This window comes from Cysteiniphilum sp. 19S12-1 (genome assembly GCF_052030685.1).
Lineage (GTDB): Bacteria > Pseudomonadota > Gammaproteobacteria > Francisellales > Francisellaceae > Caedibacter.
This window is the reverse complement of the sequence record NZ_JBQAJM010000011.1, coordinates 1-56,259: the sequence shown is the minus strand read 5'-3', so window position 1 is coordinate 56,259 and position 56,259 is coordinate 1. Positions and strand designations below refer to the sequence as shown.

60 protein-coding genes, 2 tRNA genes and 1 pseudogene (1 of these 63 only partly in view) are annotated in these 56,259 nt (G+C 39.1%); 33 read left to right on the top strand and 30 right to left on the bottom strand.

Going from position 1 to position 56,259, the window contains the following annotated elements; translation table 11 throughout:
* The 10 genes from thiE to ACTS4L_RS05265 form a co-directional block, all read left to right on the top strand.
* Positions 1-1,193, top strand: partial view of a thiamine phosphate synthase gene (gene thiE, locus ACTS4L_RS05310; RefSeq protein ID WP_440615930.1) — the 3' portion only. 322 nt of this gene lie to the left of the window's left edge; 1,193 of the gene's 1,515 nt are visible here — the last part of the coding sequence; the start codon falls outside the window, past its left edge; its stop codon occupies positions 1,191-1,193.
* A gap of 45 nt (positions 1,194-1,238) precedes the next feature.
* The gene (locus ACTS4L_RS05305; protein ID WP_440615929.1) at positions 1,239-2,066 is read left to right on the top strand and encodes a transporter substrate-binding domain-containing protein; all 828 of its coding nucleotides are present in this window, start codon (positions 1,239-1,241) and stop codon (positions 2,064-2,066) included.
* A 22-nt stretch (positions 2,067-2,088) separates the two neighbouring features.
* Positions 2,089-2,874, top strand: coding sequence for a class I SAM-dependent methyltransferase (locus tag ACTS4L_RS05300; protein ID WP_440615927.1), 786 nt, complete (start codon positions 2,089-2,091; stop codon positions 2,872-2,874).
* Positions 2,871-3,497 carry a uracil phosphoribosyltransferase gene (gene upp, locus ACTS4L_RS05295; protein ID WP_440615926.1) on the top strand — a complete coding sequence of 209 codons (627 nt, stop codon included), beginning with the start codon at positions 2,871-2,873 and terminating at the stop codon, positions 3,495-3,497. Before ACTS4L_RS05300 ends, upp begins: the two co-directional genes overlap by 4 nt.
* A 110-nt stretch (positions 3,498-3,607) precedes the next feature.
* Positions 3,608-3,838, top strand: coding sequence for a hypothetical protein (locus ACTS4L_RS05290; RefSeq protein ID WP_440615925.1), 231 nt, complete (start codon positions 3,608-3,610; stop codon positions 3,836-3,838).
* Positions 3,831-4,103, top strand: a complete 273-nt coding sequence (locus tag ACTS4L_RS05285; protein ID WP_440615923.1) for a type II toxin-antitoxin system YafQ family toxin — start codon at positions 3,831-3,833, stop codon at positions 4,101-4,103. Before ACTS4L_RS05290 ends, ACTS4L_RS05285 begins: the two co-directional genes overlap by 8 nt.
* 267 nt (positions 4,104-4,370) lie before the next feature.
* Entirely contained in the window at positions 4,371-5,948 is a 1,578-nt protein-coding gene (gene rmuC, locus ACTS4L_RS05280) for a DNA recombination protein RmuC (protein WP_440615921.1), read from the top strand.
* Positions 5,935-7,809 (top strand): glycerophosphodiester phosphodiesterase family protein, encoded by a 1,875-nt coding sequence (locus ACTS4L_RS05275; RefSeq protein ID WP_440615919.1) that lies wholly within the window; start codon positions 5,935-5,937, stop codon positions 7,807-7,809. Before rmuC ends, ACTS4L_RS05275 begins: the two co-directional genes overlap by 14 nt.
* A 3-nt stretch (positions 7,810-7,812) precedes the next feature.
* On the top strand, positions 7,813-8,301 hold the full coding sequence (gene purE / locus ACTS4L_RS05270; protein WP_440615918.1) for a 5-(carboxyamino)imidazole ribonucleotide mutase: 489 nt from the start codon (positions 7,813-7,815) through the stop codon (positions 8,299-8,301).
* Positions 8,302-8,354: 53 nt separating this feature from the next.
* Entirely contained in the window at positions 8,355-8,639 is a 285-nt protein-coding gene (locus ACTS4L_RS05265; RefSeq protein ID WP_440615917.1) for a LysM peptidoglycan-binding domain-containing protein, read from the top strand.
* Between the two features lie 243 nt (positions 8,640-8,882).
* Here ACTS4L_RS05265 and ACTS4L_RS05260 read toward each other — a convergent pair whose 3' ends face one another.
* Complete coding sequence (locus ACTS4L_RS05260) at positions 8,883-10,349, bottom strand: ketol-acid reductoisomerase (protein ID WP_440615916.1); 1,467 nt, start codon at positions 10,347-10,349, stop codon at positions 8,883-8,885.
* Positions 10,350-10,547: 198 nt separating this feature from the next.
* On the opposite strand from ACTS4L_RS05260, the gene ACTS4L_RS05255 reads away from it, so the two are divergent.
* The 3 genes from ACTS4L_RS05255 (at position 10,548) to ACTS4L_RS05245 (ending at position 13,274) form a co-directional block, all read left to right on the top strand.
* Positions 10,548-11,432 (top strand): LysR substrate-binding domain-containing protein, encoded by an 885-nt coding sequence (locus tag ACTS4L_RS05255; protein ID WP_440651773.1) that lies wholly within the window; start codon positions 10,548-10,550, stop codon positions 11,430-11,432.
* 94 nt (positions 11,433-11,526) lie between these two features.
* Complete coding sequence (gene rsmG / locus ACTS4L_RS05250; protein WP_440615913.1) at positions 11,527-12,177, top strand: 16S rRNA (guanine(527)-N(7))-methyltransferase RsmG; 651 nt, start codon at positions 11,527-11,529, stop codon at positions 12,175-12,177.
* Positions 12,174-13,274, top strand: a complete 1,101-nt coding sequence (locus ACTS4L_RS05245; RefSeq protein ID WP_440615912.1) for a YeiH family protein — start codon at positions 12,174-12,176, stop codon at positions 13,272-13,274. The genes rsmG and ACTS4L_RS05245 overlap by 4 nt, the downstream gene beginning before the upstream one ends.
* Here ACTS4L_RS05245 and ACTS4L_RS05240 read toward each other — a convergent pair.
* On the bottom strand, positions 13,248-15,200 hold the full coding sequence (locus ACTS4L_RS05240) for a putative bifunctional diguanylate cyclase/phosphodiesterase (protein ID WP_440615911.1): 1,953 nt from the start codon (positions 15,198-15,200) through the stop codon (positions 13,248-13,250). The two genes, ACTS4L_RS05245 and ACTS4L_RS05240, sit on opposite strands and share 27 nt — an antisense overlap.
* A 180-nt stretch (positions 15,201-15,380) precedes the next feature.
* On the opposite strand from ACTS4L_RS05240, the gene nusB reads away from it, so the two are divergent.
* On the top strand, positions 15,381-15,803 hold the full coding sequence (nusB, locus tag ACTS4L_RS05235; protein WP_440615909.1) for a transcription antitermination factor NusB: 423 nt from the start codon (positions 15,381-15,383) through the stop codon (positions 15,801-15,803).
* A 101-nt stretch (positions 15,804-15,904) separates the two neighbouring features.
* Positions 15,905-17,638: a phospholipid carrier-dependent glycosyltransferase gene (locus ACTS4L_RS05230; protein ID WP_440615908.1), complete on the top strand. Its 1,734-nt coding sequence runs from the start codon at positions 15,905-15,907 to the stop codon at positions 17,636-17,638.
* Positions 17,639-17,664: 26 nt separating this feature from the next.
* On the opposite strand, the gene ACTS4L_RS05225 is transcribed toward ACTS4L_RS05230, so the two are convergent.
* The gene (locus tag ACTS4L_RS05225; protein WP_440615906.1) at positions 17,665-18,543 is read right to left on the bottom strand and encodes a hypothetical protein; all 879 of its coding nucleotides are present in this window, start codon (positions 18,541-18,543) and stop codon (positions 17,665-17,667) included.
* 163 nt (positions 18,544-18,706) lie between these two features.
* Here ACTS4L_RS05225 and ACTS4L_RS05220 point away from each other — a divergent pair, with 163 nt between their 5' ends.
* On the top strand, positions 18,707-19,981 hold the full coding sequence (locus ACTS4L_RS05220; protein ID WP_440651771.1) for an MFS transporter: 1,275 nt from the start codon (positions 18,707-18,709) through the stop codon (positions 19,979-19,981).
* Between the two features lie 55 nt (positions 19,982-20,036).
* Positions 20,037-20,912 carry a hypothetical protein gene (locus ACTS4L_RS05215; protein WP_440651769.1) on the top strand — a complete coding sequence of 292 codons (876 nt, stop codon included), beginning with the start codon at positions 20,037-20,039 and terminating at the stop codon, positions 20,910-20,912.
* Between the two features lie 8 nt (positions 20,913-20,920).
* Here ACTS4L_RS05215 and ACTS4L_RS05210 read toward each other — a convergent pair whose 3' ends face one another.
* Positions 20,921-21,742: an outer membrane beta-barrel protein gene (locus ACTS4L_RS05210; RefSeq protein ID WP_440615903.1), complete on the bottom strand. Its 822-nt coding sequence runs from the start codon at positions 21,740-21,742 to the stop codon at positions 20,921-20,923.
* A gap of 180 nt (positions 21,743-21,922) precedes the next feature.
* Between ACTS4L_RS05210 and ACTS4L_RS05205 the strand changes: the two genes are divergently transcribed.
* Both ACTS4L_RS05205 and ACTS4L_RS05200 read left to right on the top strand, forming a co-directional pair.
* The gene (locus ACTS4L_RS05205) at positions 21,923-22,435 is read left to right on the top strand and encodes a hypothetical protein (RefSeq protein WP_440615902.1); all 513 of its coding nucleotides are present in this window, start codon (positions 21,923-21,925) and stop codon (positions 22,433-22,435) included.
* Between the two features lie 129 nt (positions 22,436-22,564).
* A complete protein-coding gene (locus ACTS4L_RS05200) occupies positions 22,565-23,170 on the top strand; it encodes a short chain dehydrogenase (protein ID WP_440615901.1) in 606 nt (201 codons plus the stop codon).
* Here the strand turns inward: ACTS4L_RS05200 and ACTS4L_RS05195 are convergent.
* The 5 genes from ACTS4L_RS05195 to csrA all read right to left on the bottom strand — a co-directional run bounded on the left by ACTS4L_RS05195 (position 23,167) and on the right by csrA (position 28,201).
* Complete coding sequence (locus ACTS4L_RS05195) at positions 23,167-25,242, bottom strand: ATP-binding cassette domain-containing protein (RefSeq protein WP_440615899.1); 2,076 nt, start codon at positions 25,240-25,242, stop codon at positions 23,167-23,169. The genes ACTS4L_RS05200 and ACTS4L_RS05195 overlap by 4 nt on opposite strands.
* Positions 25,202-26,092 (bottom strand): efflux RND transporter periplasmic adaptor subunit, encoded by an 891-nt coding sequence (locus ACTS4L_RS05190; protein WP_440615898.1) that lies wholly within the window; start codon positions 26,090-26,092, stop codon positions 25,202-25,204. Before ACTS4L_RS05190 ends, ACTS4L_RS05195 begins: the two co-directional genes overlap by 41 nt.
* Positions 26,073-27,389 (bottom strand): TolC family protein, encoded by a 1,317-nt coding sequence (locus ACTS4L_RS05185; protein ID WP_440651767.1) that lies wholly within the window; start codon positions 27,387-27,389, stop codon positions 26,073-26,075. Before ACTS4L_RS05185 ends, ACTS4L_RS05190 begins: the two co-directional genes overlap by 20 nt.
* A 6-nt stretch (positions 27,390-27,395) precedes the next feature.
* Positions 27,396-27,827: a LysM peptidoglycan-binding domain-containing protein gene (locus ACTS4L_RS05180; protein WP_440615896.1), complete on the bottom strand. Its 432-nt coding sequence runs from the start codon at positions 27,825-27,827 to the stop codon at positions 27,396-27,398.
* A 188-nt stretch (positions 27,828-28,015) separates the two neighbouring features.
* Entirely contained in the window at positions 28,016-28,201 is a 186-nt protein-coding gene (csrA, locus tag ACTS4L_RS05175; RefSeq protein WP_117001530.1) for a carbon storage regulator CsrA, read from the bottom strand.
* Positions 28,202-28,496: 295 nt separating this feature from the next.
* Here csrA and ACTS4L_RS05170 point away from each other — a divergent pair, with 295 nt between their 5' ends.
* Entirely contained in the window at positions 28,497-30,584 is a 2,088-nt protein-coding gene (locus ACTS4L_RS05170) for a RelA/SpoT family protein (RefSeq protein ID WP_440615895.1), read from the top strand.
* Here the strand turns inward: ACTS4L_RS05170 and ACTS4L_RS05165 are convergent.
* The 5 genes and pseudogenes from ACTS4L_RS05165 to ACTS4L_RS05145 all read right to left on the bottom strand — a co-directional run.
* Positions 30,581-31,777, bottom strand: a complete 1,197-nt coding sequence (locus tag ACTS4L_RS05165; protein ID WP_440615894.1) for an FAD-dependent oxidoreductase — start codon at positions 31,775-31,777, stop codon at positions 30,581-30,583. The two genes, ACTS4L_RS05170 and ACTS4L_RS05165, sit on opposite strands and share 4 nt — an antisense overlap.
* 14 nt (positions 31,778-31,791) lie before the next feature.
* Entirely contained in the window at positions 31,792-32,772 is a 981-nt protein-coding gene (gene truD, locus ACTS4L_RS05160) for a tRNA pseudouridine(13) synthase TruD (RefSeq protein ID WP_440615893.1), read from the bottom strand.
* On the bottom strand, positions 32,772-33,137 hold the full coding sequence (locus tag ACTS4L_RS05155) for a ZapG family protein (protein ID WP_440615892.1): 366 nt from the start codon (positions 33,135-33,137) through the stop codon (positions 32,772-32,774). The genes truD and ACTS4L_RS05155 overlap by 1 nt, the downstream gene beginning before the upstream one ends.
* An 8-nt stretch (positions 33,138-33,145) precedes the next feature.
* Positions 33,146-33,628 (bottom strand): 2-C-methyl-D-erythritol 2,4-cyclodiphosphate synthase, encoded by a 483-nt coding sequence (gene ispF, locus ACTS4L_RS05150; RefSeq protein ID WP_440615891.1) that lies wholly within the window; start codon positions 33,626-33,628, stop codon positions 33,146-33,148.
* Between the two features lie 17 nt (positions 33,629-33,645).
* A pseudogene (locus ACTS4L_RS05145) lies at positions 33,646-34,005 on the bottom strand (rhodanese-like domain-containing protein); the annotation flags it as partial.
* A 155-nt stretch (positions 34,006-34,160) separates the two neighbouring features.
* Here ACTS4L_RS05145 and ACTS4L_RS05140 point away from each other — a divergent pair.
* Positions 34,161-34,400, top strand: a complete 240-nt coding sequence (locus ACTS4L_RS05140; RefSeq protein ID WP_440615890.1) for an Arc family DNA-binding protein — start codon at positions 34,161-34,163, stop codon at positions 34,398-34,400.
* A gap of 56 nt (positions 34,401-34,456) precedes the next feature.
* Here ACTS4L_RS05140 and ACTS4L_RS05135 read toward each other — a convergent pair whose 3' ends face one another.
* Both ACTS4L_RS05135 and ACTS4L_RS05130 read right to left on the bottom strand, forming a co-directional pair.
* Entirely contained in the window at positions 34,457-34,705 is a 249-nt protein-coding gene (locus ACTS4L_RS05135) for a hypothetical protein (RefSeq protein ID WP_440615889.1), read from the bottom strand.
* A gap of 26 nt (positions 34,706-34,731) precedes the next feature.
* The gene (locus ACTS4L_RS05130) at positions 34,732-35,361 is read right to left on the bottom strand and encodes a TIGR00730 family Rossman fold protein (protein ID WP_440615958.1); all 630 of its coding nucleotides are present in this window, start codon (positions 35,359-35,361) and stop codon (positions 34,732-34,734) included.
* Between the two features lie 415 nt (positions 35,362-35,776).
* Between ACTS4L_RS05130 and ACTS4L_RS05125 the strand changes: the two genes are divergently transcribed.
* Complete coding sequence (locus tag ACTS4L_RS05125) at positions 35,777-36,562, top strand: enoyl-ACP reductase FabI (protein ID WP_440615888.1); 786 nt, start codon at positions 35,777-35,779, stop codon at positions 36,560-36,562.
* A 1-nt stretch (position 36,563) separates the two neighbouring features.
* Here ACTS4L_RS05125 and glnD read toward each other — a convergent pair whose 3' ends face one another.
* From glnD to uvrB, 3 genes are all read right to left on the bottom strand, one after another.
* Positions 36,564-39,113 (bottom strand): [protein-PII] uridylyltransferase, encoded by a 2,550-nt coding sequence (glnD, locus tag ACTS4L_RS05120; RefSeq protein ID WP_440615887.1) that lies wholly within the window; start codon positions 39,111-39,113, stop codon positions 36,564-36,566.
* A gap of 106 nt (positions 39,114-39,219) precedes the next feature.
* Positions 39,220-39,432 carry a hypothetical protein gene (locus tag ACTS4L_RS05115; protein ID WP_440615886.1) on the bottom strand — a complete coding sequence of 71 codons (213 nt, stop codon included), beginning with the start codon at positions 39,430-39,432 and terminating at the stop codon, positions 39,220-39,222.
* Between the two features lie 134 nt (positions 39,433-39,566).
* Positions 39,567-41,588 carry an excinuclease ABC subunit UvrB gene (gene uvrB / locus ACTS4L_RS05110; RefSeq protein WP_440615884.1) on the bottom strand — a complete coding sequence of 674 codons (2,022 nt, stop codon included), beginning with the start codon at positions 41,586-41,588 and terminating at the stop codon, positions 39,567-39,569.
* Between the two features lie 202 nt (positions 41,589-41,790).
* Between uvrB and ACTS4L_RS05105 the strand changes: the two genes are divergently transcribed.
* Complete coding sequence (locus ACTS4L_RS05105; RefSeq protein WP_440615883.1) at positions 41,791-42,048, top strand: helix-turn-helix domain-containing protein; 258 nt, start codon at positions 41,791-41,793, stop codon at positions 42,046-42,048.
* Positions 42,049-42,162: 114 nt separating this feature from the next.
* On the opposite strand, the gene ACTS4L_RS05100 is transcribed toward ACTS4L_RS05105, so the two are convergent.
* The 5 genes from ACTS4L_RS05100 to ACTS4L_RS05080 form a co-directional block, all read right to left on the bottom strand.
* Entirely contained in the window at positions 42,163-43,137 is a 975-nt protein-coding gene (locus ACTS4L_RS05100; RefSeq protein WP_440615882.1) for a KpsF/GutQ family sugar-phosphate isomerase, read from the bottom strand.
* A 112-nt stretch (positions 43,138-43,249) separates the two neighbouring features.
* Entirely contained in the window at positions 43,250-44,992 is a 1,743-nt protein-coding gene (locus ACTS4L_RS05095; protein WP_440615881.1) for a proline--tRNA ligase, read from the bottom strand.
* 36 nt (positions 44,993-45,028) lie between these two features.
* On the bottom strand, positions 45,029-45,280 hold the full coding sequence (locus ACTS4L_RS05090) for a hypothetical protein (protein WP_440615879.1): 252 nt from the start codon (positions 45,278-45,280) through the stop codon (positions 45,029-45,031).
* A 77-nt stretch (positions 45,281-45,357) separates the two neighbouring features.
* Positions 45,358-45,777: a type II toxin-antitoxin system VapC family toxin gene (locus tag ACTS4L_RS05085; RefSeq protein WP_440615878.1), complete on the bottom strand. Its 420-nt coding sequence runs from the start codon at positions 45,775-45,777 to the stop codon at positions 45,358-45,360.
* Positions 45,774-46,013: a FitA-like ribbon-helix-helix domain-containing protein gene (locus tag ACTS4L_RS05080; RefSeq protein WP_440615877.1), complete on the bottom strand. Its 240-nt coding sequence runs from the start codon at positions 46,011-46,013 to the stop codon at positions 45,774-45,776. Before ACTS4L_RS05080 ends, ACTS4L_RS05085 begins: the two co-directional genes overlap by 4 nt.
* Before the next feature lie 189 nt (positions 46,014-46,202).
* Between ACTS4L_RS05080 and ACTS4L_RS05075 the strand changes: the two genes are divergently transcribed.
* A complete protein-coding gene (locus ACTS4L_RS05075) occupies positions 46,203-46,850 on the top strand; it encodes a 4'-phosphopantetheinyl transferase family protein (RefSeq protein WP_440651765.1) in 648 nt (215 codons plus the stop codon).
* Between the two features lie 172 nt (positions 46,851-47,022).
* Here the strand turns inward: ACTS4L_RS05075 and ACTS4L_RS05070 are convergent, their stop codons facing one another.
* The 3 genes from ACTS4L_RS05070 to ACTS4L_RS05060 form a co-directional block, all read right to left on the bottom strand.
* Positions 47,023-47,496, bottom strand: a complete 474-nt coding sequence (locus ACTS4L_RS05070) for a TUL4 family lipoprotein (protein ID WP_440615874.1) — start codon at positions 47,494-47,496, stop codon at positions 47,023-47,025.
* 146 nt (positions 47,497-47,642) lie between these two features.
* A complete protein-coding gene (locus ACTS4L_RS05065; protein WP_440615872.1) occupies positions 47,643-48,014 on the bottom strand; it encodes an Mth938-like domain-containing protein in 372 nt (123 codons plus the stop codon).
* Positions 48,015-48,032: 18 nt separating this feature from the next.
* Entirely contained in the window at positions 48,033-48,677 is a 645-nt protein-coding gene (locus ACTS4L_RS05060) for a site-2 protease family protein (protein WP_440615871.1), read from the bottom strand.
* A gap of 94 nt (positions 48,678-48,771) precedes the next feature.
* Between ACTS4L_RS05060 and ACTS4L_RS05055 the strand changes: the two genes are divergently transcribed.
* The 9 genes from ACTS4L_RS05055 (at position 48,772) to rlmH (ending at position 55,328) form a co-directional block, all read left to right on the top strand.
* Positions 48,772-50,790, top strand: coding sequence for a M3 family metallopeptidase (locus tag ACTS4L_RS05055; protein WP_440615870.1), 2,019 nt, complete (start codon positions 48,772-48,774; stop codon positions 50,788-50,790).
* Positions 50,791-51,129, top strand: coding sequence for a YraN family protein (locus ACTS4L_RS05050; RefSeq protein WP_440615868.1), 339 nt, complete (start codon positions 50,791-50,793; stop codon positions 51,127-51,129).
* Positions 51,130-51,223: 94 nt separating this feature from the next.
* Positions 51,224-52,300 (top strand): tRNA (5-methylaminomethyl-2-thiouridylate)-methyltransferase, encoded by a 1,077-nt coding sequence (locus ACTS4L_RS05045; RefSeq protein WP_440651763.1) that lies wholly within the window; start codon positions 51,224-51,226, stop codon positions 52,298-52,300.
* On the top strand, positions 52,300-52,524 hold the full coding sequence (locus ACTS4L_RS05040; protein ID WP_440617922.1) for a sulfurtransferase TusA family protein: 225 nt from the start codon (positions 52,300-52,302) through the stop codon (positions 52,522-52,524). Before ACTS4L_RS05045 ends, ACTS4L_RS05040 begins: the two co-directional genes overlap by 1 nt.
* Positions 52,525-52,527: 3 nt before the next feature.
* On the top strand, positions 52,528-52,716 hold the full coding sequence (locus ACTS4L_RS05035; protein ID WP_117001503.1) for a Trm112 family protein: 189 nt from the start codon (positions 52,528-52,530) through the stop codon (positions 52,714-52,716).
* Positions 52,709-53,473 (top strand): 3-deoxy-manno-octulosonate cytidylyltransferase, encoded by a 765-nt coding sequence (gene kdsB, locus ACTS4L_RS05030; protein WP_440617923.1) that lies wholly within the window; start codon positions 52,709-52,711, stop codon positions 53,471-53,473. Before ACTS4L_RS05035 ends, kdsB begins: the two co-directional genes overlap by 8 nt.
* Positions 53,451-53,852, top strand: coding sequence for an HIT family protein (locus tag ACTS4L_RS05025; protein WP_440617924.1), 402 nt, complete (start codon positions 53,451-53,453; stop codon positions 53,850-53,852). The genes kdsB and ACTS4L_RS05025 overlap by 23 nt, the downstream gene beginning before the upstream one ends.
* A gap of 139 nt (positions 53,853-53,991) precedes the next feature.
* Positions 53,992-54,861, top strand: coding sequence for a peroxide stress protein YaaA (gene yaaA / locus ACTS4L_RS05020; RefSeq protein WP_440651761.1), 870 nt, complete (start codon positions 53,992-53,994; stop codon positions 54,859-54,861).
* Positions 54,858-55,328 carry a 23S rRNA (pseudouridine(1915)-N(3))-methyltransferase RlmH gene (gene rlmH, locus ACTS4L_RS05015; protein WP_440617926.1) on the top strand — a complete coding sequence of 157 codons (471 nt, stop codon included), beginning with the start codon at positions 54,858-54,860 and terminating at the stop codon, positions 55,326-55,328. Before yaaA ends, rlmH begins: the two co-directional genes overlap by 4 nt.
* Here the strand turns inward: rlmH and ACTS4L_RS05010 are convergent.
* From ACTS4L_RS05010 to ACTS4L_RS05000, 3 genes are all read right to left on the bottom strand, one after another.
* Complete coding sequence (locus ACTS4L_RS05010; RefSeq protein WP_440617927.1) at positions 55,319-55,618, bottom strand: hypothetical protein; 300 nt, start codon at positions 55,616-55,618, stop codon at positions 55,319-55,321. The two genes, rlmH and ACTS4L_RS05010, sit on opposite strands and share 10 nt — an antisense overlap.
* A gap of 119 nt (positions 55,619-55,737) precedes the next feature.
* Positions 55,738-55,814 (bottom strand) — tRNA-Asp (locus tag ACTS4L_RS05005).
* Positions 55,815-55,822: 8 nt separating this feature from the next.
* A tRNA-Thr gene (locus ACTS4L_RS05000) sits at positions 55,823-55,898 on the bottom strand.
* Between the last annotated feature and the right edge of the window lie 361 nt (positions 55,899-56,259).

Sequence of the window (56,259 nt, the reverse complement as noted above, 5' to 3'; positions counted from 1 at the left end):
ATCCAGTGCTAATGACAAGCTCAGGTGGTAATGTAATGAGCACAGAGGTCGTAAACGTATTAAAGCAGCAACTATTGCCACTGTGTTATCTGTTAACACCAAATCTACCTGAAGCGGCTATTTTATTAAATGACGGGAATATCCATCAAAAATCGCCTGTTGAGGTTACGAACACATTAAAATCCTCATATGGAATAAAGCATGTTTTACTAAAAGGCGGGCATGCTTTATCAGAAGATCAAAAAGGATGTGACTACTTGACACTTGCATCTCAAGAAGGTGTGCATTATCAAAGCAAAGCGCTCTATGTGGGAGATATACGTGGGACAGGTTGTGCCTTGGCAAGTAGTATTGCAGCCCTTGTCGCGCAAGGTGAAAACATAACTGAAGCGATATGTATTGCTAAATATCATCTATCACAACAAATGGATAGCGCCGTCAATGATTTATCACAGCTAGATGTTAAGCATTTGAGTTATTATGCTCAAGGTGTAATGGATGATGTGTGTTATTTACCAAAGGTTTGGCATCATACATTTGAAAAAGTGAACTTTCCACAAATGCCTCATGCAATAGGCTTTTATCCAGTTGTTGATCATGTTGATTGGTTGGAGAAACTAGCGATATTAGGTGTTAGAGCCATTCAATTGCGACTCAAAGACTTATCCCCAGATGAGTTGGAAACTCAAATTAAAAAAGCAAATGGTGTTGCTAAAGCCTATGATTTATCTTTGTTTATTAATGATCATTGGCAGTTAGCAATTAAATATGGATGCTTTGGTGTGCACCTAGGACAAGAGGATCTCGATACTGCCAATTTGCATGAGATTGCAAAAGCAGGTCTGCATCTAGGAATTAGTACGCATAATTATATTGAATTAGCGCGCGCATTAACACTTAAGCCTTCATATATTGCATTAGGTCCCATTTACTCGACAACGACCAAAGAGATGAAATTTAACGAGCAAGGATTAGATAAATTACGTCTTTGGCGCAAGCTCTGTCAAGAAACACCACTTGTCGCGATTGGTGGAATCTTTGAGCCACAAATGCTTGATGTATGGCAGTGTGGTGTCGATGGTGTTGCGGTTGTGAGCTATATAACTAAAGCTCAAGATGTGCAAAAAGCAGTGGCAACAGCGCAAGACTTTGAGCAGATAGCACTGGGAAATCGTATTGAATGTAGTATATGATGACATGCGTTAATAAAGATGGAAATGGCATATCAGGAGCACATAATGCAAGTTCAAAGAATTAAAAAAATCATTTTTACAAGTTGTGCAGCAACAGCAATGGTTTTATTTAGCAATAGTGCGTTAGCTAACCAAAAGCTATTGCGTGTTTGTACCACAGGTGATTATCCGCCATTGACATCATATGATGCAAATACGGGAGAGTACAAAGGCTTTGCAATCACTGTCGCAAAAGAGTTTGCGCATAAGATTAAGCGTAAAGTTGAATTTGTGCATAGTACATGGTCAACACTAAGTGATGATCTTAAAACAAAATGCGATATCGCAATGGGAGGTATTACTTATACCCCTAAACGTGCAAAAATGTTTTATTTATCAACGGGTGTGCTGTCGAACCAAAAAGCCCCTGTGTTTTCTAAAGCAAATGAATCTACGTTTAAAAATCTTGCAAGCATTGATCAAAAAGGTGTAACCGTTGTTGAGAATAAAGGTGGCACCAATCAGCCTTTTGCTGAGAGCTATATTCGTAATGCCGAGGTGAAAATTCTGCCAACTAATGCCGAAGTGTATGCATGTTTGAATAAGTATCCTCAAAAGAAACTTGTGATGTTTACGGACAAAATTGAAGTGCAATATCGCGCGGATATGCAAGACAGTTTATTAAGTGATAATGGGCTTAAGTTTGATCTAAGTTCTATCGCAGGTAATAAAGTTAGCCAGAAAGTCTTTATGACTAACAAAACCAAAGATGGTAAGTGGTTAATCAAGAAAATGAATAGCTTTTACAAGCATCATAAAAAAGACTTCAATCATTGGTATCAAGATGCTTTAAAAGCGCAATATCCTGCAGTGAAGGCAAGCTGTCCGTTTTAGATCTTAGACCATAGGATAAATGATGGATTATCAGAAAATTATCGATGAATACCCGCAAGAATATTGCTCGCTACTTGAGCTTTGTTATGGTGAGGGCATGATGTCAGAAGGTGGGAGTGAGGCTATTGATCAGCTGTTTTCAGGTGTGGATTTACACAATAAAAAAGTATTAGAAATTGGTTTTGGTCAAGGTGGTTTGGCGCAGTATATTTCAAGTAAATATCCAAGTATTGATTATCATGGTGTTGAAATTAATAAGGATATGGTTAAACATGCAAACAAACATTATAAGAAACCAAACACGCACTTTTACCACCTAGAAAATCCTGATGTTTTGCCCTTTGCCAAGCTAAGTTTTGATCTGATATTTTCCAAAGGTGTATTGGTGCATTTGGATAATAAACTACCATTATTTACAGAGATACATCGTGTTTGTAAAAAAGATGGACTGTTTATTGTGAATGATTGGTTAAGCCCAGACGGTATTGGGTTTGGCGAGCTTGTAGATAAAATGTGTGAGCTTGAAGGGTTAACGCTTTATCCAACGACAATGACCCAATATGTTGACGTATTGACAAAAGCGGGGTTTTTAGTCGAGTCAATGACAGGTGAAAATAAAGAGTATGCGCAATATAATGCAGATGTTGTGATACGTTTGCAGCAACAAGCAATAAAACAGCAATTTCTAGCAACGCATAGTAAAGAAGAATATCAAGAATGTATTGAAGCCTATGGCTGGATTTCACAGGCTTTTGCACAAGAGAGTTTGTTATTAAGACGTTTTGTAAGCAGGAAAACCAAACAATGAAAACCCATGAAATCATACATCCCATTGTTCAGCATAAATTAAGCCTATTAAGGGATGAATCGACTTCAAGTCGTGACTTTAGAATGATCACCAGTGAGCTTGCCATGCTGTTATGTTATGAAGCATTAAGTGATCTAATGGTTGAAGAGGAGATTATTGAGCATTGGCAAGGATCACTTGCAGTACCTATGCTTAAAAAACCACTACCAACTTTTTGCCCAATATTGCGTGCCGGACTTGGCATGTTAGATGGTGCATTATCTTTACTACCTAATGCACCCGTGACAATGATCGGTGTCGAGCGTGATGAAAATACTGCCAAACCACGCGAGTATTATTTTAAATCATGCACTGATCTTAATAGACGTACTACGGTTATTCTAGATCCGATGCTTGCAACGGCTGGTTCAATGATTAAGGCCATTTCAATGCTTAAATCAAAAGGATGTAAGCGATTTATTGTCGTTACATTTTTAGCGGCTCCTGAGGGTGTTGCGGCCTTAGAAAAAGCCCACCCTGAGGTTGAGCTTTACACGGCATCAATTGATAAGTGCTTAAATGAAAATGCGTATATTATTCCTGGTTTAGGTGATGCAGGTGATAAAATTTTTGGAACACTTTAAGTTGTGTCAGTAATAAAGTTATTGGTTTGTTGCGAGGAGTCAGTATTGTGCGTCAATAATTATGCTAAAATGAATCACAAAGATGTTTTATTGAATCTAAAGGTGTTGTTATGAGTGGAAAAATTCAAGTTACAGTCGATGAAAGTTTAAATAAAGCGATTCATGTTCAGGCGCAAAAAATGGGACTGTCTGTTAGTTCTTATGCAAGATACGCCATTAAGGATTTTATGGAACGAACTAATTCTAAGAAGACATTGCTGGAAAAGGCGTTGGAATCTGAAAGCGAAGAAATTACGCTAGCTGCTTTTAAAGCACAAATTAAGGCGCTGAAAGGTGCTTAAGTTATATCAAAAGAAGGAATTCAAAAAAGCGCTTAAAAAATATCGTCATAAGCAAAAGGTACTGAGTGAATTAGAGGAAGTCGTTGAACTACTAATACATGAGAAGGTTTTGCCTATGAAATACAAAGATCATGAATTATCAGGAAACTTTAAAGGAATTAGGGAGTTACATTTATTTCCAGATGATCTTTTGATGTACATTAAAGTCGAAAGGGACAGCATCACCTTGGTTGCGATAGGCAGTCATGCTGAGTTATTTGGTTAAATAAATTACCTTTGACAGTTTCCTGTGATATTTACAAGCGGTAGCATCAATTTTATGGCATGATATAGCCCAAATTGTTAAAGCATATGTAATGAATCAAGAATAAGTTGCGTCAGTTAGTACCTCTCCCCTTGCGGGAGAGGTCGTGCAGTTTAAGCTGCACGGGTGAGGGGAGTAATTGAATCTCAACTTATTTTTGAATTATTACTATACTATCGTAAATACTTTAAAATGAGTTGCGGTGGTTATAAATAAAAGGGAAAAGTTATGTTGATCGCGCTGATCATTGCCGCCTTTATGTTGGGTCTTATTATTGGGGGTTTATTTGTCAAAGTTTCTAGTAAATCACAACAAATAAAGTTAAAAGAACTTGAGCAGCAGTTGCCTCAAGTTGAAGCGTTACTTCAGGATAAAGACGATCAATTGCAGCAAAGCCAGCAACAGAACTTGGTGTTGACAACGGATCATAAGCATTATCAAGAACAAGAAAAGCGCTTAAGTCAAGAGCTCAGTATGACGAAACAAAAATTTGAGATTCGCAGTGAAGAAGTGCTTAAACTTAAAAATAAGCTAGCGAGTGATGAAGTCAAGATCGATTCGTTAACTAAAGATGGTGAGCGTCTGCTGGGAGAGCTTAATAAACTCTCAACTAAGCATGATGAATTAGCTGCTAAGATTGAAGGCTTATCCGAGGAAAAAGCATCACTGCAGGCGGAGCGCTCAAAACTCTTAAAACACATCGAAGCACAAGAGCAAAATGCACAGGAAAAAATTGCACTGTTAGAGAATGCCAAAAAGAGTTTAACCGAGCAGTTTGAAAATTTAGCTAATCGTATCTTTGAGGAAAAAGGTGAGAAGTTTGCCAAACAGAATAAAGTCAATTTAGCGGAAGTATTACAACCCTTTAAAAATGATATTAATGAGTTCAAAAAGAAAGTAGATGATGTCTATGTAAATGAAGCTAAAGAGCGAGCTTCGTTGCAAAAAGAAGTTAACAAGTTGTTTGAATTGAATCAAGAAATGAATAAAGAGGCAAAAAATCTTACTAAAGCACTCAAGGGTGATAAGAAGTTGCAAGGTGACTGGGGGGAGGTCGTACTTGAGCGTGTCCTTGAGTCATCAGGATTACGTAAAGGTCATGAGTATGATGTGCAGACAAGCTTCAAAGCAAGTGATGATGAAGATAATGCCAAGATTATGCGTCCTGATGCGATTGTTCATTTGCCAGATGGCAAAGATGTCATCATTGATGCTAAGGTTTCCTTGGTGAGTTATGATGCCTACACGCGTGCTGATTCAGAGAGCTCAAAGAACGAGTATCTTAAAAAACATATTGAAGCCATTCGTCAACATATTGCGCTATTATCTTCAAAAAACTACGAGCGTTTATCGCAGGTTAACTCATTGGATTTTATTTTGATGTTCATGCCAATAGAGGCGGCATTTGTTGTGGCATTTCAACATGATGATAGCTTGTTTCAAGAAGCCTTTAAAAAGCGCATTATTATCGTAACGCCAACGACTTTGTTGGCAACGTTGGGCACGATTCGTAACACTTGGAAATATGAAAGCTTAAATAAAAACGCGAGCGACATTACCGATCGCGCGACCAAGATGCTCGATAAATTCCGTGGCTTTGTTGAGGATGTTGAAACACTTGGTAAACAGCTGGATAAATCAAAAGAGACTTATGATGGTGCGCTGAACAAGCTAACCAAAGGCAGAGGGAATTTAATTTCTCAAGCTGTGCAACTCGAAAACATGGGAGTGCATATGAAAAAATCATTACCTCAAGATATTGTTGAGCAATCAGAGCTGGAGTTGTCACAACATGAAGATAAGTAAGTTTATCGCTCATCGAGGGGCAAACAAAGTTGCACCTGAGAATACCATGTTGGCATTTGAAAAGGCCTATCAAGCAGGTATGCGTTGGATTGAGCTAGATGTGCAGCTAAGTGCAGATAATATGCTTTTTATCTTTCATGATAACAATGCTAAAAAGCTCACAGGATTAGACGTTGATCTCACGAGTCAAGCTTGGACTGATATTAGTAAGCTTCATGTGTTAAACGATCGTTTTCCAGAGGTGCATGCTAAGATTCCAACGATGGAAGAGTATTTAGCTTGGATGGCAACTAAAGCGGATCTATATACCAATATTGAGATTAAGGACAAGTCTGAGTTTGATGCGGACTATGAGGCGCGCTTAGTTAAACATTTGCTAGATCTTGTTGAGCGTTACCCACAATTACATTCACGCATTTTATTATCAAGCTTTTCAGAGTATGTTTTAGATCAATTGGCAGAAAATAGAACAAAACTGGCTTGCGAGTTTTTAGTTGAAGTTAAAGATTGGCACAGCGAAAAACACACGATTTTTACTGAAACAAAGAGGAAGTTTGATCAGTGGGGCTGTGTTGCTCTTGGTATTAATAGCGCTGTACTTAATCGTGAGCGTATTGCCCAGTTAAAAGAAGCTTTTCATACTGTGTTGGTTTATTCGATTGGTTCACTAGCAGATGAAGAAATTCATAAGTTACTTAGCGATGGCGCTGATAGTGTGTTTATCGATAGTATGACTGTATTACAATCTGACGTAAAACGCATTGGTTTTTTAGCAACAGGGGATGAGATTACTACCGGTGATGTTATTAATACTAACACCCCTAAGTTGGCTGAGAAGCTGTATGAACATGGCTTTCAGCCCGGATTACATCTAACTTGTTTTGATGCCAAGGAGAAGCTCAAAACAAGTCTTCGGTTTTTGCTGCAAGAGCATGATGTGGTTATTACTGTGGGTGGTTTGGGCCCTACCGAAGATGATAAGACTTGCGAGGCGATTGCCGAAGTTTTTAATAAACCGTTAGTGTTTAATGAAGATTCTTGGCAGCGAATTTTCACGCGCATTTCCAGTCGCTTTGCAACCGTGTCTGAGAATAACAAAAAACAGGCGTATTTTCCTCAAGGTGCTGAAGTGCTTGTTAATGCGCAGGGTACGGCAGATGGTTGTTATGTTAATGTCGATAATAAGCATTTATTTATGTTGCCCGGTCCGCCACATGAGTGTTTGCCGATGTTTGATCAAGAGATTTTACCTAGACTGCTTCATTTGAAGCTACATAACACGCCGGTACGCTATCGATGGCAATTATTGGGTGCCTCAGAGGCGCATATTGCCAAGATGTTAAGTCCATTAGCGGCTGAATATGGGCTTGAGCTTGGCTATCGTGCGGCATATCCATATCTTGAGGTTAAGCTACATGTTACGACTGCACAGGATGTATCGTTACTTGCTAATGAGATCACAAAGGTGGTTGAGCCATTTCTAGCAACAACGACTAAGCAACATGCCAGTGAAGCGCTTAAGACTTATCTTAAAACAGGTGAGGTAAGTCTCAGCATGCAAAAGGATGTCACCAAAGGTTATGTATACAGTCATTTAGCGCAATTGATGCCAGTCACCGAAACTAAGCCAAAGTTAAGTATTCAGTTACAAAGCAATGGTATGCTTGGATTTTGGAGTAAGAGCGCGCAATTGGTTGATGATCTATCTTTAGTCATTAAGGCAAATGATCATGTTAAAAATAGGATCTTTGAACAAGAACATCATGTGCGCTTTAGCAATAAAGGCAAACATAGTTTTCAATTTATATATGAGTGGATTTGTGCACAAGTCTTACATGTTATCGAAAAAGAGGGGATTTAAAGGATGAGTAAACCATTAGTTGGTGTGGTTATGGGTTCAAAGTCTGATTGGGAGACAATGAAAAATACCACGGAAACCTTGAAGCAATTAGGTATTCCTTATGAGGTGCAAGTTGTGTCAGCGCACCGCACACCTGATTTATTATTTGAATATGCACAAACAGCAGAACAAAAAGGCTTAAAGGTAATTATTGCAGGCGCTGGAGGTGCTGCGCATTTGCCGGGTATGCTTGCAGCCAAGACGCATATTCCTGTGCTTGGGGTGCCGGTGCAGTCTAAAGCTTTATCGGGACAAGACTCATTATTATCCATTGTGCAAATGCCAGCAGGTATTCCGGTGGCAACATTCGCGATTGGACGCGCGGGTGCTGTTAATGCTGCTTTGTTTGCATGCAGCATGTTGGCTGTTGAGCATCATAAATACAATGAAGCAATTAAAAAATATCGTCAGGCACAGACGGATAGTGTCTTAAAAGATACAGCTTTAGAATAATTTGCTATACTCGATTTTGCCTATTTATAAAACATTAAACAAAGGAGTTAAAAATGATGAATAAAAAAAGTCTATTGAGCTTAAGCGCTTTAGCAGCAGCTGGTTTGTTGTTAGCGGGATGTGCGACAAAGACGGTTTATCTCACACCGGATCAATATTGCCAAACGTCCACCTTGCAATCCTATACAGTGAAGAAAGGTGATAGTTTAAGCAAGATTGCTCAAGCAAGTAATACGACTGAAAGCTGCATTAAATCATTGAATCACTTGAAAGGAAATGTGATTAATCCGGAGCAAAAACTCTATCTTCCTGTCGTGCCTAAAAGTAGCTGGTTATAGTATTTCAAATAAATTTTCTTAAACAAATGCCATGCTGTGATAGTGTTCCTATCTGGTATCGGTAAAGCATGTGCAGAAGAAGTAAGCTTAGTAATAATGCAAAAATAAGTTGAGTTTTAACTATACCTCCTCACCCGAGCAGCTTAAGCTGCACGACCTCTCCCACAAGGGGAGAGGTACTAGTTGACGCAACTTATTATTGATTCATTACTTAGCTGCAACTGAGTAAGCTTCGATCCTAATTTAGTTTACAACACTAATATCAACCGATGGACGTAAGGTTGAGCATACCGCTAATGCTTCATGCACAGGGTGATTTGCAAATTTTGTAAATGGTGCATTGGCTTGCGCTTTTTGATCAATCGTAGGGATGGCTTGTTGCATTAAGTTGTAATCAAAGCGTGGCGCCCATTTGCGTGCACCAAGGCGTGCAGTGGTTGAGCAGTTGTCAACCATGTGGGCAACACCTTTGAAGTGCATGTAAGGATTCAGTGAGTCAACGGCTTCGATAATTGATTCATTGACAATTTCTGAATAGCTATGACCCTTTTCAGCTAAGACATCGACTTGGGCAATAATGCAAGCAAGGTAAACTCCTGCAGTGATTGGGTCATTTGGCATATTGTTATTATCGCGCTCGCTGCGCACTTTCTCACCGATTTTCCACATATCGGTTCCATCGATTTTGCCCATTGGTAGACGTGAATGGCGTTTGCCTGCTAAGGTAACTGAGCGAAATTCATTGCCACTTTCTACATCTTCATAGATCTCGAAAAGGATATCTAAGCATGGTGTATAGGCAGCATTGTAGGCATTCTCAAATTTTTGTTTGTCTTCTGGACTAAAACTATCATAAACCTTTTTAAGTCCTTGTGTTGAAATGGTTTTTGAGATATTTCCAGTAATTGCTTCAGCAGTACGCTTAAAGGCTTCTTCAGGGTCAACCCCATTATCGGTAAAGTGGCGATAAAGCACTTCAATAATGCCATGCACGGCACCGAGTAATACACCGCGCTCGCCAAAAATGTCTGAGCGATATTCCATCTCCATAGTGGTTGGGAAAACAAAGGGTGCGCCACAAGCAATTGCCCAAGCAAGCGCATAATCAGTTGCTTTACCATCGATGTCTTGATAAACGGCAATGCTGCTATTTATGCCGGCACCATTAACCGTTTTGCCTTGTTCATAAAGTCGTCTTACCGAAGGTCCCATGCCTTTTGGACACATCGCCACAATATTAATATCATTGCGAATGGGTGCATTGATTGTTTTCATATAGCCGATTAAAAAGCCATGAGAAAAGCCAAGGGTACTTCCTGGTTTTGCGGCAGCAAATATTTCTTTGTAAAGTTCAGCCTGTGCTGCATCAGAGATTAAGATAATTGCTAAATCAGATTTAGAAATAACGTCAAACATCTCACCTAATGTACCATCTGCTTTGGAGAAGCCGGCTGCTTCAGCAGATTTCTCTGATTTGGAATTAGCGCGTAAACCAACGCATACTTTAATATCAGTATCAGTCAGTGAGTCACGCAAGTTTTGCGCCTGAGCTGGACCCTGAGAGCTCCAGCCAATCACACCGATTTGTTTGATACCATCAAATGCTTGTGGTAGCTTCGAGAATAAATGACGACCTCCGGCAACGATTGTCTCACTGCTGCCGCCTAAGTTGTACTTTTTAACTTCAAAAATATTGCTTTGGATTTTCATGTGGTCTTACCTCGTTGTTTTTGATAATAAAATAAAAATTCGCCGATAAACGTATTGTGCTATAAAATTCATGTTGAAATAAAGTGAATTATCATCAATTATATATTGCGTATTTTGCAATAAATTAATGCTGGCGGGATGTTAGATGTTAGATGTTAGATGTTAGATGTTAGATGTTAGATGTTGGAGCCATAGTTAATGAATGTGAAAAGTTTAGAAGTGTTTAAAACATTGGCAGAAACGCTAAGCTTTAGTAAAACCGCAGAGCGTTGTTACTTAAGCCCTTCGGCGGTGACAAGAGTTGTTCAAAAGCTTGAAGAGAGTTATAAGGCAAGCTTTTTTGAGCGCAATAATCGCAATGTTTCTCTGACGGATGCCGGTAGACATATGTATGAGTTTAGTGTTAAGGTTCTTGATGCAAATGATGAATTATTTGCGTTATTACATCCAGATGAGGGTAATTTGCGCGGTGATATTCGCCTGTTTTGTACGGTAACAGCGTCATATGTGATTTTGCCACGGATTATTGCGGCACTTAATATGCGCTACCCTAATATTCAGTTGCAATTAGAGACAGGATCAATGCAAAATGCACTTAGCCTTGTTGCTAGTAAACAAATGGATGCCGGCATTTCATTTATTGATGAACGTAAGCTTGATGATAGCCTCTGTGCGCATCCTGTGCTTATTACTAATATGGTCTTGGTCGTATCACAAGAAAGCAGTGCCCAGTCCATTGATCAAGCATTAGCGCAATATCCTTTTATTATGCCAATTCAGTTTTTAAACGATAACACGATAGATAAATGGTTAATAGAACAAAAGCGATCACCGCGAATATATGGCGAAGTGGATGGCAATGAAGCGATTTTATCACTCGTATCTTCTGGTGTTGGTATATCGGTGCTGCCCAAGGTGGTGGTAGAACATAACCATTTGGCTAGCAAAATAAAAATGTTTGCACTTAAAAATATGGCGCCAGTAACCGTAGGTATTGTGATGCGTAAACAGGCGATAAAATCACCGGTTAAGCTTAAATTTTGGCAATTATGCAAGAGTTTGGAGATATTGGATTGTCGTTGATTAAATAATGAAGTGATAGAAATGTTGTAAAATAATTTATGGGCGGTATATACTCAAAAATGCAAATTAGGATCTGGAAGGGTTTGTAAATAAAATGATTACATTAGATTGTTTAAATAATATGCTTGGCGATAGTAAGGTCAAAATTCGTCAAGCAGCAGAGAAGTTTAATCTCACCATTGATGATGAACAAATTAACCGTTTGATTGACTACTTATCACTATTGAAAAAATGGAATAAAACTTACAATATGACAGCGATTACCCAGTGGGATGAAATGCTAGTAAAGCATGTCTTTGATAGCATGTCAGTGGTTTCCTTTATCAAAGGCAAATATGTTGTTGATGTTGGTAGCGGTGGCGGTTTGCCAGGTATTGTCTTGGCAATTTTGTTACCTGAAGTTAACTTCGTATTAATTGATAGCGTTGGCAAAAAAGTGCGCTTTTTAAGTCATGTCAAAAAAGTGCTAGATTTGGAAAATGTGACAGCTGTGAATATCAGGGTAGAGGCATATCAGCCAGAGGTGTTATTTGATACGGTAATCTCTCGCGCCTTTAGTTCTATTGCTGATTTTGAGCGTTTATGTCAGCATTTATTGGCTGTTGACGGGCAAATGATTGCGATGAAGGGGGGCAAGATTGAGCAAGGTGCATTAGATGCATTGCCGCTAAAGCATGAGATATTTGAAGTTGATGTGCCACTGTTAGATGCCGAGCGTCACGTGATTCGGATGTATAAAGCATGAGCAAGATAACAGGGCTTTTATTTTGCGCGTTACTGGCAGTTATTGCCTATGCTGTTGCCTACTTGCCATTTGCGCCTTTTACCATCTATCATCACAATTTAGAAGTTCACCCATTAGAACCGATGGTACTGTCGATTATTATAGGTATTATCTGTGGTAATGTATTCTTTCGACATAAAGCGCCAGCTCATCAACAGGAAAATTTGCAAGGCGTGATCAGTTCAGCACGCTTGTGGCAGAAGTTGACCCCGGGGGCTAATTTTGCGGCAAAGTCGCTATTGCCTTTAGGTATTGTGTTAATGGGGGTGAAGTTTGATTTACTCTCGGTGCTTAAAGTCTCAGGTCAAGCGTTATTGATCAATCTCATTTGTCTCTTAATTGCTTATGTCGTTACACTGTGGTTATGTAAACGCTTAGGTGTTGACGAGAAAATGTCAGCACTTATCACTATTGGTACGGCAATATGCGGAGGATCAGCAATTGTCGCAGCAGCTCCGGTTGTCAAAGCCAATCAAACGCAAGTAGCAATTGCAATGACTATTGTGTCATTATATGGCTTAATTGCGATTTTTGTTATGCCGCTATTGGGGCATGCCTTGGGATTAGATGAGTTTCAATTTGGCGTATGGGCAGGGACATCTATTCAAGCAGTACCACAAGTGGTGGCAGCTGGTTTTGCTTTTGGCGCAATTGCCGGACAAACAGCAACGATTGTGAAGATGGTCAGGATTTTGCTCCTTGCGCCGATGGTGATGTTGATTGGCATTAAACACCATAAAGCCAATAAAACTAATGATGAAGTGCAAAAAAAGGTCGCATGGCATCAGTATTTCCCTAAATTTATTCTATATTTCTTGGCAGTGGTTGTTCTCAATACCTTGGGGTTATTTGGTTTTCTAGATCGATTAACTGATTTGTCAATAAGCCATTATATTGCCGAAATTTCTGCATTTTGTATGACAATGGCAATGGTCGGTGTCGGTTTAAATACAGACTTAGTTGTCTTGCTTAAATCAGGGGGGAAACCATTATTAGCCGGTGGTTTAGCGATGATTATCCTGCTTGTCATATCACTGGGCTTGATTATTGTGCTGTGACCAGTTCTCAGTTAAATTTTGTATGAGCTTTTTAATTGGCATCGGTCGATAGAAATAATAACCCTGGATGCAATCACAGCCTAGCTCAATGAGTTTATCCACCTGTGCTTTGGTTTCAGCGCCCTCAGCAATCAGACTGATATTGAGCTCGTTGGCTAATAGCACAATGGCTTTAACTGCACCAATGACGGGTTGATTGTGTGGTTGATCGAGGCGTTGGGTAAAACTCTTGTCAATCTTGATGGTGTTGAAACTATAATTTATAAAACGATTAAGGGATGAGTATTGCGTGCCAAAGTCATCCATGGATAATCCGATATTATGCATTTTAAGTTGCGCAAACATTTGGCTGATGTTTAGCGAGTTACTCTCCAAGTGCTGCATTAGCTGAGACTCGGTGATTTCAAATTCGATATTCAGCCACTTCGGAATGGGGTGCTGTTTGATCTGTTCAATCAATGATTGCATATGTGTTGGAAAGTCATATACAACAGGGGAGATATTAAGGCTTAATTTAAAGTTTTGGTTAGGCGCCAAATCTAACAGACAGAAATAGCATAATACTTCATTAACAACATAGTCATTGAGCTTATCGGCAAGTCCCATACGTTCAACAATTGGAATGAAAATATCAGGTCGAATATTGCCAAGCTCAGGGTGGTTTAGTCGCATTAGGCTTTCACAACCAATAATTTTGCCGCTGCGCCCATTAACAAGTGGCTGAAAGTTAAAATAGAAAGATTTCTGGGCAAATGCTTCATACATATATTTTTCAAGGGTTTGTTCAGTATGATAGAAGTTATCGATGGTTTCATCATAGATAACGCATTCTTGTTTATGACTCTTGGCATAAAATAACGCCAAATCAGCGCGCCGTAAATTTAAGGTGTAATCTAGCTGTGGCGTAAACAGTGACATTCCTAATGCTGTGGTAATACTGAGTGTTTTGTGGTCTATACGATAGCTTTGTTGTATCTGTTCTTGTAGGTGCTTGCCAAATGCTTGTATATCCTCGCTCACAGGAAGCGCTATAAGAACACTAAATTCATTGCCGCCGGTGCGTGCAATAGTGCTTTGTGTTGGTAACACTTCAATTAATCGCTGTGCAAAGGCAATTAATAGCATATCACCTGTATAATGTGAGTACGTATCGTTTATGCGTGCGAAGTGGCAAATATCAATCATTAAAATATAGTGATGATGTTTTGTTCTGGGGAGCTGTTTCTTAACAACAGTCAAAAAAGCTCTGCGGTTATAAAGCTCGGTCAAACTATCCGTCATCGCGAGTTGTTCCAAAAGGACTGCTTTTTTGCTAAGTAATGCATTGCGATCATTGACGTGTCGTAATAATCGTGTCGTTAAGCGACGCATTGAAATAATCACAAAGCTAATAAACAGTAAACTAAATGTCAGTAAGCCTATTAATAAAAGCCACGAATAAATCGAACCAAGATAAGTCATAGGCTGGCTATACTCATCGTGCCATATGGTTATATGCAGATAGGTAATAATCGCAATAGCAATAAGCATTGTGCTTGAGAATATCAGTGCAGACTTCTCGGTGTAAAAACTTAAGGCATAAACGATGGCAAGACCGTAGATAATACTAAGAGGCGATAGTAAGCCATAAAATAAATAATCATTAATGATGGCTATAGCTGCAACAATGAGAACAATGTGTGATTTAGTTTGATTGTTTAGCTTAGCGCGAAAAAGCATCAAAATAACTAAAGCTAAAGCCAACAGTAAATCTAGCGTATATTTAAGTGACCAACCACTATCAAAAGCGCGGAATACCGAAAGTGTGCTTAATAGAACCGATGAAATGGCAATTAAGATAAGCACTGCATTAATCAGACGAGTATGTGCCTTTAAGGTGATGACCTCCTCAAGTGTACCCTTTGATCGAATAACATGCTTTGCCATAGATTGTCCTTATCATCTTCCATGGAGAACTAACCATAAGTATAGATTAATAATCATTGAAATCAGCAATTGACGCTCAAAGTTTAATAAAAAAATAATTAGCGCTATCACATTATCGAGTGATTAGGTATAATTTGCGATCGTATTTTAACTGAGCTAGCATTTTTTAAGGTTTTGCCGATGTCATTAAAAGTCAAAGAGCGCAGACGCGCGCGTTTTCATGCCGTGCAGGCTCTATATCAGCAATCATTGGCGCATACACAAGTCAACGAACTGAAATTGCAATTCTATGCTGACAATGTTGATCGTCATTCCGTTGAGTGGGATTTTTTCTATCGCTTAATCGATGGAGTTGCTAAGAATAAAGACGCCATTGATCAGAAAATCAATCATTATGCGATCAATGATTTGGCGTCAATTAATCCGATTGATTTGGCGATTTTACGCTTAGGCGCTTATGAGCTCATCGATTGTTTAGATGTACCTTATCAGGTTGTTCTAAATGAGTATGTTGATCAAGCAAAAGAATTGGGTACTGAAGAAGGGCATCGTTTCGTCAATGGGCTCTTGGATAAAATTGCTAAAGAAATGAGAAAGCAGTAGTTCTAAATTTTTGATCAATGGTATATGCCACTATAAAATATTACCTGACATGTATATAATCTATTGAGTTTCAGAGGCTTCAAATATAGGTTATAGATACGATGGAAAAAAAGGTAAGCCGCCTTCGCTGGCAAATGGATCGCGTATTTTGGTGTGATTTACTGTTGATAACAATCATTATGGCAATCGCCTTGTGTCTTTATGGTCTGCCGGTGCTTTTCACGCCAGATGAAGGGCGCTATGCTGAGATTGCGCGCGAGATGGTCGTTAACCACCAATATATCGTACCGCACCTAGATGGAGTGATTTATTTTGAAAAGCCGCCAATGATTTATTGGTTAACAGCTTTGTCGCTCAAGATCTTTGGCTTCAATATTTGGGCGGCTCGCCTACCTAATCCGGTGTTATCGATTATTGGTGTGTGGTTTGTATATCTCGTTTGTCGTATTGTCTATCAAAAGCGCCGTGTATCACTGTGGGCTGCACTGATTACGGGGACGTCGATTTTATATTTAGGTGGAGGACGCTATTTAAACCTTGATGCCGGTGTCGCCTTTTTCTTAACGATAACCATGTTGTCATTTTGGGCATCAAGACAATATCGCCAGACAAGTTGGCAGGCAAATATATGGTTATTAAATGCCTTTATTTTCTCGGGGCTTGCAGTGATGACCAAGGGTTTAATTGGCATTGTCTTTCCGATGATGATTATTGGTTTATGGGCGCTTATCGTTGGCAGATATCGCCTGCTGTTAGATTATCGCTTATATCTTGGCTTAATCGTCGTTTTAATCATTTCAGTGCCATGGATTGTTGCGGTTAATAACGAGCACCCTGAGTTTTTCCATTATTATGTGATTGTTCAACAAATCTTGCGTTATGCTACGGATGAGCAAGGGCGACAAATGAGTAAATTTGTCTATTTTGGTATTTTTATTATTGGCTTTTTCCCTTGGTTTGGCTTTTTACCACAAGTCTTTAAATCAGTATTAACTAAGCTCAAAACACGTAAAAAGCATGAAAATGAGTGGTTTTTATTTGTCTGGGGCATGGCAATTTTACTATTTTTTGCGTTTTCAAAATCGATTTTAATGGGCTACTTAATTCCGGTGGTGACACCCTTTGCGATCTTGATCGCGCGACGCATTGACAAGATACTTAATGAGTCGACATTACGTAAGTCAACCAAGGCAAGTATTATTGTTTCATTGGTGTTTTTCATTATTATTGCGATTGCTTTTGTGATCTTGCCATTTATTCCTAATTTTGCGATGTTCTTTAATGAAATTGCAGGGTTTTATTGGCCGGCGGCACTTGTGTCTCTTATCACTGCGATTGCAGGATTTGTTTATTTAAAGCGCAATAATCTCAAAGCGATTATGTTATGGTTTGTCTGTGCGATGATGATTATATTGAATTTGGGCTGGTCAGGTTCGCAGTATTTTGCACAAAAAACAGTGCGTCCACTGACGAATATTGTCGCCCCTTTGCTTAAAACCTATCCGCAGGCGATTGTCGCAAACTATGGTGGTTACTATTATGATGCACAGTTTTATTTGGATCGCTTGACGTGGATTGTTGCCAATGAAGGCGAGCTTGCAAATACTGCCAAAATGCCAAACTCAGGTGCTGATAAAACGCTAAGAACCGCAGATCAATTCTGGCCAGCATGGCAAAGTGATCGTCGTGTTTTTGTCTTTACCGATGAGAATAATTACAACGCTTACTTTAAAAAAGGACAACCTTATCAAGGGTATTTGTTAGCAGAAACACCAAAGCGTTTTTTATTGACTAATCACCCGTTAGCAGAAGCAGCTTTTATGCATGGAGCGTAATACAATGGATAAAAACTATCAGTATTTTAGAATTGTTGAACACCGGCAACTTGCCATAAGTGTTCACCATCTTTGCGTATGAAGTGCCAGATTTCTTCAAAGTTTTGCCAGTCACCATGAGCATCTTCTTTAACCTGTCCAACAAACATGACACTGGCAATATATTGATTTGCTTGACGATCACAGCTCATGACTTTGCAGCTAAGGTCTTTAAATTGCGCTAATTCCTCATTGTGCTCAATGTCATTTAAGACACTGTGATAGAGATCTTCAGTAATATAGCTTCTGATCTTTTCAAGACCTTCTTTATTGTTTAAAGCTTGTAGTTGATTAAATAAGTTTAACGCTTGGTGGTTAAAGACGGTCTCAGGTGTACCATCAGCTAACTGGCCGTTGACGATACCATTAATTGACTGTGTTGATTGGCTGTGCTCAGCCGAAGCTTCTTGGGCATTGCCAGTAAACGCATTGGTAGCGGTATGTAGTGGTGATGCTTGATTATGTGATGCATTATTATGATTGTTATTGTGCATTTGTTGCTGCATTGCCTTTCTACGCATAAAGAAAACAAACAGTGCGATCAGTGCAATAACAATGAGTAATCCCGTCATACCATGCGCACTAAAAAGCCAAGCAAAAAGCGCACCTAATCCAAGCGCGGTTAAAATCTTACCAAAGGTGCCCATGCCACCTTTTTTCTGAGCAGTGCTGCCAGCAGCTGTGCTATTGTGTGTTTGTGTTGGTGTTGAGCGGCTAAAGCCATGGCTTGAACCACCGCCAAAACGCTTGGCTTCAGCTAACTGAAAGCCTGACATTGCTAACAGCATAAATGAGAAGATCACGCCAATTTTCTTAAGCATCGTATCGTATCCTTTGGTTTTGCTAAATGAAATCTTGCCAATCATAACCAAAAGCTGCTATAGAAACCAGTTGAATATTTCATCGCGAAATTGATAGTCTTGCAAATTTGACAAGTCAGTTTCAATAATGTTAGGGTAAAAATAACAATCGATCATTATGGAGATGTTATTTTATCTTGAGGACTTTTCCTCAAAATTTAATATAGTTATGTTTTATCAAACACTAAGATTATTAAAAATTTCACTTGGAAACGTTATTGAGTGGTATGATTTCAGCCTTTATGGTTATTTTGCAGTAGCGATAGCAGCAACGTTTTTTCCTAGCTCAAGCCCTTTTATTTCATTATTGGCCACTTTTGCAGTCTTCGGAGCTGGATTTCTAGCCCGCCCTGTAGGTGCTTTTGTTTTTGGGCATTTAGGCGATAAAGTTGGTCGTCATTATGCAATGAATCTTTCTATTGCTATGATGGGATTGGCAACAGTTGGAATGGCATTTTTACCAGGTGTCTCAACGATAGGTATTATGGCGCCTGTGTTGCTAGTTTTACTTAGAATGATTCAAGGCTTATCCGCTGGTGGTCAGTTTGGCAATCTGTTAACGATTACGACAGAAGATGATGATTATCGTTTAAAAGGTTTAAACATAGGTATTGCATATTCAGTATCTGTTATTGGGTTCTTGTTGGCAGCCTTTGTTAGCGTTACCGTTGTTAAGTTAATTCCTGATTCATTGTCTGAATATGCTTGGCGAATTCCATTTTTAATAAGCGCTGTTCTTCTAATAGCTCAGATTTTTTTAAAAGAGAAGGATGTCGATCAAGATATCGTAGACTCCAAAGATAAAATGAAAGTCTCACCAATTAAAATAGTCTTTACAAAGCACAGAAGAAGCCTTTTTTGTGTCATTATACTTTCGGCTGTTGCCGCATCGTTGTTCTATATTCTGGCAACTTACCTTGTGACTTATATGACGCAACATATTGGGTTAAGTCAAGCGACAGCTTTAGGTATTAATAGCTTGGCTCTTAGTTTGATATGTATTATGGTTCCGCTTTCAGGACTCCTTTCAGACTATTGGGGCCGAAAGAGATCCTTAAACGCGTGCCTCATATCAATGATAGTGTTGTCGGTGCCGGCAATGCTGTTGTTCAACTCAGCAAGTTATGTGCTTATTATTGTAGCCACTGTTTTAATAACAGCACTTGTATCCTTGCTTCAAGGAGTTGCAACGCCTTTGTACTCTGAGCTTTTCCCAAAAGATGTGCGTGCTTCAGGTTGCTCAATTGCATATGGCATAGGAGTTTCCATCTCTGGCTTTGCACCAATGTTTGCAGATGTGTTTGTTAATATGTCACCATCATATGGTTTAATTTATTTTATTTATGCATTGATTATTGTTGGTGTTATAACCACCTTTTACTTGCCAAGTAATAAAGTCAGACACATAGAATATCTTCGTGTTCGTTCATTATTGGTGGCATAGGTAATTTATCAACTATACTCAATCTAAGAATGATTAGATGGAACCTAAACAAACAATGGATACAAGAAACAAAATCCCTTTTTATAGTGGACTATGCTTGCTGCTAGGCTTAGTTGAATCTGCTATTGCTGTAAATGTTGTCGATAATCATGACCAAGATGATTTGCATCCTACTATGGCATTGCATAATTCAGATAATCGCTTGGATAATCACTGGTATTTTGGTCCAACGCTAGAAGCGCGCTATACGCATACGCGCTTAAATCTTTTTAATGTTGTTGGTACGGCGGCAACGTCTGAGTGGGTGGGTGGTGCTATTTTTGGCGTCATTAGTACTTATAATCACTGGCAAGCGCATTGGTATATCCATGGGGCGGCAGGGACAGGGCGCGTTAATCTGCGAGCAAATGATTATAATATTGATCAGCACACTAACCTTGAGCATTACTTTGCCGTTTCAAGTTTGAGTTTTGGTTATGAATTTATTCAAGGGCGATTTCATATAACACCAGGTGTTTATACTACGGCAAACTATTCAAGATATCGTACGACTGAGCCGATGATGTTGGCATTGGTCAATACCAGTGGCACGAAACAGGATGATGTGTATTTGCATGCAGGGGTATTACAATCAAGTACGTTTCATTTTAATCGCCATTTTTCAATCTCAAGTCGTACTGAGCTTGGTTATATTTATTACAACAATACGCAGGTTGATTTTTATCAAGCCAATGGTTTGGGTACGTTGTCACAAAATACCACGAATCACGGCGGATTGTATTCACTATTAGGTATTGGCTTTAATTTTGATAGCAGTTATGGACGCTTTATTATTGCGCCATGGGCAAGCTATATTTATGTCCCCGCAAAAAACCATAGTATCAATAGCAATGTTAGTGCTATTGGCTTAAAGCTTTTGTATCTTATGTAGTGTAATGATTAGCAAGAGTGGACTGCTGGAATCACAAGCTTTTGACCCACGCGAATCTTAGATGGGTTAGTGATGTTGTTTTCTTTAGCAATGCAGTTAGCACCTTTAGTCTTTGATAAGCCATGTGCTATAGCGATGTCATATAATGTATCACCTTTTTTAACCGTATACGTTGCATTACCAATAGCTGTTGGTGCTTGCGCTGCAGCTGGCTGATTATGCATTACAGGTTGCTCTTGACCAATAGCATTGTTCTCTTGGCTTGAGAAATAGTTGCTTGGCCCCATTGGAATCGTATAAGTCAAGCCAACAGAAGCCGTTGCTTGACCCATGCTGTGACCACCTTGTGGCAACCAGTTGTATTGGTATTGTGCAAATACGTTCATAGTGCGAGACAATTGGTAACCAGCACCCACTGCAACAACAGGTCTGAAAATTTTGCTATAGTTATCATTGGCACCAACACGGTTCCATGCATAACCCGCTTTACCAAATACATCAAACTGTTTATTGTTGCCAAAATAGTACTTACCAACTAAGAATAGTGGTACATTCCAGACATTGATTTTGTTGCCTGCTGTTTTTGAAACTTGGTTTGCGTATTGCAAATCCATTTCCGCACCAACGCTAACGCTGCGATTTAAAGCATAGTCATAACCTACTAAACCACCGAAAGCTACACCACCTTTGTGGTTTGCAAAACCATTTTGTGCAAATGAGTAACCAACGTTGCCACCAACGATTAAACCACTTTGTGCGCTAGCATTTGCTGCAGAGATGCTTAGTAAAGCAATCGCTGATAAACCAATTATTTTGTTCATTTTTGTCATGAGATAAACCCCCTATAGATTTGTTTTGTATCAAAGACCTATTTTTGGTTCGCGCAAATTAACGTAAAAATTTGGAAAAATCAAATACGATACGCTTATTTGTGTTAACACTTTATTTTTTGGGATAATCCTTTGCTATACTTGCTTAGGCGTTCATGGAAAGATAAAAAGGAAATTGTTATGCCCATTATTCAAATATACTTTGGTCGGAGGTATCATCCTCTCAGTTATGGTATTCGCTGGGTGACACGTTCACATTTTTCACATGTCGAATTGCAAATTGATGATGATTGTTATAGTAGTAATGGTTCATTGGGTGTTTATAAGCGTAGCTATGATGACTTGCGCAAATCTCAAGATATGTTAGAAACTTGGCGTACAGAAATCAGTGATGCACAAAAGAATGATCTGATTATTTTTTTAAACAATCAACTGGGCAAGAAATATGATTACTCATCTGCCTTAGGGCTTGGCTTGTGGCGTCGTGACTGGATGGATGAACATGATAAATGGTTCTGCTCAGAGCTTATTGATGCAGCATTTAAAGCAGCAAAATCCCCTTTGACCAATAATGATTTTGCTTCACATCGTTTAACGCCAAATGATTTAAGAACTTCTCTTGCGATTAAGCGTGAAAAGCTCGAGAAAAACATTCACAACAAGAATTGGTGGCAGAAATTGAAGTTTTTCTAATACGCAGTTTTACTCATCACCTAGCCAATTAGCCACGACAATTTTATCTAGGTTTTGTTTGGAATGCCATTAATTTAAGTGTAAAGTATTATTATCATAATTTTAGATCAAATGTAAAAAGGATAGAATATGAAAAAAGTGATTGTTGTGGGTGCTACGGGCACGATTGGTCAAAGTGTGTGTGAGACTTTGCAACAGCACAACTACGAAGTGATTAAAGTATCACGCTCAGGCGATATTGAGGTAGATATTGCCGATCTTGATTCGATCAAAGCCATGTATGACAAGATTGGCTCATTTGATGCATTGGTATCGACCACGGGTAAAGTAACGTTTAAGGCGTTAACTGAAATGACTGAAGCGGATTTTATGCTTGGGCTGCATAACAAATTGATGGGGCAGGTCAACCTGGTGCAAGAGGGATTAAAATATATTAATGATAATGGCTCATTCACATTAACCACAGGGATCTTAAATCAAGAACCTATCGCCCTTGGCGCATCCGCTGCGATGGTCAATGCAGGAGTTGAAGGTTATCTCAAAGCAGCAAGCTTAGAATTGCGTCAAAAGGTGCGCATCAATGCGGTAAGTCCAACAGTTATCACCGAAGCACTTGCCTCTTATGCGCCATTTTTCCCGGGCTTTACATCGGTATCTGCACATGATGCAGCCCAAGCCTATCTAAGATCCGTTGCTGGTATTGAAACTGGCAAGGTTTTTAAAGTGGGGTTTTAATGGTTTAGACACTTCACCACATCTAAAGCTGCAGCTTTACGTGCCGGAAGCAAGCCGCTTAGTATCCCTAGGCTGACGACAGAGATAAATGCCAGTAATACCGCAAAGGGTGAGATGAACCAGATAAACTGAATCTCTTGCACGAACTTTGAAGCGATATATAAGATCAACTCATAGCTACCAACTCCCAGCACAAAGCCGATAATGCCAGCACTTAAACACAGTAAAATGGCTTCAATCAAATAGCTCCAAAAGATCGTGCGATCTCCGGCACCAATGGCTTTGAGTAAGCCGATTTCATATAGATTTTCAGAAATTGATGCCAGCATCATATTGGTAATACCAATGCCTGCAACAACAAGCGATACGATTGAAATGACTGCAAGCATTAAGGTGAAAATGTTTAAAAAAGTCTGAATGTTTTGCAATAGATCAATGTCCGGTGACACCATGAAGGTGCCGCTGTTGCCATATTTGCTGGTGAAGTAATTCTTAAGGGCGTTACTCACTGGAATGACAGCGTTTACATCATCGACACTAAAATAAAATTGGGCTAGAAAACTCCAATTGACCTTTTGTAAGTAGGTGAAAGGTAGGAGAACCTGAGTATTGATATTATTCCAAGCATCACTGCTTGAGCTTGATTTTTTCTTTAGCACGCCAATGACAAAGCAGGTATAACTGCCACCATAATCACCGATCTTAATGACATTGCCAATTGCGCTTTGTGTTGGGAAAAGCTCACGGTTAATATCATTACCAATAATGCAGACGTTATCGGCATTTTGAATATCCAGTGCCGAGAAATTTCGTCCTTGTGCTAGGTGGGTATTAACAATCGGCAAGAAATATTCATTAACGCCTTGAATTGAGATTCTATTTTGATGCACCTTGTTACTATTAAAAATCACACTGTTGGCATAGCTACTAATCGAAGGCGATAGCATGGTAATCTGTGGGAAAATCCGCTTTATCGGCATGAGATCATCTTTAACCGAAAGCTGTTCAAAGGATGAATTATTATGATCTGATGCCGATTGCATCCAGTTCTTATAGGCATAGAATAATACCGTTTTTGCGCCCAATTTATCATAAGATGCTAGAATTTTATCCTTAGCGTATTGTCCAAGCGTCATCATCACAATAATGGAAGCAACACCGATAATTACACCTAAAGCAGTCAATAGTGTTTGCCCTTTTTTGATCATCAAGGTGCGTAAGGCTAAAGCAAAAAGTCGTGTTAAGGCATGTGTGTAGCTGCTGCTTGAGCTTGGCTTTTGTTTATTGTCATGGATTTGAGTTATATCCTGCTTGGCAGAAGAATTTATTTGGGTGTCCTTTTTAATATCTGCAAGCACTTTACCATCTTTAATCTCGATAGTGCGCGGTGCAAATTCGGCAATTTCCTTATCATGCGTTACTAAAATGATTGTTTTGCCATTTTGATTCAGCTTGGTTAAGAGCGCCATAATGTTCTGGGTATTGTGACTATCCAAATTTCCCGTTGGTTCATCAGCAAGGATAATGTCCGCATTACGCATCAATGCTCTGGCAATTGCGACACGTTGTTGTTCACCGCCTGAGAGCTCTTTAGGGTAATGATCTAAACGATGGGCAATGCCAACTTCTTTGGCAATATCATGCGCTTTTTGTTTTAATGCTTTACGATCATGCTGAACATTAATCGGATAATTCATCGGTAACAAGATATTGTCCAACACACTTAGCTTGGGCAATAGATGAAATTGCTGAAACACGAAGCCAATATGTTTAGCGCGTATTTGTGCCAATTTGCGACTATCAGCATGCGCAAGGGATTCATTATTTATTTTGATATTACCTGATTCAAGTGTCAGCATTGCACCTAATAAATGCAGCAATGTTGACTTGCCTGATCCTGAAGCCCCTACAATTGCAACAAACTCACCTTGCTGGATTTTTAAATTAATATCATGCAACACGGGCGTTGATTTCATTGCACCGTGATAACTAAAACTAAGATTACTTACCTCATACGCCAAACTCATATGGCTATACTCCGCTGAAGTAATCGATTGGCTCAACTTGATCACCGACCGTTAAGCCTTTGGTGATTTCAACATCTTGTGTGGTTTGTATGCCTAAGCTGACTTCTTGCATTTTTCCGTTGCTCAATTTGACATAGTTATGCCCATCTTGAATGCGAATATATTGCTTAGGCAGCGCAATGACATCTTGTTTTTCATCAATGTAAATATCACAAACAACATTCATTCCGGGAAGCAAATCAGCATTCTTTGTTGTAATAAGCACCCTAATCGGGTAAGTAGTTTGTTGTGTCGAATTAAATGATGTCCCCGAATTATTTGGTGAGGGCGCTAGAGCAACGCTGGTGATTGCACCATCAAAGCTAGTATTATTGTTAGCGGATGCTTTGATCATGACTTTTAAGCCTTTTTTCATTTGCAGTATGTTTGATTCGGCAATGTCTGCGGTGACATAAAGTTTTGATAAATCATCGACTTTGAGAATAAAGTCACTATTTTGAGTGTTGCCTGAACCTTGAGTGACATACTCACCTTCAGATTTTTTGATATAGATCACAGTTCCGGCATAGGGTGCTCTAATTGGGTAGACTTTCTCCGGTGATTGTAGTGAGCTAACTATGCTCACAAGAGGATCGCCTTGAACGACATGTTGCCCCAGATTGACGTAGATTTTTTGGATATAGCCTGCATAGGGTGCGGTGACGACGGTTTCTTTATTGGCACTAACTTCTCCTGCAGCGGAAATTTTATTTATCAGTGTTTTTTTGCTTACTATATAGGGCGTATCCGTTGTAGTTAATGGCTGACTGGTTTTAACAGCGAAGTAATAAAGCCCGTATCCAAGCGCAATTAGGATAATAATGATAATGAGCCATTTAATGATTCTTGAAAACATAACGCTCAATGTCTCCTTTATAGAAATGATATTGATAGGTGTCTTTTAATAAACTTGCATAGAGATTAAGCATCGTTTGCTCAGCTGTTTGTAAGCTACGTAATGCATTGATTAAATCAAGATAAGACTGGCTGCCCGCTTGAAAATTACGCTTTACCGAGGTGTAACTTTCTTTGGCATATTTCTGAAGTTCAATGGCTGTTGGTAGCGTATCATATTGGTTTTTGAAATCATTGAGCAAATCTGCCAGCGTTTTTTGTGCATCGAGTATGTTGCCTTGATTGTCATACTGGTTTTTAAGTTTTGTTTCCTCAGCAATGACAATATTGCGATCCAACGTGCCGCCATCAAACAGGTTAAAACTTAACGTTAAGGTTGCATTCCAGCTAAATTCTTTGCGTGCACCAATGCCACCAAAAAAACCATTTTGCGCATAAGGGTTTTGATACCCCCCATTGATGGCAAATGAAGCATTTGGCCAGTAATTACGTTTTGCTTGATTGATACTCCAATTGTCTTTTTGTTGTTGTAATTGCCATAATTTGTATTGGTATAGATATTGCTCAGAAAAATGCGTTAATGCTTTAGGGATGTCTTTTAGATCTTGTAATGCCAGTACACTAAAATTGAAATCCTGAGGGCTAAAAGCGCTAACACCCATGCTTTTAAGTAATTTCTGCTTGGAAACTTTAAGGCTTTGTTTTTGTTGCTTTAACGTAATCTCGGTACTTAAGAGCTGCGTTTTTAAATTTAGCTCGTCCGAGCGTGATTTAAGTCCTTGTTTATATAAGGTGTTGGCACTTAGATACTGCGTTTGATATTGCTGATAAAGTGTTTCTTGCAACTTAAGGTTGTGAACACTGAGTGAATATTGGATAAAATTTTCAGCCACCTCTTGGATCAATTGATCCTTAGCATAGCGATAGTTAAGTTGATCGATCGCGGTTTGAATCTTTGCTTGGTAATAATTGGTGATCTTAATACCATTTTGACTAAAATCTTCTGATAGCTGCAAGCCAAAGGTATTGCCGGTATTAAGCCCTGTGCTATTGGCTGTACTGTATGTTGTATCACTTGCTGTTGATGTGCTGATTAAGTCAAGTTTTGGCAAGAAGGCGGCAAAGGCATTGTCTTTTTGCAAAGCGCCAATGTTAAGTTGTGATTGCTGCGATTTTAAACTCGGGGCATGCTCAATCGCATATTGCACTGCTTGCTGTAAACTGAAGCTTTTGCAAAATCCAAAAGAAACCGTTGTGCTTAGCATGCATAGGCTAAGATATTTCAGATATTGGTTCATTGGAGTTTAGCAGTCAGTAGGCTTTGGGATGATAAGCGTTTGTCCTGCCGCTAGGCGATTAGGATCTGTTATTTTATTGGCTTTAGAAAGACAGGTTATACTGATGTTATTCTTGCGGGCAATGCTATATAAGCTATCGCCAATCTCGACTTTATAAGTTACGGGCTTATTATTCTCTGCAACGTTAGCAACTGCTGAAATTTCCTCAAGTTTAGTTTCAGGCGCGCCTGCTGCTTCAACAACTTTGGCTGAGTCATCCTCAGTTGATACCTTGCTTGTTGTTGCTTTGTCATTGTTTCTTACTGTTGAAGATGTATTATCTTTAATCGCTTGATCTGTTGGTGTTATAGCAGTTGGTTCTTTGTGTTGACTGCTAAATTGTGCACAACCTGCTAACAACAGTATTCCAGCTGCAATGATATAAAGCTTCTTTTGCATAACTGACTCCTTCTTTTGATGATACTTCATCAGTGTAGCTATAAAGCATAGGCGCTGCAAAAGGTTTACGGCTGAATTGTGGAGAACCAACCATCAGATAGATAAGTGGTTGGTATCTTAATAGATAACATAAATCAGCTTTTGATAATGGCTTGTTACTCAATACGAGTTGTGCGTATGGTGGTATGTTATTCCATATCGCCTAATGAGTGCTCACCTTTAATGCGCACAAAGATTTCTTCACGATGTACGGACACCTCTTTAGGCGCGTTTATGCCTAGACGAACTTGATTTCCTTTGACGCCCAAAACAGTGACTGTTACTTCGTCCCCAATCATGACAGTCTCGCCAATTTTTCTTGTTAAAATTAACATGTTAAAGTTACTCCTTATTATATAGCTTTATCTTCCAAAGCTGATCAAACCTATACCAACCCTTTGCAAAGTAAATGCACAACCCCAAGCTTAAAATGCTTTTAGTCCTCGCAAAAAGTATAGACTTAAAATATTTATATGCATCTAAAAACTGGATAATTCTAAACAAATAAATAGTTTTTGCCAGAATTTTATGCATTTAAATTGAAATTGATCGGTTTTGCCACAGCAGCAGTAGGGCTTTGGCTAAATTATCGTTATACTGAAAAACATTATTAAGCTGCGCTGATATTAGATGTTTTTATTTTATAAGTTAAATAAAATTATTCATAGTTATCTAAATGATGAGCAGCGTGCGCTCGTGGCAGATGCTTTTTTGTTTGGTGCTGATGCGCATGAGCTGCAGGTTAGAAGCTCTGGCGAGCCTTACTTTACGCATCCAGTAGCAGTTGCTTGTGTATTGGCAGGTATGCGCCTTGATTGTGAAACGGTGATTGCTGCTCTTTTGCATGACACGATTGAAGATACTGAAATTTCGTCAGAAATGATTGCTCAACGTTATGGTGAAAAAACGGCGCAATTAGTTGAAGGTGTTACCAAATTAAGTAAGATTGAAACGCATTCAAAGGCAGAATTGCAAGCCGAGAATTTCCGTAAAATGGTTTTGGCAATGGTGCAGGATATTCGTGTTATTTTGATTAAGCTTGCTGATCGACTACATAATATGACAACGCTTGCGCCACTTCGCCCAGATAAGCGTCGACGAATCGCATTAGAGACTTTAGAGATTTATGCCCCTATTGCGCATAGATTGGGGATGCATCACATTAAAAACTCATTTGAAGAGTTAGCTTTTGAGGCAATGTATCCTTATCGCTATAAAACACTAAAAACAAAAGTATTACATGCACAAAAGCATCGTGATCGCTTGTTTCGTAAAATTAAAGAGCGATTACAGTATCATCTGACTGAGCTTTTAGAAGGTGAAAAGCCAGTCTCAGGTCGCAAAAAACGTCTATATAGCATTTATCGCAAGATGCGAGATAAAGAGATGTCATTCTCTGAAATTATGGATATCTATGCTTATAAGGTCATTGCGCCAACACGGCGCGATTGCTATATGATCTTAGGGGCAATTCATGAGATCTTCAGACCTATTCCTGGACGCTTTAAAGATTATATTGCTACCCCAAAAGCCAATGGTTATCAGTCACTACACACCACCGTTTTTGGTCCTTATGGTGTGCCAATTGAAGTGCAGATAAAAACTAAAATAATGGATGACACGGCAGAGAAAGGGGTTGCCGCACATTGGATTTATAAGGCGAAATCATTAAGTCACGATAATGCTCAAAAGTGGCTAGAGAAGCTGTCTGATTTGCAACAACATGTCACCAAATCAATGGACTTTGTTGAAAGTGTTAAGCTGGATTTATTTCCTGACGAGGTTTATGTGTTCACGCCAAATGGCGAGATTATTGAACTGCCCAAAAGTGCAACATGTGTTGACTTTGCTTATCACATTCATACCGATATTGGTAATCACTGCATTGCGGCAAAGGTGAATCGTAGGATCACGCCATTGAGTTATGTGTTAACGCATGGTGATACCGTTGAGATCATTACCTCACCTAATGCCCACCCAAATCCTGCGTGGCTTGAGTTTATTAAAACGGCGCGTGCTAAACACGCGATAAAGCATGCTTTAAAGCGCTATGAGCATGAAGAGTTTGTGCATATTGGGCAGCAGATTCTCACACAAGCACTATTGAAAAATCATATGGATTTTTCGACTATTTCAGCGGAGTTATTACAAGAGGCGTTAGTTGAGTTTAATTTCCCAGCTATTGCCGAGCTACATGCTGCCATTGGGCAAGCAAATTTCTCAGCGAATACGTTTGTGCACTTTGTTGATCAAAAACAGCAGCTTGAAAGTGATGATTATGATGCGCAACGCAAATTGCTGATCGATGATAGTTATCTTCGCCAATTAGCAAGCTGCTGCACACCGATTCCTGATGATCCAATTACGGGTGTATTAATCTCTGATAAAGGGTTAATGATTCATCGCATTAAATGCAGTGAGTTATTAAAACTTAAAAAAACACATGAAATTATTGAGACACAATGGGCAAAAGACTGCACGGGCTATTATCCGGTGAAGCTGCGAATTAGTTTGCAAAATGTACAAGGTGCAATTGCCAAAGTCACCGCTAATATCTCACGGCATGATGCACAAATTTTAAGTTTCAATATTCTTGAGTCTGACGCGCAATATGGTATCGTGCAGACAATGCTTGAGGTCAAAGACCGTGTGCATTTGGCGCGTGTCATCCGTGGGTTGAAGCATTTGAAAATATGCATTAAGATCGAGCGAATTTAACTCAAGATTCTTTTGGCTTCCTCAAAAGAGCGTTTAACACAATCCTCAACAGCTAGGCGGGTAAAGTAGTTACCCGTTAATGCTAGACTGTTGTCTTTGATCAGTTCATTATTAATCCCGTTAATAAACTGTTGGTGCTGTGATTGATAGCATGGCACGCTATTTTTTTTGTGTTTTAGATCAATCAAAGCATCTTTAGGAATGTTAAGTTTCGATAAAAACCCATCAACTAATTGTTGGTAAGGGATGTTTGTGTTTTTAAAATGCACTGTCATGCCGCGATACTTTTCATGCGTTATTGTATCGCGCGTCACCATCGAAAAGAAATCTTGATTCATACCAATTAAACCATTGATCGGCTTGATATGTTTGACTTTGTCTTTGTCAAAAACTAAAGCGACTGTTATGAGTTTAGAAACTTCAGGTTGATACTTAAGGTGGACAAGTGGGTGATTAAGTTGCGCAAGTAATCGGTAGCAAACATGCCAGGGTGTTGCTAAAACTAACTTATCTGCTGTGAATACACCATTATCTGTGGTGATATGCCACTGTTCGTTTTGCTGCTCAACGGTCATGACTTGAGTGTTTAGATTGATCTTTGTATTTTGATTGTCTATGTCTCTAAACAGGCTTGACATGCCGTGCTCAAAAGTAAAGCTGCGTGGTAGGCTTTTATCTTTAGCGCGTGTTTTAAAAAGAAAATCAGCAGGGAACTGTCGACTATCTTGGCACAGTACGGCATCAAAGCAATAACGTAGTGTTTTTTGATAATTTTGAGATCCAAAGACAAAGCTAAAATATTCTTCAACGCTGCGATCATTAGCATGACTAAATTTAAATAGTGGCAAGCCAAGACCTGCGCGAATTGGGTTGAGTTTACTTAAAATGCTGGCAATTTGATTTTGTGGTGTCAGCAGTTTAAAAGGATGTTTCTCGCGTCGTTGCAACTGATTCAACAGTCCATTATCACGACAAAAACTAATTAAATGCTGATAAGAGTTGTAAATGGTATGCGCGCCCAACTCAAGCCAGAAATCACGTGTTTTTGGGCTGTGATAGGTTTCAATGCAGCCACCAAGCTTGTCATTTTGCTCAAGGATAATGCTCTTATATCCTTTAATTGCTGCAAAGTGCGCAAAGCTTATACCTGAGATGCCGCCACCAATGATAGCAATGGGATAGTGTTCTGACATGATAAATATTCCTTTTATGCGGATAATGCCTCAATTAATGAGGTGGCGTACGCGCCAGTTCCTAAGCTAAAGCTAAGTGTTAAAGTGTTTTTTGATACATCATGGCTATAATCTAAGTTTTTCGCATAAGCATAGATGCTGCGAAATTGCATTTCACTATGTGCAGCTAAATAATCAATAAACTTGCCATGAGCTTGGGTAAACTGTTCATATTGGCGCAATGCTTCATTAGTAAAGAATAACTTTTGCTGTTTACCAATCAATGGTGCGGCAATGCTTAACTCTTTGGACTCAATACGCTGTTGGATTTCATCTTGATTCTCCGCGGTGACTTGAAAGACGCTATTACCATCGCTAAAGCCAACAATGTCGCCGATTAAAGCCTTTTGATCTGTATGATTTTGTTGGCGAAACTGGACATAAGCATTAAATAAAAAGCTGCGCATAACGGATAATAAAAAGCCATGATCTTTTGGGTTAAGCTTGATTTTGCCATCAACAACATCATGTGCTTGTTGTAGATTATCATGACCAAAACGCTGCTCACCAAAAAGATTAATAAAGCCGTGTTGCACAATATGTTTAATCTTGGGCTCTATTTCTGGGAATGGTAACGTTAAATCGCGTAATACAAGGGTAAAATGATTGGCTTTGTGGCTGCCAATTTTAAGCTTTTTATTGTGGCGATTGATGCGTAGGATGTTACAATTTTCAACATTAAACTCACTAAAATCGATATCAGCTTTACTAGGATAATATAGGGAAAACCATTGTCTGGTGATCGCGTGTTTATCTTTCAAACCACTATAGCCGATATCGCGCTGCTTAAGACCTGTATATCGAGATAATGCACGGATAATATCTTTGGTGTTTAAACCATTTTTTTCGATAAACAGCCAAATATGCTCGCCATTACCGGTTAAGTCAAAATCAAAAATTTCTTCAACCAAGAAGTCTTGATTATATGTTTTCAGTTTGCCAATCGGTTGACTCATTATTTTTCTTCGCCTTCAGAAGCATAGTCTTTAGGGTATTGTGGCTCATTGTTGAGCTGATGGGTTTTTTCTTTATCGCGATAGGCTTTGGGCTGCAATAAAGACTGTCTTGATGGGTCAAGATTGAGCTTAACACTGTATTCTTGCGAATGTTTCTGCAGCTCAGAAAATTGTTGGTAAATGTTTTCCATAATTTCATGTGTTTTATGCACATGTTCATTGATGGTGTTTTGATAGTGTGTTAGCAGCGTCTTAGTTTCGTCTAACTCATTGCTAAGATTTTTGCTACTTTTACGTACACTTAATCCAATCGCAAGTCCGATGATAAAAGCGGCGATAATACCCAAAATTAACGAAATAAGCATATTGGCTCCTATTGTTGATAAATGAGGGCAACCGCATGGCAGGCGATACCTTCTTTTCTGCCGGTAAACCCAAGTTTTTCAGTCGTGGTTGCCTTGATGTTAACTTGATTTAAGGTAAGCTGCAACAGCGTTGCAATACATTGACGCATTTCAAGAATATAAGGGGCAAGCTTAGGCACTTGAGCAACAACCGTCACATCTATATTAGCAATTTGATAACCTTGTGTTTTGATGCCGTGTTGCGCATGCACTAAAAAATCTTTGCTTGCTTGATTTCTATGTTTGGGGTCAGTGTCAGGGAAATGCTGACCAATATCACCTAATGCTCCAGCACCAAGAACTGCATCGGTAACGGCGTGTAAAATGACATCGCCATCGGAGTGCGCCTCAAGAGAAAAAGGCGCATCAATCTCAATTCCCCCAAGCATTAATGGCTTATCTTCGTTAAAGATGCGATGCACATCATAGCCGTGACCAATACGAAACATCATTAATCCTTGACACTTAATGGGAAGCTATTGCCAGTCCATGCACGAAAACCACCATCGACCGAGATAACATTGTCATAACCCATTTTTTGTAGGTTGTCAGCACTTAGTGCTGAGCGAAAACCACCACCGCAATATAAGTACATCTTTTGATTTTTGTTAGGAATGAGTTGTTCAATTTTAACTTCAATAATGCCACGGCTTAAATGATTGGCGCCAGGCAAGTGCGAGTGCGCAAATTCAGATTCTTCACGGACATCAATAAGAAGACCATCTAATGTGTTATTATCAAGCATATTTTTGATGTGAAAAACATCGCATTCTTTGATGCGTGTTTTGGCATCATTGACCAGTTTAAGAAATTCAGTATTGTGTTGCATCTTACGTCCTTTGCTTTTTGCCTGTGTGTAAAAGGTGTTATTGTACCTTAGTCTCTCAGCAACTTATAGTTTTAATGACAAAGGAATAATATCAATATAAGCTAGTAGCCGATGGCATGCTGTGAAAATAATACTAGATACCAAGGAGGCTTATCATGGCTAATTTTGCATTAAGATTACCTAATTCAATCTATGATGATTTAAAACAAGTTGCTGAGATAGAGGGAGTCTCTATGAATCAGTTTGTTATGAGTGCAGTATCTGAAAGGGTTGCTTTAGCTAAAGTAATGTCGAATCTTAACAAAAACACCGTCAAGATGGCACCAAATGAGCTAGTCGCATTTTTGGATGAAAATGTAAGTAATAATAAGCCTTTAAGTAAAGATGAGATGTGATAGAATTGCTACCTAAATCAGCATCACTCTCTATTTGTGATGATTGTTTTTTGTTACTAGCGTCGTGAAAGGCTCGAATGATGCATAATCCAGTAAATAAACAACCCCCAAATACCGCTAATAAGAACGGTGATAGTCCAAGCAAAGCCTGGCATCATTTGTGGTGTTACATTATGTTTGGTGAAATTGTTTAAATCACGAATGATCGCTAATGTACAAACAAGATGCACGATTACAGTGAATGCGCTGATAACGTAGTAAATGTTTTGATAGAGATTGATCACGGCTTGATGAAAATAATCCATAGTGATTTCCTAATGCTTGTAAGTGATTAAAAAATAAACTCGGGTTTCTTGTCAATATCTTTGCGTTGATTATGTTTGTGATGTTCACTAATAATCTCAACAACTTTGTCAATCGAGTCCGTCATAATCAAAAGCTTGGTGTCTTCCTCACCAATAACACCCTCGGCGACAAGCTTTGTTTTTATCCATTCGACTAACCCGCCCCAAAAACTAGTATTAAACAGAATGATCGGCATATGACGTTTTTTCTTGGTTTGTACTAAAGTGGCAATATCAAATAGCTCATCTAATGTGCCAAAGCCACCGGGCATGCCGATATATGCCATTGAGTGTTTGACAAACATCGCTTTACGTGTGAAAAAATAACGATAGTGTAACGAAATATCTTGATGCTGGTTTGGCACTTGCTCAAAAGGTAAATGAATATTTAAACCAATGCTTAAGCCTTCACCTTTTGATGCGCCGATATTACCTGCAGCCATAATGCCATGACCGCCACCTGTAATAATACTGAAGCCCTCATTAGATAATCTGTGCGCAATTTCCTCGGCATCCTTAAAGTGAGGTGATGTGCTTGGAAGGCGTGCAGAACCAAAGATGCTTACAGCCGGTTGGATGTCATCAAGACACTCATAACCCTCGACAAGCTCTGACATGACTTTGAAAATATTCCAAGTAGCACGTGATTGATCAAAATGGACATTGCCATACGTTGTTGCCTCAGTATGTGAGCGTGGGTGAACGGTTTTTCTTGTTTTATTCATTTTTTAGTGTTGTATTCGATAATGATAGCAAGATATGGTAACACAAACTCAATTAGATACCCACCACAAACCATTTTGCAGAATTGCTTGCTTTGCACTTTCCGTGCTTTTACCAAGTTGAATTTTGGCAATAGTCCTAGCTATTACCTGCAATCCAACTTGTCAAAATCATCACAAATTGCTTTGCAAATAAACACCGCAAAATGATTTACGGTGGGTATATGCTATGTTAGGTGCTGCGTAATTTAAGAAATTATTGCATAATAAGTACCAATTGCGCATATCATTAAAAATAAAAGGAAACATGATGGGTTTTTTAACGGGTAAAAAAGTTTTAATCGTCGGTCTATTAAGTAATAAGTCAATTGCCTATGGCGTTGCCGAAGCCATGCATCGCGAGGGTGCTGAGCTTGCATTTACTTATCAAAATGAGCGTTTTAAAGAGCGTATTGAAAAGCTTACCTCACATTATAATCCTGCAGCGCTTATCGAATGTGATGTTACCAATGATGAACAGATCGATAATGTATTTGTTGAGCTTGGCAAAAAATGGGATGGTTTAGATAGTATTATCCATTCAGTAGCTTATGCGCCAGCTGATCAGCTTGAGGGTGATTTTATTTCAGCCGTTAATCGTGAAGGATTCAAAGTTGCACATGATATTAGCGCTTATAGCTTTGCGGCATTAGCAAAAGCGGGACGCAGTATGATGCAAAATCGTAATGGCTCTTTAGTGACGTTAACTTACTTAGGTGCTGAGCGTGCGATGCCAAGCTATAACACAATGGGTATTGCCAAAGCCTCTCTTGAGGCAACTGTGCGCTATACTGCATTATCTTTGGGTGGCGAGGGCATTCGCGCCAATGCTGTTTCAGCAGGACCAATTCGCACATTGGCAGCATCGGGTATTAAGAGCTTTAGAAAAATGCTCGATTATAATGCGCAAGTAGCACCGCTTAAGCGTAATGTTGATATTATTGAAGTCGGTAATACGGTCGCATTTTTAGCATCTGACCTTGCTAGTGGAATTACGGGTGAAGTGGTATACGTTGATGCTGGATATCATTGTGTAAGCATGGGTGCAATGGAGTAATTTACTTATCTAACAATTTTAGATATTTCAAAAACTTATGCGCCAGTAATTGGCGCTTACTCTGTTTGATGATCGGTTGATCATTACTATCTGTAATATAAAAACTATCTTCAATTGAGAACCCTGATGTGTGAATCCGTGCACGAATAATATGGAGATTGTGTGTTTCAAAGAAATAACAAAGGGCAGCTAACAGTCCTGGTCGATCAGGGTGTTTAACGATTACTTTGCTATAGTTTTTATGTCGATGACTAAGCCATTGAATATTTTTCTTAAGGCGCCTTGTGGCTGATTTGTCGACTAATGCATTTAATTTAGCCGGTGTATAATCGACTGCTTTATATGTCAGCAGTGTTTTTAAATGCTGCTCTAGCCATAGAAGCTCTTGCTCATCTTGCAATGGATGGTAATTTAAATTAGTGACGCTAAATTGATAAATCATTTTATTATCGGGGCGTTTGAAAAAGCTTGCCTCCGTGATGTTAATGCTTGCCTTATATAACAAATAACAGAGTGCGGATAGTTTGATTGCTTTATCTGTACTTAAAATGAGCAATAACGTTTGGTTTAAACTATGCTCAAAGTGCGTATGGATTGATAGGTTATGACTATTGCTTACTATATTTTGACAGAGTATATTATTTTGCCATATCAAGGTTGCTAATGCTTGCTCTGTAAAGTAACGAGCGGGTAGGCATTCCCATAACGCTTTAACTGCGTTGTGATCAGCGCACTCTAGCTGTGCCAGAATCTTCTTCTGCGTTTCGCCAACTTGCTCTTTAAGTGAGAGATTGACGGACTTGCTCAATAACTCGCTAGTACGCGTATACAGATGCTCAAACATTGTTTGTTGCCAACGTGTCCACAGTGTGGGGTTAGTGCCTTTAATATCAGCAATAGTCAAAAGAAACAAACTATCGAGATAGTACTGGTTTTGGCAGAATTCAGCAAATTGCGTGATAATCGTCCCGTCATAGATATCTTCTTTTTTGATCATACGAGAAAATGCCAAGTGATGTTTGACTAACCATGATAACAAATGGATTTCATCTTGTTTTAAACGCCAAATTTCAGCATATTTTTGCACAAGGCGTGCGCCGAATTTGCTATGATCCACACCGGATCCTTTGCCAATATCATGAAAGAATGCTGCAATATACAATAGTCGTTGCGTAGGATGTTTGAGCATCACCCGATAGGCTAGTGGAAAAGCTTGCGCAAAGTTTGTCGTTCGCATGCTGCGTAGGTTGCTAATCACCTCAATCGTGTGGCGATCCACCGTGTATTGATGATATAGGTCAAACTGCATCTGACCTTTGCTAATGGCAAACTCAGGAATGATTTTTTCAACAATCCCTAAATCCATCATAATGCTTAGCGCACCTTTAATATTATATGGATAGGTGAAAATCGCTAAAAATTGTTGCTGTAATGTTTGGTTAGAAAGTAAGTTTTTCTTAGCTAATTGTGAAAGGAGTTGCAGTGTATTACGCACGATATGAGCATCAAGTGTTTTAATCTCTTTATGTTGGCAAAAATATTTAAAAGGCGTCAAAATATGGTTTATGTGGTTGGGGTAGTCGTTTTGTACATGCTTTAAAATACCACCATAAATACTAAAACCTTCATTAAGCGCGATGTTGTTGCTTATCACTTGTGATGCCATTAGCTCATGGAAAATAATGCGGTTAATAAGTTTAACGTGACGAATACTGTTGTAATAATGCTGCATAAATAGCTCAATGCTTTTATGTGGCTTTTTATGCTTAAAACCAAAAAACTCAGCAATCATAAGTTGTTTATCAATCAGTAGTGAGTTTTGCTCGCGTTGATACAAAATATGTAAATAAAAGCGAATAGCAGAAAGCAAACGGTGCGCTTTACTCAAGCTTGCTAATTCATCGGCAGTAATATAATGATGCTCAACAAGATAATGTAGATTCACGTTGGGATGAAGGTAAATCAACAGCCAATGAATACTTTGTAAATAGCGTAAATTACCAACAGTGTTTTTAAGATCTGGTTGTTGATTAATTGGGAAGTTACTGTCACGATCAATTTGCTCAGCATATTTGCTATAAATAAAATCGCGATGAACAGGGAGGTTTTGTTTGTTCTCAACCAATGATTTAAATTGGTCAAAAAGGGTGTTATTACCACAGATAAAACGTGCATCCAAAATAGCAGTGAGTAAATTAATGTCATCATTGGCACACTGTATGATGCTGCTAATATTATGCGTTGAATAGCCAACTTTAATTGGCAAGCTTTGTAATTCTTGAATAAATGCCAAAAGTTTGGGACTTGCTAGTGCCTGATCATTTTCTGCCAAAAACAATAAATCAAGATCTGAATATAATGCGCGATCTTGACGACCATATCCACCAATGGCAATCAGAGAAATATGTGCTATTTGCTGCGGGAAATATTCTATCAATAACTTATCGATGCGCTTGCTATAAATGAGCAATATCTTATAGATAGAATGCTTTTTCTTAAGAAAAATCTCCGTGACATCGTGCATAATGCTTTGGCAGTGTTGTTTCATCATGGGGCAGATAAAAAGCTAATATAAGAATAACTCTAGATTTTATACTCATTACAAACTGCTAGGCAACGAAACATCGCAAATGATTTACGGGCAGTATAGGTTAGTATTATTTGCTTCTAAGGAACCTGCGAATGCGTAGGATCAGGTAAGAGATAACAATAAGTGCCGCAATAAGCGCAATAATTGGGTGATCTTGCACAATTTGTGGAATAAATGATAGCGTTGTTGGAATATTCATCTCTGTGATCATTCGTTCTGCTGCATAGCTGCTGCTATAGAGCATTACCACGAATGTTGCAAAACATAGTAAAAATCGCATCGCACACCTTTATCGCCATGAAGATGCAGAGATTGTAGCATATATGTGTGAGATATTAACCATCGACAAGTAGATTTTTTCTTAAATCTTGTGAAAAATACGCTATTTTAGTGATAAATAAATTCAGTAAGTGTTTAAAATAGATACTTTTCTTTGATGGCTTTGATTTGATCGCGCATTTTTCCCGCTTGTTCAAACTCAAGATTGCGCGCATGCTCTTTCATTGTTTTTTCAAGTTTTTTAACTAGTGTAACGGCTTCTTTAACACCGATAATCTCATCAATGGCAATATCTTTAACTTTCTTACGAGCATTGTTTTTTGCAGTCTTTTTACTAAATTCAGGTGATAACTCCAATAAGTCACCAACCTTCTTTTTAATCGATGTTGGTGTGATATTGTGATCAATATTAAATTGCTGTTGTTTGTTGCGCCGCCGCAATGTTTCATCCATCGCGCGTTGCATGGAGCCGGTAACCACCTCAGCGTATAAAATGGCTTTACCATTAACGTGCCTAGCAGCGCGACCAATAGTCTGGATCAATGAGCGCTCAGATCTTAAGAACCCTTCTTTATCTGCATCAAAGATTAAAACCGTACTGACTTCAGGCATATCCAAGCCTTCACGTAATAGATTGATACCAACCAATACATCAAAGATGCCCATGCGTAGATCGCGAATAATCTCAACACGTTCAACGGTGTCAACATCAGCATGAAGATAACGGACATTGACACCGTGTTCAGATAAATAATCCGTTAGATCTTCAGCCATACGCTTAGTAAGGGTTGTGATAAGAATGCGTTCATCTTTTTGTACCGCTTTGTTGATTTCAGATAATGCATCCTCAACTTGAATGCTGACAGGTCTTACTTCAACCAAGGGGTCAAGTAATCCTGTTGGGCGTACAACTTGTTCCGCTATGTTTTGTTGATGCTCTTTCTCATAATCAGCAGGTGTGGCTGACACATAGATAGCTTGCGTAACTAATGCCTCGAATTCATGGAATTTAAGTGGGCGATTATCTAGTGCCGAAGGCAGACGAAAACCATAATTAACAAGGTTTTCTTTGCGTGATCTATCTCCTTTATACATGCCACCAAATTGTGGAATAGTAACATGTGATTCATCAATTACAATAAATGCATTTTGTGGCAAATAATCCAATAATGTTGGTGGTGGTTCGCCAGATGCGCGAGCCGATAAAAGGCGTGAATAATTTTCAATACCTGTGCAGTAACCTAATTCATTAATCATTTCAATATCATATAGTGTGCGCTGTTCAATACGCTGAGCTTCAATTAGGCGGTTTTCCTTTTGAAAATACGCAACACGCTCACGTAATTCATCTTTGATTTCTTCAACCATGCTTTTTTGGCGCTCTTTTGAGCTGACATAATGTGTGCTTGGAAATATCGTTGCGCGATACGTATTGGCAGTGATTTTACCAGTAAGTGGATCGATGAGTTTAATGCTTTCAATCTCATCATCAAATAGCTCAACTCTAACCGCATCTTTATCGGAATCTGCAGGGAAAATGTCAATAACTTCGCCACGTACGCGATAAGTGCCGCGTGAAAAATCCATGTCATTGCGATGATACTGCATGTCACTTAGGCGTCTTAAAATACTGCGCTGATCGATTTGTTCACCTACCTTAAGGTGTAGTAGCATTTGCATATACTGCTCAGGATCGCCCAGACCATAGATCGCTGATACGGTGGCAACAATAATCACATCTTGGCGCTCTAATATTGCTTTGGTGGCGGATAAACGCATTTGCTCAACATGTTCATTAATTGATGAATCTTTTTCAATATATGTGTCGGACGCAGCAACATAGGCTTCTGGTTGATAATAATCATAATACGATACAAAGTATTCCACGGCGTTTTTCGGGAAGAATTGTTTCATCTCGGCGTATAATTGCGCGGCAAGTGTTTTGTTGTGCGCAAGAATCAAAGTAGGCCGCTGAACATTCTGAATGACATTAGCGACTGTATAGGTTTTTCCCGAGCCGGTGACACCAAGTAATGTTTGATGCTTTAAGCCTTCTTTTAAACCTTGCGTTAAGGATGCAATTGCTGTTGGCTGATCTCCGGCAGGGGTGTAGTTTGTATGGAGTTCAAAGGCATTTTGTTTTCTTTCTAAGTGCATCGTAAGGTCGCTAATTTCAATTCAAACACAAGCTATAATAGCAAAGCTGTGCGTTTATGCGACATTAAAACATAGCAATTTGATTACATCGATTTCAGCAAAAACTCAAGCATCAAAGTGTTGATCTCTTTATGCAAGCTTTAAATTTACTTCTATCTTTAAATTACAAGAGACGTAACAAACTTAAATAAGGATATTCATCATGAGTAGCAATATAGAAAGATTCATTTATGCCATTGCTGAGATGCGTTATGAAGAAGCAAGACGTAATCCGCAAGACGAGCCACGCTTTATGTTAAGTCTAGTCACTGAGGAAATTGAGCGTGGTTTAATTGAAGCAACTTTAGCGTATACAGGATTTCATTTAAGTAATACCGCTGAGGTATTAGGTATAAGCCCAGCGACTTTGAAATCTAAAATCAAAAAGTATGATATTTTTGTATTGGATTTTTCAAGTTAGTCATAATGAAAAAAGTTGCAGCAACGGTTACCTCGCCCCATGCGGGAGAGGTCGTGCAGCGCAGGCTGCTCGGGTGAGGAGTAATTAAAATTGAACTTATTTTTCGTTATCTGATTAAGCGATACCTTCACGTACCAAGTCATGCATATGGATAATACCAGCAATTTCATTTTGATGATTTAAAACCGCTAATGTGGTAATTTTCAATTGATTCATAATAGTCAATGCTTCAATTGCCATTGCATCTTCGATAATCGTTTTGGGTCTTTTGCCCATAACTTCTGCAATGTTAAGCCCTTTTTGATAAAGCGACTGCTGGAAAATTCGACGCAAATCGCCATCGGTGAAAATACCATTGAGTGTTTTGTTATCATCAGATATAAGCGTCATTCCTAAGCCTTTAGAGCTAATTTCTAAAATCGCATCTTCTAGTGTGCTTTGAGATGTAACAACGGGTAAAGATGCACCGCTTTTCATAAGATCTGATACTTTTAACAGCAAGCGTTTGCCCAAAGCACCACCAGGGTGCGAGTTTGCAAAGTCTTCAGCACTAAAATTCTTGGCATTTAATAATGCAATTGCTAAAGCATCACCTAATACTAAGGTTGCGGTCGTGCTTGATGTCGGAGCTAAGTTATGCGGACAAGCCTCTTTTTCAACACCAAGGTTCAGCGAAATATCCGCAGCTTGTGCTAATGCTGATTGCGGTTTGCTAGAGATAGCAATCAGCGGAATATCAAGGCGCTTGATCATTGGAATGAGTGAAGTCAACTCAGGTGTTGAACCAGAATTTGAAATAGCAATGACAATATCTTGACGTGTAATCATACCAAAATCACCGTGTCCAGCCTCAGCTGGATGGACGAAAAAGGAAGGGGTTCCAGTGCTAGCAAGGGTGGCTGCGATCTTTGAGGCAATATGTCCTGATTTACCCATGCCGATGATAATCACACGCCCCTGACATTTGAGAATCAACTCACAAGCGGCGATGAAATTGTCACCAATATGTTGTTTAAGCTGTTCAAGTGTTTCAATTTCTAGATTAATTGTTTTTAGTGCGTCTTGAGCAAAAGGATGGTTGTTTGACATAACAAAATCAAATAGTAATGCATTTTTAATGCGTGTTATTGTAAGTGAGTATAAGGCAAAGTCAAAATGGTTTGTGATGGGTATGGTTATACCCTGAATAAACTACATTAGATTAGTGACATGGACTTAGTTTGGCGTTGCTAGTTTGCTTGGAACAAACCTTTTGCAAAACAGCGTCAATGGTATAAGAGATTTCAGCTTTTTGCTGTGTTTTGCGGCATTTGTATTCGATGATGTCATTTTCCAGTCCACGTTCACCAATAATAAGCTGATGTGGTGCGCCAATTAAATCAGCATCGGCAAACATAATACCAGGTCGCTCTTTGCGATCATCAAACAAGACATCAAAGCCGGCAGCTCTAAGATCATTATAAAGTTTATTGGCAACCTCAAAGACTTTGCTTGATTTGTGCATATTCATTGGAATGATAGAAATATCATACGGTGCGATTTCACTTGGCCAAATAATGCCATTATTATCATGAGATTGCTCAATTGCAGCGGCAACAATCCGCGTGACACCAAAACCATAGCAACCCATAATAAGATCTTGCTTCTTGCCATTTTCATCTAGAATATTAGCATTCATCGCTTTGGAGTAGTTGTCACCCAGTTGGAAAATATGCCCAACTTCAATGCCGCTTGTAAGCTCAAGTGTACCTTTGCCATCAGGGGAAATGTCCCCAGCAACCACATTGCGCAGATCAGCAACATCATAGTCTTTAACGTCGCGATCCCAATTTGCACCAAAAAAATGGAAATCATCTTCATTGGCGCCACATACAAAGTCATGTAACATCGCAGCGCTATGATCAACAATCACTTTAATCGGTGAGTTAGCAGGACCTAAAGAGCCGATATTGGCATTAAATGCTTGCTGGATTTCTGCTTCCGTGGCAAAAGTAAAAGGCGCGTTAATTTGAGGCAACTTTTCAACTTTGATTTCATTTAACTCATGATCCCCGCGCAGCACTAATGCAAAGAGTGTATTATCACTATCCTTGATAATAATCGTTTTAACCGTTTTTCCAGGTAACAAGTCAAACTGCTGACAAATATCGCTAATAGTCTTCAAATCAGGCGTTGCTATCTTTTCAAGTGATTGAGAAGGAGGCTTACGTGTTGTGAGATCTGGTTTTAAGGATTCTGCCATTTCAATATTGGCAGCATAATCACTTTGGTTGCTGTAACAAACAATATCTTCGCCAGCTGCGGCAAGCACTTGAAATTCATGCGTTTTGCTGCCACCGATGGCGCCTGCATCGGCATTGACAACACGAAACTTAAGTCCCATGCGTGTTAAGATATTGCAATATGCTTGGTGCATTTTCTGATAAGTATCTTCTAAGCAATCATAATTGCTGTGAAATGAATAAGCATCCTTCATAATAAACTCACGTGAGCGCATTACCCCAAAGCGTGGACGTATCTCATCGCGGAATTTTGTTTGGATTTGATATAGGTTTAGTGGTAGCTGCTTGTAGCTTTTAATTTCTTTGCGTGCGATGTCAACAATCGGTTCTTCATGTGTTGGTCCATAGCAAAAATCACGCTGATGGCGATCTTGCATTTTTAGAAGTTCTGGACCAAATTTTTGCCAGCGATGGGTTTCTTGTAATAGCTCAGCAGGTAATATGCTAGGCATTAAAATCTCACATGCTCCTACATTCTCCATCTCCTCACGGACGATTGTTTGGACTTTTTGTAGCACCTTCATACCCGTAGGTAGCCATTGATAAATACCTGAGGCAAGTTTGCGAATTAAGCCAGCACGCAACATATACTGATGACTAATTAATTCAGCGTCTTTTGGGGTCTCTTTTTCAGTGGCAAGTAAAGTTTGTGATACTCTCATATTAGGATCTTGTGAAAAGCAATGTGTGGGGTTACGTTAGCTCGTTTTTTGAGTCGGTTCAAGCGGATTTTCGGAATTTGTGTCATTTGGTTTATCCGTTAAGAACTGGTTACGCAAAAAAGCGTAGAAGAATAGCATCAAGGGTGCTGCATAAACCCAGTAAACAACGTGTCCTTTAACGATAATGCTAAAGTTATTGAAGTAGAAAATAGAGGTTAGCGTGGCAATAAAAGTGATGCAAGCAAGAAAGAAGATAGCATCAGCGATATAACGGAGTTTTTGTTTCATGGAGGGTCTCCAATTAGGTAAACTGTGTCAATTATATAATGCAAGCATGCAGTTGGGTAGTCGTGTTTAATTAAATACTAACACTCCCAAGGATTAATATAAGGTACTTCAAGTGCCTGAAATGGATTTGTATCGCGTGTTGCAATGGTCATTGAGTTTGCTTTTGCAATAGCTGCAATATAGCCGTCCGCTGTACCGACGGTGATACCGTTTTTTCGCGCTTTTGCCATTGATAACGCATAGATTTTTGCAGCATTCTGATCAAAGCTTAAAATTCTATTGGCAAACAGCGGCAGTATGGTTGATTCTAGGCTTTCTTCTAGTATCGTCTTTTTCTTGCCTGAAGGTAATGCTGCAATACCAAATCGAATTTCTGCAATGCTGATGGTTGATAGATATAGTGCATCGATGAGTTGATGATCAAGCCATTTGATAACGCTTACATTCGGTCGAGGCTTTAATGGCTCTGAAATAACGTTAGTATCGACAAGTATCATGTGAAATCCAGTGGTGAAGGTGGTGTTTTGTCACGGTGTGTATCAAGTCTGATAACTCCAACCTCTTTGCGAATGGTGGATAATAAGCTGCCTAGTTTCACTTGATTTTGGTGCTCAACAGCATTTTTTAGTATTTCTCTAATTTCAGCCTCAGTGCTCCTTCCGTGCTTTAATGCTTTTGCCTTGAGTGCGCGATGCACATCATCTGGTACGTTACGGATAGTTAGTACAGCCATATCATTCTCCTAGAGTTTATATACCCATCACAAACTACTTTACAAGCAAACATCGTAAAATAATCCACGAGCGATATAATGGAATTTGTGCTGTCAGTATATGAAAGTGCTTTCATTTCTGCAAGTTTACGTTTAAATTTCTATTTTAACTATGGAGCCAAGATGAATCTGTTCAATAAGCCTATAATGATGATTGATATATATGTTCTTAATCTAAATAAATTTGATGCGCTGGAAGCACTTAATCTATTACCGCTTGAAATTAGAGATTATGCTAGAGACTTGAAGTTGGAGCGTAAACGCATTGAGTATATTGCATCGCAATGGTTACGATATAAGTTATTAAGTGAATGCTTAGGCGTTGCTACTACTGAGTTGCGATTTTCAAAGACCAGTAATGGTCGACCATTTCTTGTTGGTAGTATGCTTGATTTTAATATTAGTCATACGCGTGATTATGTTGTTATAGCAATTGCCCAAGGACAGCGTATTGGTATCGATGTACAGACCAAAAAAGAAAAAGTCGATGTGCTAGCGATAGCAAAGCAGTATTTTGCGAAGAGCGAGTATGACTTGATTGCTGCTAAGAAAGGTGAAAGCGCACAACGAGATTTGTTTTATTGGCTATGGGCATATAAAGAAGCAAGCCTTAAACTGACGGGGCAAGGGATTGCCAATGGGTTAAATCGTTATATTTTTGAAGTAACTGAAAGCGGCGAATGTAAAAAGAAAAACGTCCAAGATAAATATTATTTCCATCAACAATTAGATGAAAATACACCACTGTGCTTAAGTTTTGAGAGAAGCAATAGCAAAGTTAGATTGAATTTTTTGTAGAATTTAAGGCTATGACCATATTCCTTCCCGCTTGGATTGTGTAAGCGTTGGCTGAGCGTAAGTCGAAGCCTCTATGAAGTGTGATTACCCTAAGCTTATCCACTTTGACTTCGCTCAGGGAGTGATTAGTTGTTAATTGCTAGGAAAGTTACTGCTAAGGCGCTGCTGCGCTCTATTGAGAAACGTTAAGCTCAGCTTGACCAACAACTACTTTAGTTGGCGTGTAAAGCACCTCAGCTTTCCATACGCCTGGGCATGCGATTGTGCCATTAGCGCTTTGGTGAGAAAGCGTTCTATAAGCCCAAGAGTAGTCACTTGCTTCTTTGTATTTCATGATTGGGAAGGTCGTACTCACGCAGTGTGATCCACTCGGTGCAACCCAGTGAAGTTTTAGAGATCCTTGTTTTGCACCATTCCAGTCAGTGTATATTTTTGCAATCAAACGCCCATCTTTAGCACTTAGCTTAACCGTCGAGCTTGGTAGTGAACTGTTATTTGCTGTTTGTGTTGAGTTGACTGATGCAGGTGCTGACATTGCCGTAACAGACGTATCTGTAATTTGTGGCGCAGGTGCTTTAGGTGATGTGGCACAAGCGGATAATAATGCGGCACTAGAAACAATGCCAAGTAGTGTAATTTTTCTCATCGTTGTCTTCCTTCTGTTGTATGAACCTATAAGAATCACTGATTACTATAGACCTAATCCTAGCGTATAGCAAAAAGATATCAAGGAGGTTAGAGAAAATTTAAGAAAAAGTGGCGAAAAATTGATTTATGCCGAGTATTTTGATGTTAGACAATGATAGCAGCGGCAACACGGCGCCCTTCATTTGCTAGAATATTAAAAGTGCGACATGCGGCAGCTGAATCCATAAAATCAATGGATTTCCCCAAGCGAGCGAAAGCGGCAATAATCTCTTGCGGTGGAATCAGTGACGTTGCCCCGGTGCCAAGAAGATAAACATGGGCATCAAGCTCAATCAGGGCTTCAATAGCGTCAAGATTAAGCTCATCAATAGATTTGACATCCCAGTTATCATTAATGATTTTATCGGGTGTAATGATCACACTGTGAGAAAATCTCTGCTGTGATAGTGTCAGTTCGCCAGATTTATAGTGTTTAACAAAAATCGGTGTATCCGGTTTTTCATGTTCTAATTGCATTATTTGCGCCTTGAGAAATTAAAAGATAAATTGAATCAGTAAAGCGAGCTTATTAATCAATGGTAATAGTATGCTTGCGAGTAAATTTGATTGCCCAAAGGGAATAAATAGTAGCAAAAGTACGATCAAAAAACCCCAGCGCTCTAAGCGGTTGTATTGTAGTGCCGCTTTATAAGGCAGTAATGCGCTAATAACGCGACTACCATCAAGCGGTGGAATGGGTAGCAAATTAAACACCATTAACATCAAGTTAAGCACGACACCAAATTGCGCCATCTGGTGAAAGCCAAAATTGGGTACAAATTTCCACAATAAAAACCAGATAATTGCCATAATAAAGTTGGCTAAAGGTCCGGCAATTGCTACAAGAATCATATCTTGGCGTGGTTTCTTCAGGTTGTTGAAATTAACCGGTACAGGTTTTGCCCAACCAAATAAAAAGCCAGTACCCAATAGAAACATCGCAGTTGGTAGAATGATTGTGCCAAGAATATCGATGTGTTTAATCGGATTTAAAGTAACTCGCCCCATAAGATAGGCGGTTTTATCACCTCTCAATTTGGCGATGTAAGCGTGTGCTGCTTCATGTAGTGTGATAGCAAAGAGCATTGGGATGATAAACATCGCAAAACGCATTAAATAAGTGTTAAGATCAGCAGGCATTATCTATTAGTGCTTTTTTCATATTTTTTCGCAGTGAAATAAGTGTATTATAAAGCCTTAGCAGAATGAAGAATTTATGCCAAGGAACATATAGATGAGTGATGTAATTACATTAGATTTACCCAAATTTTCACAAATAGATATTAATAACGCTAAAACTGAAGTGGAAAAGTGCATTGCGCATTGTCGTGATTTAAAAGAGCAATTACTTAAAGCGAATGATTATACGTGGGATAATTTCATTTATCCTTTGGAAGAAGCGGAAGACGAGCTTAGCAAAACGTTTGGTCCTTTGGGGCATTTAAATGCCGTTAAAAATACACCGCAGTTGCGTGAAGTCTATCAGTATTGTGTTGAGAAAATATCAGAGTATTCAACACAAACGGCACAGGATGAGCGCATGTTAAAGGCGTATCAAACTATTTTGCAGCATGATAAAACTTTGGATCAGGCACAGATTAAGGCGATTAATGATGCTATTCGCAGCTTTAAATTATCGGGTGTGGATCTGGAAGGTGATAAGCGTCAGGAGTTTGAGCAAATTGTTACCAAGCTTGCCAAGTTACAAAATGATTTTGAGAATAATGTGCTTGATGCGACAATGGCATGGCATTATCACACATTAAATGAAGATGAACTAAAAGGTTTGTCAGACAGCGCTAAAGAGCAGGCGCGTTTAAAGGCGCAAACACAAGAAAAGGATGGGTTTATTTTGGGACTTGACGCACCAACCTATATTTCTGTGATGCAGCAAGCGGATAATCGCAAGCTGCGTGAGACTTTTTATAAGGCGTATGTCACGCGCGCCTCGAGTGAGGCGGACAATAAAAGCTTCGATAATGCCGAAATTATGCAAGAAATTATGCGCTTAAGGGCACAAGAAGCTGAGCTTTTAGGATTCAAAAACTATGCTGAAGTTTCACTTGCGACTAAGATGGCAACATCCGTTGATGATGTTATGAAGTTTATGCATGATTTGCTACAAAAGGCAAAGCCGCACGCGCAAAAGGAGTTTGGGGAGCTTAAAGCATTTGCTAAAGAGTATGGATTGAATGATGAGTTTAAGCCTTGGGATAGTGTGTATTATTCAGATAAAATGAAAAAAGCGCGCTATGATTTTACCTCTGAAGAGCTGCGCCCTTATTTTCCTTTGAATAACGTGATGAAAGGTTTGTTTAGTGTATTATCATCCCTTTATGGCATCACAGTGAAGAAGAATGATGACTGGGATCGCTATCACTCACAAACAGATTTATATGAGTTTTATGATGAGAGTAAGCAACTTCGTGGGGCGATTTTAGTAGATCTCTTTGCAAGAGAACACAAGCGCGATGGCGCTTGGATGGATGAGTGTCGTACGCGCTATAAACGTCTGGATCATTCAGTGCAAACGCCTGTGGCTTATGTGACGTGCAATTTTATGCCTGCTAATGAAGGGGCTGATGCATTATTGACACACAGTGATGTCTTGACCTTATTTCATGAGTTTGGGCATGCATTGCAGCACATCTTAACGCAGGTGGAACATTTGCCTGTTTCGGGTATTAATGGTGTTGAGTGGGATGCCGTTGAACTACCTAGTCAGTTTATGGAGAATTTCTGCTGGTGTGAAGAAGGGTTACAATTACTGTCACAGCATGTTGAGACCAAAGAAAGCCTACCAAAAGCGCTATTTCAAAAGTTAGTTGCCTCACGCCAGTATCAATCAGGCTTGGCAATGTTGCGTCAGCTTGAGTTTGCATTATTTGATATGCAATTACATCAAAGTGATACGCAAAATTTAGACATTCATCAGGTAATAGAGGATGTGCGTCAATCAACAGCATTGTTAGAAGTACCGAAGTTTAATCGCTTTGAAAATAGCTTCTCTCATATTTTTGCAGGTGGTTATGCCGCAGGTTACTACAGTTATAAATGGGCGGAAGTTTTATCAAGTGACGCTTTTGCTGAATTGGAGCAGGGGCAGTCAGTATTAAACAAAGCCATTGGTCAGAAGTTTATGCAAATTATTTTGGAGACGGGCGGCTCAGCACCAGCTGCCGAGCTCTTTGAAAAATTTAAAGGTCACAAACCATCAGTTGACGCGTTACTGCGCCATAATGGTATTGTTTAGATGAGTCGAGCCATTGGTGGTGAGGCGGAAAACAAAGCCTTAGTGTTTTTAGAGACCAAAGGCTTTAACCTAATTGCTAAGAACTTTCTGACACCATTAGGTGAGATCGACCTAATTGGTCAAATTGCGGATGTATTGATATTTGTTGAGGTTAAGGCGCGAAGGTCAGCGCAATTTGGCTCGGCATTAGAAATGGTGACAAAAGCCAAGCAGATCAAAGTGCGTAAAACAGCACAAGTTTTTCTGCAACAACATCCACATTATCAATATGCCGAGTGCCGTTTTGATGTCATTGGTATTACAGCCGATGATATTCAATGGGTGCAGGCAGCTTTTTAAGCAGAAAGTTGTAGAAAATTCTATTTGAATAATGAAAAAATTGTCTACAGCGCGTACAATGTGCGCAAATTTTAAAGTAGACATAAAATAATAAATGACATCATTACATAATTCTCATTCAGAAAAACCTAAACAATATAAGGCGGTTTCGCTTATTTCCGGTGGTTTAGATTCTATGTTGGCAACCAAGGTAATTGCAGATCAAGGCATTCATGTTGAAGGAATTAATTTCTTCACCGGATTTTGTGTTGAAGGGCATACACATGCCATTCGTAAGAAAGATCAAAGTAAAGAAAAACGCAACAATGCCTTGTGGGTTGCTGAACAGCTTGGGATTAAACTACATATTATCGATGTGATTGAAGAGTACAAAGATGTGCTATTAAATCCCAAATATGGCTATGGTGCCAATATGAATCCGTGTTTGGATTGTAAGATTTTTATGGTTAAAAAAGCCAAGGAATGGGCGCTTGCAAATGGTTTTGATTTTATTATTACCGGTGAAGTAATTGGTCAGCGCCCGATGTCACAACGTAAAGACACCATGCCAGTTATTCAAAAACAATCAGGTGTTGATGATTTATTATTGCGCCCATTATGCGCTAAAAATCTACCTGAAACTAAGCCTGAGCGTGAAGGCTGGGTTGATCGTGAAAAACTATTTGGTTTTCATGGACGTAATCGCACACCACAATTTGAACTAGCAAGTTCATATGGCTTTACTGATTATGCGACACCTGCTGGTGGTTGCTGCTTTTTAACCGATAAGCAATATTCAGATAAACTCGTTGATTTATGGAAAGGTCGCAATGACAAGCGTGATTATGATTTTGATGATATTATGCTGTTAAAAGTAGGTCGACACTTGCGCCCCAAACCTGAGTTTAAGTTAATTATTGCGCGCGAAGAAGGCGAGAATAATTTCCTAAATGGTTACAAGCGTCAGTTTCCACACATCACCGTTGAAAGTCATGGCGGACCACTTACTTTGATTGATGGCAATTTTGACATCCAAGATGAAGCGTTTGTCGCCAGAATCATTGCGCGCTTTTCACAAGGCAGAGAGGCTGACGAAGTGACTGTGCGCTTTGTTTATCCTGATGGAGTCGCGCGTGAACATGCTGTGAAACCTTTTGCAGTTGATGAAGTGCAACAAGCGTGGTATGTCTGATGGAAGTTAATCTTGAGCTAGATTTGCGTCGTTTATTATGTCCGATGCCTGTGATTAAAACGCAAAATGCGTTAAAAAAGATGACCGCGGGTGAGCAGTTAAAGGTGATATGCACCGATCCGGGTGTCAAGCATGATATTCCTGCTTGGTGTAAGATCAATGGCTATGCTATCTTAGAGCAACTTGAAATAGATAATGAATTTATTTTTGTGATTAAGGCGTAACAGATGGATCAAGGTTTATTAAGTATTTTAGTGTGTCCTGAGTGTCAATCATCATTGATATATGATAAACAAAACAAGATGCTTGTGTGTAAAGCGGATAAATTGGCATACCCTATTATCGATGGTGTGCCACGCATGTTATTAGAAGAAGCTAAGAAGCTAACGCTTGAAGAAGTCAAACACTATGAGTAAGCGTCATATTATTATCCCAGCGCGTTTGCAATCCAGTCGCCTTGCCAATAAATTACTCCTTGATTTAGCAGGTAAACCCATTATTGAGCATGTTTATGAGCGCGCATTGCAATGTGGCTTTGAGCAAGTGGTGATTGCGACGGACAGTCAAGAGATTCAACAAATAGCGCACAACTTTGGTGCGACAGTATGTATGACCGCAATAGATCATCAATCAGGCACTGATCGTTTAGCTGAAGCCGTGCAAAAATTAGCAATTGCTGATGAAGATATTATTGTGAATATCCAAGGGGATGAACCATTAATTCCTATGGAAAATGTGATTCAAGCAGCAGATTTGTTGGTTGATAGATCGCAAGCGGTAATGGCAACCTTGTGTGAGCGAATAACTGACGAAGTTGACATTCATGATCCAAATTGCGTAAAAGTTGTCTTTAATCGTGAACAATATGCATTGTATTTCTCAAGAGCGCCGATTCCATGGCAACGTGGTGTATTTGATCAAGGTGAGATTAAAATGGGAGATCATTATCGTCATATTGGTTTATATGCCTATCGCGCGGGATTTCTAAAGGTATATGCACAGATGGAAAAAAGCCCATTAGAACAAATCGAGTCTTTAGAGCAATTACGTGTACTATGGCATAATCAAAAAATTGCAATTGCTGAAGCTAAGGCGTCAACGCCACCTGGGATTGATACACAAGCTGATTTAGATAAAGTAAGGAAGATATATGACAGCTTTTGTGCTCGATAAACGTTTAGCTGATACCAGTAGCCTCATCAAAGATCTTGGTGATGTACAATTACGATTATCAAACAACGCATTGGTGACGTGGTTTCTCATCGTACCTAAAGTGACTGTCACTGATTGGTTTGAGCTTGATATCGAAATGCAGCTAAGACTCAATGCCTTGATTAATACATTATCTCGCTTTTTAAAAGAGGATTTGCGTGTTGACAAAGTCAATGTTGCGACAATTGGCAATGTCGTATCCCAAATGCATATTCATGTAATCGGACGCAAAAAAGATGACTTTTGCTGGCCAGATGTAGTGTGGGGGAAAAGCGAAAGCCAAGCTTATTTGGCGCATGAAAAAGAGAGTTTATGCACCAGAGTGCTTAAGCTTATCTAGTCTGTTACTTCCCGCAACTTGCCATGAAAGGGCATATTTAACTGCGCTTGGAATGCGTGGTTGGTAATGATTTTTTAAGCGTCCGACATTACAGTGGCTTATTGTTTTTATTAACGCTGCGCATTAAGAGATTAATTGCTTGGTATATCAGAAAATTTTGGCGGTTGGGATTTTATATTTTATTGATGGCAAGTTTTGTTACAATGGCAGAAATATTTTAAAATGGATAATCACTATGCTCAGTCTTATTTCACCAGCAAAAAGTCAAGACTTCAGCCATAACGCACCAACAGATCTTACAAGTAAAGTATTGTTTCCTGAACAAATCAGTCAGCTTGTAAGTAAGCTTAAACACTATACACCAGATGAGTTTGAGCGCTTAATGAAGATATCACCTAAGCTTGCCGAAGGTGTTTTTGATATGTATATCAACTTTGATAGTAAAAACTACGGCAAAGACAATGCCAAGCAAGCACTCTTTGCTTTTACAGGTGATGTTTATCGAGGTTTGGATGCGCTTACTTTATCGCCAGCGCAAATCGATTATGCGCAAGAGCATTTACTAATGATCTCAGGCCTATATGGACTGATTCGACCATTGGATTTAATTCAAGCCTACCGTTTGGAAATGGGTACTAAGTTTTATATTGATAATGTGCTGCTATATGATTTTTGGCGAGAAACCTTAACGCAGAAGCTAAATGATATTATTAAAGAGAATGATCATCAAGCAATCGTTAATTTAGCATCGAATGAATACAGTAAAGCGATTGATAAGAAAATGATTAAAGCAACATGGCTTGAAGTTGATTTTAAGGAATTCCATAAAGATAAATATCAAACCATTGCGCTTTTTGCCAAGCGTGCACGCGGTAGAATGGTGCGCTATATCATCGATCATAACATTGATAATATAGAGGCACTTAAGGACTTTGATTATGATGGTTATATCTTTAATCCAGAGCTGTCGCGTGATAAATCATTTTGCTTTACTCGAGTCAAACCATGAAAATTAAATTACTTTCCTTGGGTGAGAAAATGCCAGCATGGGTGCAAGAAGGCGTTAATGAATATCAAAAACGATTAACAGGTTCCTCAATTCAGTTGCAGGTGATTGAGTTACCTATTGCCAAGCGTACAAAGACAGGAACCGTTGATGGTTGGTTGGCGCAAGAAGCAAAAACAGTATTATCTAAGCTCAATGAGCAAGATCATTTGGTTATCTTGGATGTGCAATCGAAGCTTATTAGCACTGAGGAGCTTGCGCAAAAAATGGAAAGTTGGCAGCAAAATACGCCAAATATTGCGATTTTGATCGGCGGACCAGATGGGATTGATAATTCGATCAAACGTTTGGCAAAGGAGAAAATATCTCTTTCAAAGATGACATTTCCACACCCGATTGTACGCATTATTTTTGCTGAGCAGATCTATCGTGCGTGGACGATTTTACAAGGTCATCCGTATCATAAATAGCGAATTGCTGAGAAATAATGATGGAATATGTTTAATACATTCTCTGGGTTTTGCTCACATTCCTCATAAATGAAATCAAGATTCTTGGGAAAATGCATAATCTTTTTTTTGGTCACTGATTCAAGCCAACCATGAATGTTTCGCTCTTCAGGGTAGGTTGCCTTCATTTCAAGATAGCTAAAAGTAATACCATCATCTGAATAAGAAATATAGATAATCGTCAGCTGTCCTTTGTGATCACGAATTTTGATCGGTAATTTGAGTGCATCATCTTCATTAGCTAACTTCATATATCTTGCAGTGGATTACTAATGAGTTTAAGTCTAACAGGTATTTTAATACATGCAAATCAGGTAATTATTTTGAATTTAATTTATGGGATTAAATCTGGGAAAATATTTAGATATCGTGGCGGAATGGACGGGACTCGAACCCGCGACCCCCTGCGTGACAGGCAGGTATTCTAACCAGCTGAACTACCACTCCGCTTTTGATGGTGCCGACACCAGGACTTGAACCCGGAACCTGCCGATTACAAGTCGGCTGCTCTACCAGTTGAGCCATGTCGGCAACAGAAAGGCATTCTATAGATTTCCGATTAGATGTCAACGCCTAATTTTTAAAAAAAATGAAATATTTGTCAAACTGATTAAGGATTGATAACAATTGATTGCGCAAAGCTTTTGCTGATTAACTAAGGGCGAGTAGTCGCTGAAATTTATACTTTTTTTATATTTTCAAACAAAACCCCTATCGAATTTTTATTCTTATCATCGGTACAATTTAGCCTGAGTGATTATTGTCAATATTAAGCGAGGTATTTCAATGACAATATTTTCAGGAATCATGATGATAGCATTCCTAATATAGTTTCTACGCTGCATTTTTATAAATATGCTGCTTCACTAATTTCCAGTCTTGAGCCCACTGG

Coding starts and splice junctions, on each gene's coding strand:
- ACTS4L_RS05305 (WP_440615929.1), top strand. CDS start 1,239: ATGCAAGTTCAAAGAATTAAAAAAATCATTTTTACAAGTTGTGCAGCA.
- ACTS4L_RS05300 (WP_440615927.1), top strand. CDS start 2,089: ATGGATTATCAGAAAATTATCGATGAATACCCGCAAGAATATTGCTCG.
- upp (WP_440615926.1), top strand. CDS start 2,871: ATGAAAACCCATGAAATCATACATCCCATTGTTCAGCATAAATTAAGC.
- ACTS4L_RS05290 (WP_440615925.1), top strand. CDS start 3,608: ATGAGTGGAAAAATTCAAGTTACAGTCGATGAAAGTTTAAATAAAGCG.
- rmuC (WP_440615921.1), top strand. CDS start 4,371: ATGTTGATCGCGCTGATCATTGCCGCCTTTATGTTGGGTCTTATTATT.
- ACTS4L_RS05275 (WP_440615919.1), top strand. CDS start 5,935: ATGAAGATAAGTAAGTTTATCGCTCATCGAGGGGCAAACAAAGTTGCA.
- purE (WP_440615918.1), top strand. CDS start 7,813: ATGAGTAAACCATTAGTTGGTGTGGTTATGGGTTCAAAGTCTGATTGG.
- ACTS4L_RS05265 (WP_440615917.1), top strand. CDS start 8,355: ATGATGAATAAAAAAAGTCTATTGAGCTTAAGCGCTTTAGCAGCAGCT.
- ACTS4L_RS05260 (WP_440615916.1), bottom strand. CDS start 10,349: ATGAAAATCCAAAGCAATATTTTTGAAGTTAAAAAGTACAACTTAGGC.
- ACTS4L_RS05255 (WP_440651773.1), top strand. CDS start 10,548: ATGAATGTGAAAAGTTTAGAAGTGTTTAAAACATTGGCAGAAACGCTA.
- rsmG (WP_440615913.1), top strand. CDS start 11,527: ATGATTACATTAGATTGTTTAAATAATATGCTTGGCGATAGTAAGGTC.
- ACTS4L_RS05245 (WP_440615912.1), top strand. CDS start 12,174: ATGAGCAAGATAACAGGGCTTTTATTTTGCGCGTTACTGGCAGTTATT.
- ACTS4L_RS05240 (WP_440615911.1), bottom strand. CDS start 15,200: ATGGCAAAGCATGTTATTCGATCAAAGGGTACACTTGAGGAGGTCATC.
- nusB (WP_440615909.1), top strand. CDS start 15,381: ATGTCATTAAAAGTCAAAGAGCGCAGACGCGCGCGTTTTCATGCCGTG.
- ACTS4L_RS05230 (WP_440615908.1), top strand. CDS start 15,905: ATGGAAAAAAAGGTAAGCCGCCTTCGCTGGCAAATGGATCGCGTATTT.
- ACTS4L_RS05225 (WP_440615906.1), bottom strand. CDS start 18,543: ATGATTGGCAAGATTTCATTTAGCAAAACCAAAGGATACGATACGATG.
- ACTS4L_RS05220 (WP_440651771.1), top strand. CDS start 18,707: ATGTTTTATCAAACACTAAGATTATTAAAAATTTCACTTGGAAACGTT.
- ACTS4L_RS05215 (WP_440651769.1), top strand. CDS start 20,037: ATGGATACAAGAAACAAAATCCCTTTTTATAGTGGACTATGCTTGCTG.
- ACTS4L_RS05210 (WP_440615903.1), bottom strand. CDS start 21,742: ATGACAAAAATGAACAAAATAATTGGTTTATCAGCGATTGCTTTACTA.
- ACTS4L_RS05205 (WP_440615902.1), top strand. CDS start 21,923: ATGCCCATTATTCAAATATACTTTGGTCGGAGGTATCATCCTCTCAGT.
- ACTS4L_RS05200 (WP_440615901.1), top strand. CDS start 22,565: ATGAAAAAAGTGATTGTTGTGGGTGCTACGGGCACGATTGGTCAAAGT.
- ACTS4L_RS05190 (WP_440615898.1), bottom strand. CDS start 26,092: ATGTTTTCAAGAATCATTAAATGGCTCATTATCATTATTATCCTAATT.
- ACTS4L_RS05185 (WP_440651767.1), bottom strand. CDS start 27,389: ATGAACCAATATCTGAAATATCTTAGCCTATGCATGCTAAGCACAACG.
- ACTS4L_RS05180 (WP_440615896.1), bottom strand. CDS start 27,827: ATGCAAAAGAAGCTTTATATCATTGCAGCTGGAATACTGTTGTTAGCA.
- csrA (WP_117001530.1), bottom strand. CDS start 28,201: ATGTTAATTTTAACAAGAAAAATTGGCGAGACTGTCATGATTGGGGAC.
- ACTS4L_RS05170 (WP_440615895.1), top strand. CDS start 28,497: ATGTTTTTATTTTATAAGTTAAATAAAATTATTCATAGTTATCTAAAT.
- ACTS4L_RS05165 (WP_440615894.1), bottom strand. CDS start 31,777: ATGTCAGAACACTATCCCATTGCTATCATTGGTGGCGGCATCTCAGGT.
- truD (WP_440615893.1), bottom strand. CDS start 32,772: ATGAGTCAACCGATTGGCAAACTGAAAACATATAATCAAGACTTCTTG.
- ACTS4L_RS05155 (WP_440615892.1), bottom strand. CDS start 33,137: ATGCTTATTTCGTTAATTTTGGGTATTATCGCCGCTTTTATCATCGGA.
- ispF (WP_440615891.1), bottom strand. CDS start 33,628: ATGATGTTTCGTATTGGTCACGGCTATGATGTGCATCGCATCTTTAAC.
- ACTS4L_RS05140 (WP_440615890.1), top strand. CDS start 34,161: ATGGCTAATTTTGCATTAAGATTACCTAATTCAATCTATGATGATTTA.
- ACTS4L_RS05135 (WP_440615889.1), bottom strand. CDS start 34,705: ATGGATTATTTTCATCAAGCCGTGATCAATCTCTATCAAAACATTTAC.
- ACTS4L_RS05130 (WP_440615958.1), bottom strand. CDS start 35,361: ATGTCAGAGCTTGTCGAGGGTTATGAGTGTCTTGATGACATCCAACCG.
- ACTS4L_RS05125 (WP_440615888.1), top strand. CDS start 35,777: ATGGGTTTTTTAACGGGTAAAAAAGTTTTAATCGTCGGTCTATTAAGT.
- glnD (WP_440615887.1), bottom strand. CDS start 39,113: ATGATGAAACAACACTGCCAAAGCATTATGCACGATGTCACGGAGATT.
- ACTS4L_RS05115 (WP_440615886.1), bottom strand. CDS start 39,432: ATGCGATTTTTACTATGTTTTGCAACATTCGTGGTAATGCTCTATAGC.
- uvrB (WP_440615884.1), bottom strand. CDS start 41,588: ATGCACTTAGAAAGAAAACAAAATGCCTTTGAACTCCATACAAACTAC.
- ACTS4L_RS05105 (WP_440615883.1), top strand. CDS start 41,791: ATGAGTAGCAATATAGAAAGATTCATTTATGCCATTGCTGAGATGCGT.
- ACTS4L_RS05100 (WP_440615882.1), bottom strand. CDS start 43,137: ATGTCAAACAACCATCCTTTTGCTCAAGACGCACTAAAAACAATTAAT.
- ACTS4L_RS05095 (WP_440615881.1), bottom strand. CDS start 44,992: ATGAGAGTATCACAAACTTTACTTGCCACTGAAAAAGAGACCCCAAAA.
- ACTS4L_RS05090 (WP_440615879.1), bottom strand. CDS start 45,280: ATGAAACAAAAACTCCGTTATATCGCTGATGCTATCTTCTTTCTTGCT.
- ACTS4L_RS05085 (WP_440615878.1), bottom strand. CDS start 45,777: ATGATACTTGTCGATACTAACGTTATTTCAGAGCCATTAAAGCCTCGA.
- ACTS4L_RS05080 (WP_440615877.1), bottom strand. CDS start 46,013: ATGGCTGTACTAACTATCCGTAACGTACCAGATGATGTGCATCGCGCA.
- ACTS4L_RS05075 (WP_440651765.1), top strand. CDS start 46,203: ATGATTGATATATATGTTCTTAATCTAAATAAATTTGATGCGCTGGAA.
- ACTS4L_RS05070 (WP_440615874.1), bottom strand. CDS start 47,496: ATGAGAAAAATTACACTACTTGGCATTGTTTCTAGTGCCGCATTATTA.
- ACTS4L_RS05065 (WP_440615872.1), bottom strand. CDS start 48,014: ATGCAATTAGAACATGAAAAACCGGATACACCGATTTTTGTTAAACAC.
- ACTS4L_RS05060 (WP_440615871.1), bottom strand. CDS start 48,677: ATGCCTGCTGATCTTAACACTTATTTAATGCGTTTTGCGATGTTTATC.
- ACTS4L_RS05055 (WP_440615870.1), top strand. CDS start 48,772: ATGAGTGATGTAATTACATTAGATTTACCCAAATTTTCACAAATAGAT.
- ACTS4L_RS05050 (WP_440615868.1), top strand. CDS start 50,791: ATGAGTCGAGCCATTGGTGGTGAGGCGGAAAACAAAGCCTTAGTGTTT.
- ACTS4L_RS05045 (WP_440651763.1), top strand. CDS start 51,224: ATGACATCATTACATAATTCTCATTCAGAAAAACCTAAACAATATAAG.
- ACTS4L_RS05040 (WP_440617922.1), top strand. CDS start 52,300: ATGGAAGTTAATCTTGAGCTAGATTTGCGTCGTTTATTATGTCCGATG.
- ACTS4L_RS05035 (WP_117001503.1), top strand. CDS start 52,528: ATGGATCAAGGTTTATTAAGTATTTTAGTGTGTCCTGAGTGTCAATCA.
- kdsB (WP_440617923.1), top strand. CDS start 52,709: ATGAGTAAGCGTCATATTATTATCCCAGCGCGTTTGCAATCCAGTCGC.
- ACTS4L_RS05025 (WP_440617924.1), top strand. CDS start 53,451: ATGACAGCTTTTGTGCTCGATAAACGTTTAGCTGATACCAGTAGCCTC.
- rlmH (WP_440617926.1), top strand. CDS start 54,858: ATGAAAATTAAATTACTTTCCTTGGGTGAGAAAATGCCAGCATGGGTG.
- ACTS4L_RS05010 (WP_440617927.1), bottom strand. CDS start 55,618: ATGAAGTTAGCTAATGAAGATGATGCACTCAAATTACCGATCAAAATT.